Source organism: Amycolatopsis anabasis (assembly GCF_009765355.1).
In the GTDB taxonomy this organism is placed as follows: Bacteria; Actinomycetota; Actinomycetes; order Mycobacteriales; family Pseudonocardiaceae; genus Amycolatopsis; species Amycolatopsis anabasis.
The window spans coordinates 1-51,728 of sequence record NZ_VTHK01000060.1; the positions used below are offsets into that span (position 1 = coordinate 1).

Here is a 51,728-nt window from a genome sequence, read left to right on the forward strand (position 1 = left end):
CAAACGATCACTGACCGCCTACGACCACTAACACCAACTTCACGGAATCAACCGTCTAGTGGTGGTTCCGGCAGGGCTTGGTCGAGCCGCGCCGGGAGACTCCCGAACAGGGCGGCGGGGGCGCCCCGGACGCTTCCTCTTCTTCGGTGGCCAGCATCTGCTCGGGATAGACGTTCCACGCGATTTCGCAGTCGCAGAACGCTCCCCGGTTCTCCAGCCGTTCCTCGAGTGCGGTGGCCCGTGGCGCGCACGCGTCCCGCCAGCGCCGGGTCCAGCGGAAGGTGCCGTCGCAGCCGAAGTCGTCCAGCATGCGGACGACGAAGCAGGCCAGGCACTCCCGGTCGACCGGGGTGGTCCACTGCTCTTGCAGATCGCCGACGAGGTTTTCGGCTTCGGCGAGCGGTCCGGTGTTCATGTGATTCCTCCTCAGGGGTGGGTACATCGTGTCTAGCACCGGGGTCCGACAAGTTCGGCGGACCTTGCGCGGCCGACACCGGTGTGCGTCAATGAACCCGCAATGAACAAAGGAAAACTGGTACGTACCTCGAAGAGGTTGTCGCTGCATCTGCGGCACGCTCCCGAACGGATCGGCATCGAACTGGGGCCCGGCGGCTGGGTCCGCGTCGAGGAGCTGTTGACCGCCCTGTCCAGCCACGGGCTGTCCCTCACCCGCGCCGAACTGGCGGAAGTCGTGGCGGAGAATGACAAAAGAAGGTTCGCATTCGACGAAACCGGCGAGCTGATCCGCGCCAATCAGGGGCACAGCGTCGCCGTGGATCTGGATCTGCCGCCCGCCGATCCGCCCGCACTGCTCTACCACGGCACCGTGGAACGTTTTCTGGAAGCGATCCTGCGCGAGGGATTGCGCCCGATGAACCGCCACGACGTGCACCTGTCGCCGTCCGTCGAAACCGCGACCCGGGTGGGCGCCCGCCGCGGTCGCCCGGTCGTCCTCGAAGTCGACGCGCGGGCCATGGCGGCGGCCGGGCACGAGTTCCGCGTCAGCGCCAACGGCGTCTGGCTCACCGCTCGAGTTCCCCCGGAATTCCTGCGCCGCACTCAATGAATTCGCCGGGCCGGGGCACGATTTCCTGATGGCACAAGAACAGCGCCACCGAGTGCTGTTGATCACAGCCAAAACCAGGAATAACCGCACCGGGCGCGGGGTTTCGACCTGCCGGAAACCACACTGGCGGGAGCGGAATTGACCACGGCGCAGCAGGCCCAGCGAATCGAACAAAACGAGCAAATCGACCCTTCCGGAGCGGAAAAGCCGAAAACCGCCCGCTACGCGCTCATCCTCGGCGGGCTCTCCGCGTTCGGCCCGCTCTCCATCGACATGTACCTCCCGGCGCTGCCGACGATGAGCAAGGACCTGCACAGCGCCGATTCCACGCTCCAGCTCACGCTCACCGCGTTCATCATCGGCCTCGCGATCGGTCAGCTCGTCCTGGGCCCGCTCTCCGACGCGCTCGGCCGCCGCAGGCCCCTCCTCTTCGGCCTCGCGCTCTACGCCGTCGCCTCGGTCCTGTGCGCGCTGAGCCCCACCACCGAACTCCTGATCGCCGCGCGCGGCCTGCAGGCGGTCGGCGCCGCGGCCGGGATCGTGATCGCCCGGGCGACCGTGCGCGACCTGTTCTCCGGCACCGCGATGACGAAGTTCTTCTCGATGCTCATGCTGGTCAACGGGCTCGCCCCGATCCTCGCGCCGATCATCGGCGGCCAGATCCTCACCCTCACTTCCTGGCGCGGCGTCTTCGTCGTCCTCACCGTGTTCGGCGCGCTGCTGCTCGCGGTCGTCGCGGTCGCCCTGCCCGAACCGCTGCCCGCCCACCTGCGGCGCCCGGCGCGCCTCGGCGCCACCCTCCGCACCTACGCCGGGCTGCTCGCCGACCGGAAGTTCCTCGGCTACGCGCTCGCGTCCGGCCTGATGTTCGCCGGGCTGTTCGCCTACATCTCCGGCAGCTCGTTCGTGCTGCAGGACGTGTACGGCCTCAGCCCGCAGCAGTACAGCCTGGTGTTCGGCGCGAACGGCCTCGGCATCGTGCTCGTCGGCCAGCTCAACGGCCGGATCGTCGGCCGGTTCCCGGAGCGCGCGCTGCTCACCACCGGCCTGCTCGTCTCCGCCGCGGGCGGGCTCGGCGTGCTGCTCGCGGCGATCGGGCACTTCCCGCTCGCGGTGCTGCTGATCCCGCTGCTGCTCATGGTCTCCAGCATCGGCCTGGTCATGCCGAACTCGAACTCGCTGGCACTCGCCGAACACGCGCACAACGCGGGTGCCGCGTCGGCGCTGCTCGGCGTGCTGCAGTTCGTCGTCGGCGGCATCGCCACCCCGCTGGTCGGCCTCGGCAACGGGCACAGCGCGGTCCCGATGGCCACCGTCATGGCCGGTTTCGGCGTCGCCGCGCTGATCGCGTTCGCCACGCTGACCCGCGGCGCCCGGCAGGCCGCGTGACGGGGAATCAGGCCAGGCTGGCGAGTTCCGCGTCGCGCAATTGCACGGCGGTCACCGTCGTGCGACTGTCCACAAGGGACTGCAGCGCGTCGCCGTCGTCCCACATGTTGACGTTCATCGCCGCGGTGACCTGACCGTCGCGCAGCCAGAACGCGATGAATTCGCGGGCGGTCAGGCTCCCCCGGATCACCAGCTCGTCGGTGTCCGGATCGGCGAGGCCGCGGTACTCGCAGCCGAGATCGTATTGATCCGAGAAGAAATACGGCGTCGCGGTGTACGGCTCGTTCTCGCCGATCAGGTTGCCCGCGACGTGCGCGCCCTGCCCCTTCGCGTTCTGCCAGTGCTCCACCCGCACCCGCCGCCCGTAGCGCGGGTGGAAATGCGCGGCGATATCGCCGACCGCGTAGACGTCCGGCGCGGCGGTCCGGAGCCCGGCGTCGACGCAGACGCCGCCGTCGTCGGCGATCTCCAGCCCGGCCGCGTGCGCGAGCCCGACGCGCGGCGCGGCGCCGATCGCGACCAGCACCACGTCGGCGGACAGTTCGGTGCCGTCGGCCAGCCGCACGCCCTTCCCGTCCTCGATGAACTCGGCGACCCTGGCGCCCAGTTTGAAGGTGACACCGTGGTCGTTGTGCAGCTCGTGGAAGACGGCGGACACCGCTTCGCCGAGCACGGTCACCAGCGGGCCGCCCAGCTGATCGATCACCGTGACCTCGGCGCCGTGTTTGCGCGCGGCCGCGGCGGCTTCGGTACCGATCCAGCCCGCGCCCACGATGATCACGCGTTCCGCGCCTTCGAACGCCGACCGCAGCGCGAGCGAATCGTCCAGGGTCCGCAGGGTGCGCAGGCCCGGCGAATCACCCCCGGGCACCGGGAGCGAACGCGGTTCGGAACCCGTGGCCAGCAGCAGCCGGTCGTAGCGGTGCTCGTCGCCCACCGAATCGAGGACGAGCCGGGCGCCGAGTTCCACCCGGGTCGCGCTGACGCCGAGCCGCAGATCGATGTCGTGCTCGGCGTAGAAGCCTTCCTCGTGCACCCAATCGGGTTCTTCCGCGTCGCCGAGCAGGATGCTCTTCGACAGCGGAGGCAGCTCGTAGGGCCGGTGCGCTTGTTCGGCGAGCATCAGGATTTCACCCGAATAGCCGCGTTCTCGCAGTGCTCCCGCGGCGGACGCGCCGGCCAGCCCGCTGCCGACGATGACCACTCGCTTGGGTTCGGACATCCCTGACCTCCCGTCCACGGCGTCACTGCACCTGGCGAAGGTACCGCCGTTGCCCGTTCCCGGCAGCCCCGCGAAACCCGTCGGTAGTTTTTTCGCGGCATCGCGTCACGAGGTCCGGGCCGACCCGTCACAGCCCCGCAGGGCACGACAAATGCGGCGAAAACGCAGGAGGCGAGTCAGGTGGCGGCGCAAGAGGAATGGGCCATCAGCTGCCGGGATCTGGCCGGCCGGCGAAGGGACCTGACGGTGTTCGTGAGCAGCGATCGCGTGGTCATCGTCGCTCCACCCGGCGAGGCCGCGGTGCTCGCCCCCCTGGATGTCGGCAGACTGCGCGCGGCGTTACGCGATGCCGTCGTGGCGGTGGGCCACGCGACGGAAGGCATGTGATCCGACGCCCGCCCGGGTACCATTCCTACTCATGAGTAGGTAAGCTCTCCTCGGACTGACAAAGAGCGTTTCCTGCTTAAGGGTGTCGAGGATGACGAACTACTTCGTGACGGGCGCGACCGGGTTCATCGGACGGCGGCTGACCGCGCGCCTGCTCGCCAGGCCGGAGACCGGAACCGTGTACGCCCTGGTGCGGGAGACCTCCCGCGGCCGCCTGGCCGCCCTCGCCGAGCAGTGGCCGCACGCCGAACGCCTGGTGCCGGTCACCGGCGACCTCACCGAGGACGCCCTGGGGGTGGACCGCGCCGGGCTCGACAAGATCGACCACGTCCTGCACCTCGGCGCGATCTACGACCTGACCGCCAAGGAAGAAGCGAACCGGGCGGCGAACGTCGACGGCACGCGCAACGTGATCGCCTTCGCCGCGGCGGCGGGCGCGTCCTGGCTGCACCACGTCTCCTCCATCGCGGTGGCGGGCAACCACCCCGGCAAGTTCACCGAATCCGACTTCGATCTCGGCCAGGGCTTCGACTCGCCGTACCACGCGACCAAGTTCGAGGCCGAGAAACTGGTGCGCGAACAGGACGCGGTGCCGTTCAAGGTCTACCGGCCCTCGGCCGTGGTCGGCGACTCGCGCAGCGGCGAGATGGACAAGGTCGACGGGCCCTACTACTTCCTCCCGGCGATCTCCCGGCTGAGCGCGCTGCCCGCGCGGCTGCCCCTGGCCGGTCCGGACCTCGGGGCGACGAACCTGGTGCCGGTCGACTACGTGGTCGACGCGATCGAATGGCTGATGCACCGCGACGCCCCGTCGGGTAGCACGTACCACCTGGGCTCGCCGCGGCCGCAGCCGTTGAACGAGGTGTACAACGCGTTCGCCGCGGCCGCGGGGGCGCCGCGGATCGGGGCGACGACCCCGCCGCGCGTTTCGGCCGCCGTGCGGGCGGCCGGGAAGCGGCTCGCGAAATGGGGCGCCGCGGGGGTCGACCGGCTGCCCGGCGGGTACTCCGCCCGCAAGGCCGTGCTGACCGAACTCGGGGTGCCGATCGAGGTGCTGCCGCATCTGAGCCTGGAGGTCGACTTCGACACCGCGGCGACGACCGCGGCACTGGTCGGCAGCGGGATCGAACTGCCCGAACTGGCCGACTACGCGGGACCGCTCTACCGGTACTGGCTCGAGCACCTGGACGTGGACCGGGCGCGGCGGCGGCGCGGGAAGGAGCCCCTGCGCGGGCGGACCGTGCTCATCACCGGCGCGTCCTCCGGTATCGGGGAGGCGACGGCGATCCAGGTCGCGGCCCGGGAGGCGACCGTGCTGCTGGTCGCCCGGCGCGCCGACGAACTCGAACGGGTGCGGGCGAAGATCGCCGAGGGCGGGGGCAAGGCCGCCGTGTACCAGTGCGACCTGACCGACGGCGACGCCGTCGACCGGCTGGTCAAGGACGTGCTCGCCGATTTCGGCGGGGTGGACATGCTGGTCAACAACGCCGGCCGGTCGATCCGGCGGTCGATCCGGCATTCGACCGAGCGGTTCCACGACTTCGAACGGACGATGGCCATCAACTACTTCGGGCCGGTCCGGCTGATCCTCGGCCTGCTGCCGTCGATGACCGAACGGCGGTTCGGGCACATCGTGAACGTGACCACGCAGGGCCTGCAGACCGACACCCCACGCTTCGCCGCGTACCTGGCGTCCAAGGCAGCGCTGGAGGAGTTCGGCCTCGCGGCCGGGCGGGAGACCCTGTCCGACGGGATCACGTTCAGCTCGGTCCGGATGCCGCTGGTGCGGACCGACATGATCGCGCCGACCGGGCTGTACCGGACGCTGCCGGCGAGCAGCCCGGAGAAGGCCGCGGAACTGGTGGTCAAGGCACTGGAGAAGCGGCCGGAGATCGTGAGCCGGCCGGAGGGCACCGCGGCGGAACTGGCGACCCGGCTGATGCCCCGCGCTTCGCGGCTGGCGGCACACCTGGCCTACAGCGCGGTGCCGGAGTCGGCGCCGGAACTCAAGGGCAAGCGGCGGAAAGCCCCGCTCGCCGGGGTGGCGGGGGCGGTCACCCGGCTGGCGTGGCGGCGGCGTTCGTAAATTCGGTTGCGCGGCGGACGCCGCGCCGAAATGATGGCGCACGAGTGATCGCGGACCGGCGTTTCGCCGGTGATGGAGAAGGAGGTGCCACGTGTCCAGGACTGTGCCGGGCGCTGCCACCGCCCATCCCTTCGCCCCGCGAGGCTGACGCGCCGTAGCGCTCCTGGTGGGGCATCCCCCCACGAGGAGATCTACCAGTGCGCGAGCACGATTTCGAAACCTACGAAGACCGTTACGACACCGCGCCGCGGCAGAAGCGGCGGAAGCCGCGGTTCGACGACGAGCCGGCGCCCTCGCGCGCCGGCCGGATGACCGAGGAAGAACGCGGACGCGTCGCCCGGCTGCGCGAGGACGCGTACACCGAAACCGAAATTCCCGGTGGCGGCGACCGGTTCTCGACCTGGGACGAAGGCGAACGCGGTCCGGAACCCCGTCCGGACTGGCTGGTGACCGAACTGGCCGCGGTGGACGTCGAACTGGGCGTCCTCAAAACCGGCAAGGAAGCCGACGTGCACCTGCTGCGGCGCGTCCTGCCGGGCTCCCCGCACGGGTGCCTGCTGGCGGCGAAACGGTACCGCAGCAACGAACACCGGCTGTTCCACCGCGACGCCGGCTACCTCGAAGGCCGCCGGATGCGCAAGTCGCGGGAGATGCGGGCGGTACAGACCCGCACCGCGTTCGGGCGCAACCTCATCGCCGAACAGTGGGCGGCCGCCGAGTTCTCCGCGTTGAGTCGCTTGTGGACGATCGGCGCGCCGGTGCCGTACCCGGTGCAGCGCAACGGAACCGAACTGCTGCTGGAGTTCCTCGGGGACGCCGACGGGGCGGCCGCGCCGCGGCTGGCCCAGTTGCGGCCCGAGCCGGGCGAACTGCGGGAACTGTGGCACCAGCTGGTCGCGGCGCTCGAGGTTCTCACCGGCGAGGGCCTGACCCACGGCGACCTGTCGGCGTACAACCTGCTGGTGCACGACGAGCAGCTGATGCTCATCGATCTGCCGCAGGTGGTCGACATCGTGGCCAATCCGCAGGGACCCGATTTCCTGGCCCGGGACGTGCGCAACATCGCGCGCTGGTTCGCCGCACGCGGCCTGGACGACGGCGAACTCGACGTGGAAGCGCTGATCATCCGATTGCGACGGACCGCCGGGCTGCCGTGAGGCACGCCACCCGGGGCGGCAGGTCGTGGGTCCTTGCCCACACATGCCGCCTCGGGTTGGGGCGTTCGAACACGCTCGGGTAGACTGATCACAGACCGCAACCGGCGGCGTGGACACTTCAGAAGTTCTTCGCGGCCAAGCCGACCGAATGGCTCGCGGTAATCCACCCACCAACGGTGTCAAAAGCACCGGGTTCGTCCCTGTGAACGCCCATCGAGCGAGATGCTGTCCTGCCTGCGCGGGACCGACCGGGCCTCCTTGCGACGTGCCACGTCCGAGAGGCAGTTAGTGACAGTCACGCTCAATTCCGGGGATACCGCTGTGCGTCCGGCCCGCAAGCCGCGCCGCCACACCAGCACTCCCTCGTCCGCCCCGACCAAGTCGTTCGCGGACCTCAACCTGCCCGAGCCGCTGCTGCGCGCGCTCCGGGACGCCGGAATCACCGAACCGTTCCCCATCCAGACCGCGACCCTGCCGGACGCGCTGGCCGGACGGGACGTGCTCGGCCGCGCCCAGACCGGCTCCGGTAAGACGCTGGCCTTCGGGCTCGCGCTGCTGGCCCGGCTGGACGGCGGCAAGGCGCGCGCCAAGCGGCCGCGCGCGCTCGTCCTGGTGCCGACCCGCGAACTGGCCATGCAGGTCGCCGACGCGCTCACCCCGCTGGCCAAGGCGCTCGGCCTGTGGTGCCGGACCGCCGTCGGCGGGATGGCCTTCACCCGTCAGGCCGACTCGCTCAACCGCGGTGTCGACCTGCTGATCGCCACCCCGGGGCGCCTGTCCGACCACGTGCGGCAGGGCACCTGCGTGCTCTCCGACGTGAACTTCGTCGCCCTCGACGAGGCCGACCAGATGGCCGACATGGGCTTCCTGCCGCAGGTCCGCGAGATCCTCGACCTGACCCCGGCGCGCGGGCAGCGGCTGCTGTTCTCCGCCACGCTGGACGGTGACGTCAAGAAGCTGGTCGACGCGTACCTGAGCGATCCGGTCGAGCATTCGGTCGCCCCGGTCACCGCGAGTGTGACCACCATGGACCACCACGTGCTGCAGGTGTCCCGTCAGGACAAGCAGGCCGTGGTGACCCAGATCGGCGCCCGCGAGGGCCGCACGATCATGTTCGTGCGGACCAAGCACCACGTCGACCGGCTCACCGAGCGGCTGCGCGCGGTCGGCGTGCACGCCGGCGCGCTGCATGGCGGCAAGACCCAGGGCCAGCGCAACCGGGTGCTCGCCGACTTCAAGGAAGGCCACACCCCGGTGCTGGTCGCCACCGACGTCGCCGCGCGCGGGATCCACGTCGACGGGATCAGCCTGGTGCTGCACGTCGACCCGGCCGCCGACCACAAGGACTACCTGCACCGCGCGGGCAGGACCGCGCGGGCGGGTGCGTCGGGCACCGTGGTCACGCTGATCACGCACGACCAGCGGCGCACCGTGCGCCGGATGACCGAACGCGCCGGGGTTCGCGTGGAAAGCGCGCAGGTCCGTCCCGGCGATCCGGAACTCGCCCGCATCACCGGCGCCCGCGAGCCCAGCGGTGAACCGGTCGTCGAGCGCCGCCGCGAACCCGCACCGCGTCGCGGCGGCCCCCGGGGCCACGGCGGCGGGAACGGTTTCGGCGGCCGCTCGGGTGGCTTCCGCGGCCGCCGCGGTCAGCAGGGTGGCGGACGCCCGCAGCGCTCCGGCCCTCGCCCGTCCCGCCGCAGCTAGTTACCGCTCGGGAGGAAGGGACCTTTACTACGGTTAAACGGTAGTAAAGGTCCCTCGCTCACGATTGGCGAGAGCGAAGGTCCCTTCCTGCCGCGGCTGCCGCGGTTAGCAGGTGACGAGTTCGAAGGTGCAGGCGGGGCGGCCGCCGAACCGCTTCCCGGCCTCGATCGCGACATCGCGCAGGAGCACCTCCGGGTCGCCCATCTCCCCGCCGAGCCCGTCGAGATACGCCTTGTGCTCCCGCAGCGAGGCGATCCCGCGGTCGAGGGTGTCGGTGATGTCCTCGGCGTGCGTGCAGTGCGGCGAGGCCCCGATGGCGGCCCAGCGGACCCCGCCCCACGGTTCGAGTCCCAGGTCGCGGAAGAGCCAGCGGTTCCCGGCGTCGCGGACCGCGTCGAGCGCGGCCTGGCCGACGTGGCGGTGGTCGGCCATGTTCAGCCAGCCGTTCTCCCAGGTGTCGTGGTGGTTGATGAGCACCACCAGTTCCGGGCGGTGGCGCCGGATCGCGGCGGCGATTTCGCGGCGCAGCGGGATGCCGTATTCGATCAGCCCGTCCGGATGGTCCAGGAACTCCACCTGATCGACGCCCACCACGGCCGCGCTGGCGATCTGCTCGGCCGTGCGGACCTCGGCGCACCGCTCGGGCTCCAGCCCGTCGATCCCCGCCTCACCCCGGGAAGCCAGCAGGTAGGTCACCGCGCGTCCCTGCGCGGTCCACTTCGCGACGGCGCCCGCGCAGCCGTATTCCAGGTCGTCCGGATGCGCGACGACCGCCAGCGCACGCTGCCAGTCCGTCGGCATGGGCAACAGGTCGCCGTCCGTCATGCCCCTCACTCCCACCCTCGATCCGCACCGATGCGAAACTGCCAGGCGTGAACGTACCCGCCGAGCACGAGCAGACCTTCGACTGGCTCGACGTCGAAGCCGAGAAGCGGACCCAGGCCGGGCTGGTCCGGCGCCTGCGTCCCCGCGACGCCGCCGAGCAGGAGCTCGACCTGGCCGGGAACGACTATCTCGGGCTGGCCAGGGACAAGCGGGTGGCCGGTGCCGCGGCGGCGGCCGCGCTGCGCTGGGGTGCGGGCTCGACCGGTTCCCGCCTGGTCACCGGCTCGACCGGCCTGCACGCCGAGCTGGAACACGAGCTCGCCCGGTTCTGCGGCGCCCAGGCGGCGCTGGTGTTCTCCTCGGGCTTCACGGCGAACCTCGGAGCGGTGACCGCGCTGTCCGGCCGGGAGGCGGCCATCGTCACCGACAAGTACATCCACGCCTCGCTCATCGAGGGCTGCCGCCTGTCCCGCGCGGACGTGGCCGCGGTGGCGCACAACGACCCGGCGGCGATGAAGCACGCGCTGTCCACCCGGCGCAAGGAACGGGCCCTGGTGGTCACCGACTCGGTGTTCTCGGTGGACGGCGATCTGGCCCCGCTCGCCGACCTGGCCACGATCTGCCGCGAGCACAAGGCCGCGCTGCTCGTCGACGACGCGCACGGGCTCGGCGTGCTCGGCGAAGGCGGCCGCGGGGCCGTGCACGAGGCCGGGCTGGCCGGTGCGCCGGACGTGGTCACCACGATCACGCTGTCCAAATCGCTCGGCGCCCAGGGCGGCGCGGTGCTCGGGCCACGCCGGGTGATCCGGCACCTGGTCGACACGGCCCGCAGCTTCATCTTCGACACCGCGCTCGCCCCGGCCAGCGCCGCCGCCGCGCTCGCCGCACTGGGCGTGCTGCGCGGCGAACCGGAACTGGCGGAGCGGGTGCGCGACGCCGCGACCCGGCTGTCCGGGCTGCTGCGCGACTCCGGGTTCACCGTGAGCACCCCGGACGCCGCCGTCATCTCGGTGCACGCGCCCTCACCCGAGGCCGCGGTCGCCTGGGCGGCGGCGTGCGCCGAGCAGGGGGTGCGGGTCGGCTGCTTCCGGCCGCCCTCGGTGCCCGACGGCATTTCCCGGCTCCGGCTGACCGCGCGCGCCGATCTCAGTGAGTCCGATGTGGACACGGCGGCGAAGGTGATCGCGGAATCGGCGCCTAGGGGCGCAGCATCGTGATGTGCGGGATGCCGTCCTCGTCGAACGGTTCGCCGACCGGACGGTAGCCGAACTTCGCGTAGAAACCCTGCGCGTAGGTCTGCGCGTCCAGCACGCTCGGCGCGTCCCCGGCGAAATCGAGCGCGGCTCCCATGAGTCGCGCGGCCAGTCCCCGGCCACGCGCGGATTCCGCGGTGCACACCCGCCCGATCCGGTACCGCCCGTCCGGTTCGGTCAGCACGCGCAGGTACGCGTCGACGCCCGCCTCGCCGGGCACCCAGAAATGCCGGGTGCCCGCCAGCGGATCGTGGCCGTCGATCTCCGGGTACGGGCACTTCTGCTCGACGACGAACACGTCCACCCGCAGCCGCAGGATGTCGTGCAACTCGGCCGCGGTCAGCTCCGGGCCGGGGCGGTCAAGGAGATGCGGGGTCTCGGTCACCCCGCATTCCTAACATCCCTCAGAACAGGAACCGGGTACCGGCCTGCTGCCGGATCTCGCCTGCGAAGGTGAGCACCCGGGTGTACACGCCCGGCTTGTCCGGTTTCGCGCAGCCGTCCCCGAAGGACACGATGCCGATCACGGTCTCGCCCACCACCAGCGGGCCGCCCGAGTCGCCCTGGCAGGCGTCCTTCCCGCCCTCGGGGTACCCGGCGCACATCATGGTGCTGTTGTTGTAAGTGCTGACCTTGCTGGAGCAATACCCGTCGCCCTGGACCGGAACGTCGACCTTGCGCAGGAACTCGGAACGGTCGCCGCCCTCGGCGATCCGGCCCCAGCCGAGCACGGTCGCCCGGGTGCCTTCGGCGTACAACGAGGTGTCCTCGGGGAGCTTCGCGGGCTGGTACCGCACGGGACGGCTCAGCTTCAGCACGGCGATGTCGCTGCCCGTGTTGGGGTTCTGGAACGCCTGCGGCACCCAGATGTCACGCACCGTTACGGCCTCGCCGTCGCTGCTGCTCTTGTTCTGCCGACCGGTCACGACCCGCACGTCGGACTTCGGAAACGCGCGGGCGCAATGCGCGGCGGTGACCGCCGCCGAGTCGCTCACCAGGACCGCGCCGCAGAACTGGTTGCCGGACCGCTCCGTCAGGTAGGCCGCGTACGGGTAGTCCTTGATGGACGCTTCCGTGCCGCCGACGATGTACGGCTGGACACCCGTGCGCGCGGTGTCCGCCCCCGCCGCGGCCGGGACGAACGCCCCCACGGCCGCCAGGACTCCGGCGACGGCCAGGAGCTTTCTCTTGCGACGAGCCTTCTCGGACACGGTTGTGCTCCTTTCACCGGACAGGAGAATGGGGGCCAGGATCGGGGTCCATGGCGATCACGCTCGGCAACCAGCGGATTCCGGCATGTACGCGTGCAGTCGCAAACACCCTAGTCCGGATGTCGCTTTCCGGGTGTCACTGAATCGGGTGGTCTACGGAGTGGTCATTGCTTCGTGCCAAGCTGGACCCGTGCGATTGCGGACGGCGACGGCTCTCCTCGGGGCGACGGCGATGCTGCTCACCGGCTGCGGTTCCGGCGAACCGCCCGCGGCCCCGCCGCCTCCCCCGCCGACAAGCCCGATGATCATGGACGCGCCCGCACCGGCGACCACCCCACCCCCGTCCACCAGCGCATCCCCGGTGCCTGCCTGGCAGGTCGGCGCGCATCCGCTGCCCCGGCGACCGGACGGCTTCGGCCAGGTCCTGCCCACCCCGCCCGAGCTGGTCGACCGCGCGCTGCCGACCAAGGACCTGCTCCCGCCGCCCGCGGACGACCAGTTCGCCGCGACGGTCAACGGCGTGCCTTCGAGCGTGCTCTCGCGCAGCACCTGGCAGGCCGGATGCCCCGTCCAGGTGAACGAGCTGCGCTACCTGACCCTGTCGTTCTGGGGCTTCGACGGGCGGGCGCACACCGGCGAGCTCCTGGTCAACGGCTCCGTCGCGGACACCGTCGTCGCGGTGTTTCGGCAGCTGTTCGCGGCGCGGTTCCCGATGGAGGAGATGCGGGTGACCCGGGCCGACGAACTGGACGCGCCGCCGACCGGGGACGGCAACAACACCAGCGCGTTCGTCTGCCGACCCACCCGGGGGCAGACGACCTGGTCGGCGCACGCCTACGGGCTCGCGATCGACGTCAACCCGTTCTGCAACCCGTACACCAAGGGCGATCTGGTGCTCCCCGAACTCGCCTCCGCCTACACCGACCGGTCCCGCGCGCGGCCCGGCATGGTGCTGCCCGGGGACGCCGCCGTGCGCGCGTTCACCTCGGCGGGCTGGACCTGGGGCGGCACCTGGACCGAGCCGAAGGACATCATGCACTTCAGCGCGAACGGCAAGTAGGGAACAGGCGGACCGGGCCTGGAGTTGAACAAGCTGACCGAGCAACCCTCGCGCGAAGGATGGCGACGTGCCCCACTTTGACCTCGTGATCGTCGGAACCGGCTCCGGGAACTCGATCCTGGATCCCCGGTTCGCGGACTGGCGGACGGCGATCGTGGAAAAGGGTGTGTTCGGCGGCACGTGCCTGAACGTCGGCTGCATCCCCACCAAGATGTTCGTGCACACCGCGGACGTGGCGGCGACGCCGTCGATCAGCTCGCGGCTCGGGGTGGACGAGGATCTGCGCGGGGTCCGCTGGGCCGACGTCCGCGACCGGATCTTCGGCCGGATCGACCCGATCGCGGCGGGTGGCCGGGAGTACCGCATCGGGCACGAGGACAACGCGAACGTCACGGTGTACGAGGGCGAGGGCCGGTTCACCGGGCACAAGGAACTGCGCGTGTCCTTCGGCGACGGGCGGGCGCCGGAGACGATCACCGCGGACCGGTTCGTGCTGGCCGCGGGCGGGCGCCCGGTGATCCCGGACATCCCCGGGCTCGCGGAAACCGGCTACCACACTTCCGACACGATCATGCGGATCGACGAACTGCCGAAGCGGCTGATCATCCTCGGCAGCGGGTTCATCGGCGCGGAGTTCGCGCACGTGTTCGCGTCGTTCGGGGTGGAAGTCACCGTCATCGCGCGTTCGGGCGCGCTGCTGCGCTCGGAGGACGAGGATGTCAGCGCCCGGTTCACCGAGCTCGCGATGCACCGCTTCGACGTCCGGCTGCACCGGAAGGCGTTGCGCGCGCAGCGTTCCGGCACCGGGATCGCGCTCGAAGTGGAGGGACCGAACGGGGCCGAGACCGTCGAGGGCGACCTGCTGCTGGTGGCCACCGGCCGCGCCCCGAACTCGGACCTGCTGGACGTCGCCGCCACCGGTGTGTCCACTCTGGACAGTGGGCATGTGGTGGTGGACGACTACCAGCAGACCGCGGTCGAGGGGATCTACGCGCTCGGGGACATCTCGTCGCCGTACGAGCTCAAGCACGTCGCCAACCACGAAATGCGGGTCGTGCAGCACAATCTGCTCAACCCCGGCGACCGGATCAAGGCCGATCACCGGTTCGTGCCGCACGCGGTGTTCTCGGCGCCGCAGATCGCCTCGGTCGGCCTGACCGAACGGGAAGCCCGGGCGCGCGGCATCTCCTTCGTCACCTCGAAGCAGGACTACGCGGGCATCGCCTACGGCTGGGCGATGGAGGACACCACCGGCTTCGCGAAACTGCTCGCCGACCCGGCGACCGGGCAGCTGCTCGGCGCGCACATCATCGGCCCGCAGGCGTCGACCGTGATCCAGCCGCTGATCCAGGCGATGAGCTTCGGCCTCGACGCGCGAAGCATGGCCCGGGGCCAGTACTGGATCCACCCCGCCATGCCCGAACTGATCGAGAACGCCCTGCTGGGCCTCGACCTGGACTGAGCCCGATCGGCGCTTGGCCACACTGGCCCCCGTATACACGTGAGGGAACCGAGTGCTGGGGGTCGTGACCGATTAGGCCGGTTCTAACCGGCCCAAACACTCACGACCCCAACCATTGGCCGGGTCGGTGCGATGTGCCGAGATCTCTTGGCGGCCAAGAGAAGGCAGCTCGCCGCCGAATCGCGGTCACCGCTCAGACGAAGCGCTTTCGCCCGGCGAGTGCGCCCGCCACCATCTGCAGGGCGAAGACGGTGAGCATCACCAGGAACGGCACGGTCCAGCCGTGGGTGAGGTCGTGCACCAGGCCGAAGACGAACGGGCCGACCGCGGCCAGCAGGTAGCCGAAGCCCTGCGCCATTCCGGACAGCCGCGCGGTGTCCTCGCCGGTGCGCGCCCGCAGCGCGATCACCGTCAGCGCGAGCGAGAACACGCTCATGCCGAGCCCGACGAGAATGCTCCACAGCAGCGGCGCCGCGCCGGGTGCGACGGTCAGCCCGACCATGCCGGTGAACCCGAGCACGCCGAGGCCGACGATCCACCCGCTCTGGCTGCCCTGCCGCGCGGCGATCGGCGGCACGGTGAGGCTGATCGGCACGGCGATCAGCGAGATCAGGCCGAGCAGCAGTCCCGCGTCCCCGCGGCTGACTCCGGCGTCCATCAGCACCTGCGGCAGCCAGCCCATCACCACGTACGCCAGGAACGCCTGCAGGCCGAAGAACAACGTCACGATCCAGGCCAGCGGGCTGCGCAGCAGGGAACGGCCACCCCGCTCCTCGTCGGCGGCGGCCCGCCTTACTCCCGCGTGGCCCCGCGCGGCGAGCGTCCACACCACGAGCGCGAGGACCGCGAGGACGGACCAGCTCGCCAGGGCCTGCCGCCAGCCGCCGAACGCGGTGTCCAGCGGCGGGGTGAGCGCCGAACCGAGTGCCCCGCCGCCCTGCAGGGCCGCCGTGTAGATCCCGGTCATCAGGCCGATCCGGGCCGGGAAGGAGTCCTTGATCACCACCGGGATGAGCACGTTGATCAGCGCGATCCCGGCGGTCGCCACGAGCGTGCCGCCGAGCACGACCAGCGGTCCGTCCAGCACGCGCAGCAGCAGGCCGACGGTCAGCACGGCGAGCGCGAGGCCGACCGCGACCCCCTGCCCCCACCGGCGCGCGAGCAGCGGCGCGGCGAGCCCGGCCGCGGCGAAGCACAGCCCGGGGACCGTGGTCAGCAGGCCGGCCCAGGTCGCCGAGGCGCCCAGCGAGTGCCGCATCTCGTCGAGCAGCGGCCCGATGCTGGTGATGGCGGGCCGCAGGTTGAGCGCGGTGAGCACCACCGCGACCGCGAGCAGCGCGCCACCGGCCAGGGTCGCCATCCGGGCCCGCGGCATGGGCTCGACGGCGCCTTCGAGCTCGAGTTCTAGCCCGTGCTCGAGTTCGAGACCATAGCGATGCTCCATGCTGGAAACCCGAGATGAATCAGACACGTCAGCTACTATGACAGACATAGGATGATTGGGTGAAAGGATCTTACTGTGCCGTTGGCCACCACGCGTCGCGCAGGCCTCGTCGATCAAGTGATCGCCCAGCTACGCACCGCGGTCACCCAGGGGGAATGGCCGGTCGGGCACCGCGTTCCGACCGAAAGTGAGCTCGCGACCACGCTGGGCGTCGGCCGCAACACCGTGCGCGAGGCGGTCCGGGCGCTCGCGCACAGCGGGCTGCTCGAGGTGCGGCAGGGCGACGGCACCTACGTGCGCGCGACCAGCGAGGTCTCCGGCGCCGTCGGCCGCCTCTGCGGTTCGGAACTACGCGAGGTGCTTCAGGTGCGCCGGATCCTCGAGGTCGAGGGCGCCCGGCTGGCGGCGACCGCGCGCACCGAGGACGAACTCGGCGAGCTGACCACGCTGCTCGACGTCCGGGACAAGGCCGGCCAGGAGCGGCGGTTCGAGGAATTCGTGCGCGCGGACGCCGAGTTCCACCTGATGGTTGTCCAATGTGGACACAACACGGTGCTGACCGAGCTGTACCGGGGGCTGACCGAGGTGGTCATGGCGAGCGTCGCGACCACCTCGCGAGCCGACATCGGAGAGGGCACGGTGATCACCAAAATCGGTCACCGCGGGCTGCTGCGTGCGATCGCCGACGGCGACCCCGAGCGGGCCGCGGCCGAAGCCGCGGGCTTCCTCGACGAACTCCTCAGGGAAGAGTGAGGATCTCCGCGCCGGATTCGGTCACCAGGAGGGTGTGCTCGAACTGGGCGGTCCACTTCTTGTCCTTCGTGGTGACCGTCCAGTTGTCGTCCCAGATGTCGTAGTCGATCGTGCCCAGCGTGATCATCGGCTCGATCGTGAAGGTCATGCCCTGTTCGATCACTGTGGTCACCGAGGGCTCCTCGTAGTGCAGCACGGTCGGCGCGGTGTGAAAGGCGGGGCCGACGCCGTGCCCGGTGAAGTCCCGCACCACGCCGTAGTCGAACCGCTTGGCGTAGGACTCGATCACCCGGCCGATCACGTTGAGCTGGCGCCCGGGCCGGACCGCCTTGATCGCGCGCATGGTCGCCTCGTGGGTGCGCTCGACGAGCAGCCGCGCTTCCTCGGACACGTCCCCGGCGAGGAAGGTGGCGTTGGTGTCGCCGTGCACACCGCCGATGTAGGCGGTGACGTCGATGTTGCAGATGTCCCCGTCCTCGATCACCGTCGAGTCCGGGATGCCGTGGCAGATGACCTCGTTCAGCGAGGTGCAGCACGACTTCGGGAAGTGCCGGTAGCCCAGGGTCGACGGGTAGGCCCTGTGGTCGAGCAGGAACTCGTGGATGACCTTGTCCACGTCGTCGGTGGTGTTGCCCGGTTTGACGGCCTTGCCGCCCTCCTCGAGCGCCTGCGCCGCGATCCGGCCGGCCACCCGCATCGCCTCGATCACCTCGGGCGTGCGCACGCCGTTGCCGGTGTCGCGCTTCGGCGCCGGCTTGTCCACGTACTCGGGACGGGTGATGCTGGCGGGTACGGGACGGCGTGGCGTCTGCACGCCGGGCTTCAACGGGGCACGCTCGGGCATACCTCCACCCTACGACGCGTCCCGGACGCCTGTCGGCGGACGGTCGGTTCAGCCGATCGCGGTGAGGAACCGGTGCGCCGCTCCCACCGCGGGCGCCGAGGTGCCGCCGCCGACCAGCAGCACCGAGAAGGCGAGGTCGCCGGTGTAGCCGACGAACCAGCCGTGCGCCCGCGTCCCGTCCCCGAACTGCGCTGTTCCGGTCTTGCCGTGCACCTCGGGGAGTTCGGCGAGCGCGCCCGCGGTGCCGGCGGTGACCACCTCGCGGGTCATTCCCCGCAGCGCGGCCAGCACGTCCGGGCGGATCGGGCGGCCGAGGTGCCGCGCCTGGGCCGGGGTGCCGCGCAGCAGCACGGGCACCGGGATCCGCCCGGCCGCGACCGTCGCGGTGGCGATCGCCATCCCGAACGGGCTGGCGAGCACGGTGCCCTGGCCGAAACCGTTCTCCGCCTGCTGCACGAGGTTGCCCGCGGGCGGGACGGAACCGGTGATCGTGGTCAGCCCGGGCAGCACGAAGTCCGCGCCGATGCCCAGGTCCCGGGCGGCGTCGGTGAGCGCGGTGGCCGGCAGCAGGGTGGACAGCTTCGCGAACGTGGTGTTGCACGAACGCGCGAACGCCGTGGACAGCGGCACGGTCCCGAGCGCGAACCGGTCGTCGTTCGGCACCACCCGGCCGTCGAACGTCGCGGTCGCCGGGCAGTCGACCGGGGTGTCGGATTTCACCTTGTCCGCGCTGAGCGCCGCGGTCGCCGTCGCGATCTTGAACGTGGAGCCGGGCGGGTACCGGCCGGTGAGCGCGATGGCGCCTTCGGCGTCGGCCGCCGCGTTCTGCGCGACGGCGAGGATCTCCCCGGTGGACGGCTGCACGGCGACCAGCGCGGCCGGGCCCGGGGCGTCCGCGAGCGCCTGCTCCCCCGCGGCCTGGATCCGGCGGCTGAGCGTGCTGACCACCGCGCCCGCCGGTTGCGCCGCCTGGGCGTGCAGCTCGGTCACCTCGCCCCCGGTGGCGTCGAGGGTGACCACGCGCCAGCCCGCCTTGCCGGTGACCTGTTCCTCGACGGTCGAGCGCAGCGCGGGCAGCACCTGCTCGGCGAGCTGCTTGTCGGCCGGCAGCAGGCGTTCCTGCTGGGTGAATCGCACCCCGGGCAGTTCGTAGATGCTCGGCCGGACCTGCTGGTAGTCGGTCGCGCGCAGGCTGGCCACCGGGTAGGAATCCCCGGAGCGCACGCCTTTCACACCGTCCACAATGGACTGTTTGGTGATGCTTTCGTCCAGCGGGTGCAGCGCGGCGGCCAGTTTGCCGGCGACCGGGTCGAGTTCGCCGGCCTTGGCCGGGTCCAGGAGCACGCTCACCACGGTCTGCGGATCGAGCAGGGTGGCGCCGTCGCGGTCGAGCACCGGCGCGAGTTCCGGGGTTTCCGCGCGCAGTGCGAGCGTCTGCTGCGCGGCGAGCTGGGGATGCAGCGCGGACGGCAGCCAGTGGATCTGCCAGCGGTCGTTCGCCGAGTAGAGCTGCGCTTCGCCGTCGTAGGCCCAGAGGCGGGCGTGTGGCAGGTGCCAGGCGAGCCGGAAGTTCGCGGTCGCCGTGGACGAGCCCGCCGCGTTGTGCACGCGGCGGACCTCGACGTCGATCGATTCCGGGGCCAGCGCGGACCTGGCCTGGTCGAGTACGGCCTTCGCGGAATCCGGCGCATCGGTCAGTTCCGCCGCGCGGGCGGTGTCGCCCTTCGCCAGGGCGCCGAAGAACTCCGCGGTGACCTCGTCCGGCCCCGCCGCCGAGGCGAACACCCCGCAACCGCCCGCGACGCAGGCGGCAACCAGCACCAGTACCACCAACGGGTGACGTCTGGACCCCACGGGGAGGGAGTATGCCGGGTCAGAACAGCACGGTGGCGTATTGACCGACTTGTTGGAAGCCGATTTTGCGGTAGGCGGCCAGCGCGGCGGTGTTGTAGCCGTTGACGTAGAGGCTCGCGGTGCGCCCCATCCCGTGCACGAGCCGCGCGACCACGGCCGCGGTGCCCGCGGTGCCGAGGCCGTTGCCCCGGCGTTCCGGGTGCACCCAGACCCCCTGGATCTGCCCGACGGTCGTGGACAGCGCGCCGATCTCCGCCTTGAACACGACCTGCTCGCCCTCGAACCGGGCGAACGCGCGCCCGCCCGCGATCAGCTCGGCGACCCGCGCGCGGTAGCTCGCGCCGCCGTCCCCGGCGCGGGGGTCCACGCCGACCTCTTCGATGAACATGGCGATGGCCGCGGGCAGGTACCGCTCGAGCTCGTTCGGGCGGACCGGGCGGACGAGCGGGTCGCAGGCCAGTTTCGGGGCGCCGTCGAGCGCCATCAGCGGCTGGTCGTGGCGGACTTCCCGGGCCGGGCCCCATTCGACGGCGAGTTCGTCCCACAGGCCCAGGACCTGCTCGGCCGGGCCGACGAGCGAGGAGCACGTCCGCTGCTTGCGCAACGCGCGATCGGCGAACGAGCGCAGCGCCGACGCGTTGCCGCGCAGCGGAATCAGGTTCGGGCCGGAGAAGCACAGACCCTGTATCCGCCCGGATCGGGGCGTGCGGAAGTCGGCGGCCCACAGTTCGCCGCCAAGCCGCCAGGGATCGAGGCCAGCCACCTCGACCCGGGCGCTGACCATGCAGCTACCGACCGGGTCGGCGGCAAGCGCGGCACGAACCGCCGGATAGTCCCGATCATCGAGCAGCCGTGCACCAGCAAGCCGCAACACGCGCTCTAGCGTGCCAGATAATTCCCCGTAACGGAAAACAAACCTCGCGTACACGCTGCGCGGCGACCCGGGTGCGGTGTTGGATGCGGTCCATGCAGCGTTTCACCTACCGCGTCATCGAGCTCCGCGAGAAGCTGATCGGCGGCAAGATGTCGGGCGCCAAGCTGGAGAAGATCCTCAACGACAACGCGGCCGAGGGGTGGCAGCTCAAGTCCATCACCACCGCCGAAGTCAAGGGCCGAATCGGTCCAGGCGGGGTGGAGGGCCTGCTCCTTACCTTCGAGCGCCCCGTCGACTGACCCGCGCCCGGCCTCGTCGCCACCGAAAAAACGCAAGGGACCTTCGCTCCGGCAGAACCGGAGCGAGGGACCTTTACTCCGCTCAAACCGGAGCAAAGGTCCCTCGCTATTTTTGGTGCCCCCGGTCAGGCGGCGCCCCGATAGGTGCCGAACGTCCACAGGTTCCCCTCGGCGTCGCGGAGGGTGAACGTGTGCGAGCCGTAGTCGGTGTCGGTCAGCGGCTCGACGATCTCCGCGCCGGACTCGGTGACCCGCCGGTGGATCTCGTCCACCCGGTCGGTCACCACGTAGACCGCGCCCGTGCCCGCCCGCTGGGCTTCGTAGCCGCCTTTGCAGACACCCGCGTCGCCGAGCATCACCCCGCCGCCTTCGGGCCAGCGGAGTTCGGCGTGGGTGACGGTCGTGCCGTCCTCCCCGGTGACCACCAGGGTCTCGGTGAACCCCACGGTGTCCACCAGGAACTTGAGCGCGGCCCGCGGATCGTCGTAGCGCAGGGCGGGCCAGATGGTCGGTTGTGCTGTCATGCCCCCGAGTCTGCGGCGGAGAACACCCGCGAGTCTTGGAGGAATGGGAGCTCCTCGGCGATCCAGGTGCGCGGTGAGCACCCCGCGAGGGCGCGCCATTCGTTGCTCAGGTGCGCCTGGTCGTAGTAGCCGCAGTCGGCCGCGACCCGCGCGAGGTCGACCCGGCCGCGGACCAACCGGAGGGCGCGCTCGAACCGCAGCACCCGCGCCACCTGCTTCGGGGACAGCCCCAGTTCCCGCCGGAACAATTCCCCGAAATGTCTACGGCTCCAGCCGATCTCCTCGGCGAGCGATTCCACCCGGACCCGGCCGTCCACCCCGAGCATCCGCCGCCACGCCCAGCCGACCTCGGGCGCCGACCCCGGGCCGTCCGCCGCGACCGCGCCGAACACCTCGTCCAGCAACGCGAACCGCCCCGCCCAGTCCGGCACCTCGGCGAGCCGCCCGGCCAGCGACGCCAATCCCAGGTCGCCGAGTTCGACGACCTGCCCGCTCAGCTCGGCCGCGGACACGCCGAGGAGCGTGCGCACGCCCAGCGGGTTGAGTTCGACGTGCAGCCCGCACTGCACCGGATCCTGCGCGATCAGCACGGGACCGAGGTGCATCCCGCCGACCAGCGCCTGCATCGGCGTCTCACCGGTGATCCGGACCGGCCGTTCCAGGCTGATGATCAGGGTGACGTGCCGCGAAGGCAGGCCACGGTGCACGCCCAGCGTGACGTCGCGCTGGGCGTAACCGATGTAGCGCGCGACCAGGTGCCGCAACGCGGGATGCGGCCGCGCGACGGCCCAGGCCGTGCTCGGTTCCGTCACCCCAACAGACTAAGAGCCCTAGCCGACGGTGACGACCGGTTCGCCGCCGACGCCTTCTTCGCCCGCCTCCTCGGCGATGCGCATGGCCTCCTCGATGAGGGTCTCGACGATCTGGTGCTCGGGCACCGTCTTGATCACCTCGCCCTTGACGAAGATCTGCCCCTTGCCGTTCCCGGAAGCCACGCCGAGATCGGCCTCACGCGCCTCGCCGGGCCCGTTCACCACGCAGCCCATCACCGCGACCCGCAGCGGGACCTCCATCCCCTCCAGGCCCGCGGTGACCTCGTCGGCCAGCTTGTAGACGTCCACCTGCGCCCGCCCGCAGGACGGGCAGGACACGATCTCCAGCTTGCGCGGGCGGAGGTTCAGCGACTGCAGGATCTGCGCGCCGACCTTGACCTCCTCGACCGGCGGCGCGGACAGCGAGACGCGGATCGTGTCGCCGATCCCCTGCCGCAGCAGCGCGCCGAACGCGACCGCGGACTTGATGGTGCCCTGGAACGCGGGCCCGGCCTCGGTGACGCCCAGGTGCAGCGGGTAGTCGCACTGCTCGGCGAGGATCTCGTAGGCGCGCACCATGACCACCGGGTCGTTGTGCTTGACCGAGATCTTCAGATCGTGGAAGTCGTGCTCGGCGAACAGCGACGCCTCCCACAACGCCGACTCGGCCAGCGCCTCCGGGGTGGCCTTGCCGTACTTCTCCATCAGCCGCTTGTCCAGCGACCCCGCGTTGACCCCGATCCGGATCGGCGTGCCGTGGTCCTTCGCGGCGTGCGCGATTTCCTTGACCTGGTCGTCGAACTTGCGGATGTTGCCGGGGTTCACCCGCACCGCCGCGCATCCGGCCTCGATCGCGGCGAACACGTACTTCGGCTGGAAGTGGATGTCGGCGATCACCGGGATCTGCGACTTCTTCGCGATCGCGGGCAGTGCCTCGGCGTCGTCCGCGCTCGGGCAGGCCACCCGCACGATGTCGCAGCCCGCCGCGGTCAGCTCGGCGATCTGCTGCAGCGTCGCGTTGACGTCCGCGGTGAGCGTGGTGGTCATCGACTGCACGGAGATCGGGTGGTCGCTGCCGACGCCGACCGGTCCGACCTGCAGCTGCCGGGTCTTGCGACGCTCGGCCAGCACCGGCGGCGGGAGTGCGGGCATTCCTAACGCGACGGAGGTCATCGATTCCTCTGCAACCGTGGTGCGCAACGCTTGTCGACCCCAACGATACCTTCGGGCCCGGGTCGTGAGTGTTCCGGCCGGTTCTGACCGGTCTCCCCACTCACGACCCGTGACCAGCGGAAACGTGTGTTATCGCAGGCGGATCGGGTTGACGATGTCCGCGGTGACCGTGAGCAGGGTTACGGCCCCGCCGATCAGCACGAGCACCACGGTGACCGCCGAGAGCTTGCTGTAGTCGACCGGTCCGCCCGCCGCCTTGCCGCGGAGTTTGCGGATCCAGTCGCGCACCCGCTCGTACCAGGTGACCGCGATGTGCCCGCCGTCCAGCGGCAGCAGCGGCAGCAGGTTGAACACGCCGACGAAGAAGTTCAGGCTCGCCAGCAACAGCAGGAACAGCTGCCACAGGCCCTGCTCGACGGCCTCGCCGCCGATCCGGCTGGCGCCCACCACGCTGACCGGGGTGTTCGGATCGCGCTCGCCGCCGAAGATCGACTCCACCACGGCCGGGATGCGCTGCGGGAACTCCATCAGCCGCTGCCAGGTCTGCACGAACATGTCGCCGGTGAAGCCGGCCGCGCCGCCGATCCCGCTGACCACGTTGTACTCGAAGTACTTGGGGAACGTGACACCGATCGTCCCCTCCTGCTTGATCAGCGGAGGGCCGTCCGGATTCGCCGGATCCGTCACCGGCCGGTCGACCTTCGTCACCTCGATCCGCAGCGGCACGATCTCGCCGTTCCGGCGCACCTCGATGTTCACCGGGCCGGCGGCCTTCTTGATCTTGTCGGTGACCTCGGGATAGGTCGGCGTCGCCACCCCGCCGACGGACACGATCTCGTCGCCGGGCTGCACGCCGCCCTGCTTCGCCGGGGCCGGGTCGCCCGGCCGGCACACCGGGTTGAGCAGCTCGTTCGCGGTGTGGGCGTCCCGGACGCAGCCCGCCACCGCCTGGATCTGCGGGGTGCCGGTGATGTTCGGCAGGCCCATGGTGACGGCCATCAGGTAGAGCACCACGAACCCGAGGATGAAGTGCGTGATCGACCCGGCGGCCAGGACGACGGTCCGCTTCCAGGTCTTGAACTTCCACATCGCCCGGGGCGCCTCGTCCGGGGTGACCTCGTCGAGCGCGGTCATCCCGGCGATGTCGCAGAACCCGCCGAGCGGGATCCACTTCAGGCCGTACTCGGTCTCGCCTCGCCGGAAGGAGAACACCTTCGGGCCGAAGCCGACGAAATACCGCCGGACCTTCATGCCGAAGGCCTTGGCGGTCAGCATGTGCCCAGCCTCGTGCAGCGCGACGGACACACAGATGCCCAGTGCGAAGAGCACGACACCGAGAATGTAGGCGAGCACGCGCTACTTCCCTCCGATCTCGGCGGCGCGGGCGCGCGCCCACTGTTCCGCGGCGAGTACGTCTTCCACGTCGCGAGGTGCCCGACGCCAGTCGCCGGCGTCCTGCACCACCTGGGCAACAGTGTCCACGATGGACGTGAAGCTGGTGTTCCCGGCCAGGAACGCGGCCACCAGTTCCTCGTTCGCGGCGTTGAAGACGGCCGGGAGGCAGCCGCCCTCCCGGCCCGCGTGCCGGGCCAGCTCCACGGCCGGGAAAGCCGCGTTGTCCAGGGGTTCGAAGGTCCAGGCGGACGGCGATTCGAAGGCGCACGCGGCCGCGGCGCCGGGCACCCGAGCGGGCCAGTTCAGCGCCAGCGCGATCGGCAGGCGCATGTCCGGCGGGCTGGCCTGCGCCAGCGTCGAGCCGTCGACGAAGGTGACCATCGAATGCACGATCGACTGCGGGTGCACCACGACGTCGATCCGCTCGTAGGGGACGCCGAACAGCAGCTGGGCTTCGATCAGCTCGAGCCCCTTGTTGACCAGGGTGGCCGAGTTGATGGTGACCACCGGTCCCATGTCCCAGGTCGGATGCGCCAGCGCGGCCGCGGCGGTGACGTCGGTCAACTCCGCGCGCTTGCGCCCGCGGAACGGCCCGCCGGACGCGGTGAGCACCAGTTTGGCGACCTCCTCGGCCCGGCCGCCGCGCAACGCCTGGGCCAGCGCCGAATGCTCGGAGTCGACCGGCACCAGCTGACCGGGCTTCGCCGCCTCGAGCACCAGCGGGCCCCCGGCGATCAGCGATTCCTTGTTGGCCAGCGCGAGCGTCGCCCCGGTGCCCAGCGCGCGCAGCGTGGGCGCCAGCCCCTGCGAACCGGTGATGCCGTTGAGCACGACGTCGACCGGCACCGCGTCGATGAGCTCGAGGATCGCGTCGGCTCCGGCGAAGATGCGGGGCAACCGGAACTCACCCCGGGAGTAGCCGCGCTGCTGGGCCTCGGCGTACAGCGCGAGCTGCAGATCCTCCACCACGGTCGGCTTGATCACCGCCAGCGCGTCGACCTGGTGCGCGAGCGCCTGGGCGGCCAGCGCCGCGGGGTCCGATCCGCCCGCGGCGATCCCGGCGATGCGGAACAGGTCCGGATTGCGGGCCGCGACGTCGAGTGCCTGCGTGCCGATCGAGCCGGTGGAGCCCAGGACGAGCACGGTTCGTGGAGAGTTCATTACGTCGATTATCGCCAACCCCCGGCGCGGGTCATCGGCGAGTCACCCGGGACCGTATGGGATCATCGCTTGGCAAGCAGGCACCGGGCCGTGAGGAGTGGTCGTGGCAGGCAAGGCGGTCGAGAAGCGCGGGCAGGCGGTCGTCACCAAGGTGGACCCCCGTGACGAGCCGTCGGCGGAGTGGGGCTGGCACGGCCGCTTCCCGAAGGCCACCCGGCTGATGGCGCTGTTCTCCGCGATCGTGATGTTCGCGATGCTGATCGGCAACCACCACGGCCGGACCGAGGACGTCTGGCTGATCGGCCTCGGCGTCGGCATCATCGTGCTGCTCCTGATCGACCTGCGCCGCCGGCGCACCGCCTGGCGCCGCTGAAAACCGCCGAATAAGGTCACAACCCCATAACCGGGGCCGGATCCGCGCGCGTTCTCCGTACTGTCTCCGCACGTGGACGCTTCGATGGTCGCGGTTGTCGGGCTTGTCCTGCTCGGGGTCGGGGTGCTCGGCGCCCTGCTGCCCAGCGTGCTGCTGCTCGTCCGCAAGCGCGCCTCCCGGGCGGCCGCGGGCGAACCCGGCCCGGTGCGCCCGAGGTCGGCGCGCGAACTGGCCGAGGAGGCGAAGGCCTCCGGCCCGCCCGATCTCACCGCGACCCAGCTCGACTTCTATGTCCAGCACCACGAGAAGGCGCTCTCGGACAGCGCGCTCACGTTCCGGCTGGGGGTGCTGTCCGCATCACTCGGTTTCGTCGCGATCCTCGGCTCGGTGGCGATCTTCGTGTTCCGCGGTGGCGACTCGGCCTGGATCGGCACGGTCAGCGGCGCGGTGTGCGAGGCGGTCGGCCTGCTGTTCTTCGCCCAGGACCGCGAGGCGCGCAAGCAGGCCGACCGGATGTTCGCCATGCTCGACGCCCAGGTGGTGCGGACCTCGGCCACGAACACCGCGCGGGAAATCGCGGAAAGCCTGCCGGATGGCGAGAAGCAGAAATTGCTCGTCCAGATAGCGGTTGCTCTGGTCAAAGGATCTCCACCGGAGGCCGCGGGTGACATTTCACCGCGCGAGAACGACTAACCGGCGAGGATGAAACCCCGGACCGGCGGCAGTCGAGGTATTCCATGACCCGGAAGAACAAGTACTGGCTCGGCGTGCTGTCGGTGATGGCGGCGGGCCTGCTCCTGCTCGTCTTCTCGGCCTTCGGCGCGAACGGCCCCGAACCGGCGCCGCCGAAACCGTGCGAGGGCCCGGCCACCACGATCACGGTGCAGTCCTCGCCGGAGAAGTTCGACGTGATGACCAGCCTGGCCGCCGCTTATTCCGCCGCACACCGCCCGGCAGGCACTACCTGCGGTGCGGCCCGGATCGTCGCCTCGGTCGGCAGCACGGTGCCCGGTTTCGCCTGCGGCTGGGACGAAGCCCGGTTCGGGGCGCGGCCCGACGTGTGGAGCCCGGCGACCCGGACCTGGCTGGTCGTCGCGCAGAACCTGCACGAGACCCAGTGCGCGCAGAACCAAACCCTGCTCCCACCCGCCGCCGACCGGCAGGCTCCGTCGCTCGCGCAGACGCCGATGGTGATCGCCATGCCCCGGCCGATGGCCGAGGCGATGGGCTGGCCGAACGCCGACGTGGGCTGGAACGACGTGCTGCAGCTCGCGCAGTCCCCGGACGGCTGGAAGCTCAAGGGGCATCCCGAATGGGGCGCCTTCAAACTCGGCAAGACGAACCCGAACTACTCGACCACCGGCCTGCACGCGACGATCGGCGCCTTCTTCGCGGCCACCGGATCGACCTCGGACCTCACCCAGGACGACCTGAACGACGAGCGGGTCGCCGACTTCATGCGCGAGGTCGAGCGTTCCGTGGTGCATTACGGCGAAACCACGCTGACCTTCCTGCGCAACCTGTACGACGCGGGCCGGGTCCCGGGAGCGAACGGCCTGGACTACATCAGCGCGGTGACCGTGGAAGAGAAGTCCGTCATCGACTACAACCGCGGTTATCCCGAAGGCAAGATCGAAGGGGCGGGAACCGGCGGGCCGCCCGCCGTGCCGCTCGCGGCCTTCTACCCGAAGGAAGGCACGGTCGTCTCGGAAAACCCCTACGTCGTGCTGAACGCGAGCTGGGTGGACGCGGCGAAACGGGACGTGGCCAACGACTTCCTCGCCTACCTGCTCGCCCCGGAACAGCAGGCCGCGTTCGCCGAAGCCGGTTTCCGTTCCCCGCACGGCACGCCCGGCCCTGCCCTGGCGGCGTCGGCGGGTGTGCTGCCGGACAAGGGATTGAACGTCCTCAACATGCCCGCCGGGGACGTCCTCGCGCGGATTCCCGAGGCATGGGGCCGGATCCGCAAGGCGGCCAACGTGCTGTTCGTCGTCGACGTCTCCGGTTCGATGCGGAACGCGGACAAGCTGCCCCTAGCGCAGCAGGCCGCGCGGAGCGAAGCGGCACTGGGCACGTTCCGCGCGGACGACCGCCTCGGGCTGTGGGAGTTCAGCGGCCCGCGCGGGGGCGACAGCAGGCCGTGGCGCGAACTGGTGCCGCTCGGCGAGTTCGCGACCACGCGGCAGCCGTATGCCGACCGGATCGGCGGGCTGACCGCCGACGGGCCCACCGCGTTGTTCAACACCGTGCAGGCCGCGAACGAGGCGATGCGCAAGCACCTCGACCCCGGCCGGATCAACGCGATCGTCCTGCTCAGCGACGGCGAGGACGAATACGTGGGCGACAACATCGGACTCGACCGCCTGCTCGCCGATCTGACGTCCGGCGGCGCCGATCAGCAAATCCGGGTCTTCCCGATCGCCTACGGGGACGAGGCGAGACCGGCGGTCGACCAGCTGCGCCGGATCGCCGCGGCGACCCGGGCGAAGCTGTACCACTCCACCGATCCCCGGTCGATCTCGAAGGTCTTCTCCGACGTCCTGTCGAATTTCTGAACCCCGTCACCGGCGACTTCGACGTGGCCACCGGAAAGTTATCCGCTGAAATCAGGACAACTCGCCGGCCACTCCGGCCAGTTCTTCACCGACCGTCTCGGGTTCCGCCGGTGCGGGTTTGTTCCGGCACAGCAGGGAAGCGATCGCGCCGATCACGCAGACCGCGATCGCGAACGAGAAGGCGATGGAAAGACCTTCTGCGAACGGACCGGAGATCAGGTTCGGGAAGAAACTGCGCCCGGTGAGGAAGTTCGCCTGATCCGGCGGCAACTGGGTCAGCTGCGGGCCGAGCAGTTGCTGGATCGGGTTGTAGCCGAGGAACGCGGCGAACAGCACCGCCACCGCGGGCAGGTGGGCGAGCTGGTCGGCGGACGCGGCGGGCACGCCGTGCTCGGTGAGTCCCCGGCTCATCGCCCCGGGCAGATTGCTCGACAAACCCGCGATGATGAGGCTGAAGAAGAACCCGATCGACAGCACCATCGCCGCGTTCTGGAAAGTCGTCATCATCCCGGCGCCCGAACCGCGCGAATCGGCGGGCAGGCTGTTCATCACCTCGGCCCGGTTCGGCGAGGAGAACATCCCCATACCGATCCCGTTGAGCAGCAGGATCGCCGCGAAGGCCCAGTAGTCGAAGTCCACCGGCAGCGCGATCAGCAGGCCGAACGTCACCGCGGTGATCGCCATCCCGCCCGCCGCGAGCAGCCGGCTGCCGATCCGGTCGGCGAGCACGCCGGACGTCGGGGCGGACACCAGGAACCCCACGGTCATCGGCAGCATGTAGATCCCCGCCCAGAGCGGGGTTTGCTCGAAGCTGTACCCGTGCTGCGGCAGCCAGATCCCCTGCAGCCAGATGATCAGGATGAACTGCAACCCGCCCCGGCCCAAGGAGGCCGCGAGATTGGCCAGATTCCCCCAGGAGAACGAGGAAATCCGGAACAGCCGCAGCTTGAACAGCGGGTTGGCGACCTTGCTCTCGATCACCAGGAACGCCAGCAGCACGGCCACTCCGCCGATCAGGCAGGTCAGGACGAACGGGCTGCCCCAGCCGGTCGGCGCGTCCCGGTAGGGCTGGATGCCGTAGGTGATCCCGACCAGCACGGCGATCAGGCCGACCGCGAACGTGATGTTGCCCCACCAGTCCATCCGGGCCCGTTGCCGGACGCCGGTGTCGTGCAGTTTCAGGTACGCCCAGATGGTGCCGATCACCCCGAACGGCACGGAAACCAGGAAGATCAGGTTCCAGTTGACCGGGGCGAGCACCCCGCCGACGATCAGGCCGAGGAACGAACCGGCGATCGCGGCCACGCCGTTGATGCCGAGCGCCAGGCCGCGCTGGTTGGCGGGAAACGCGTCGGTGAGGATCGCCGATGAGTTGGCCATCAGGAAGGCGCCGCCGATGCCCTGCACGATGCGCCAGCCGATCAGCCAGAGCGCGGCGGCGTCCCCGTCGAACCAGGTGATGGCGAGCAGCACCGAGGACACCGTGAACACGGCGAAGCCCATGTTGTACATCCGCGCCCGGCCGTACATGTCGCCGAGCCGCCCGAAACTGACCACGAGCACCGCGGTGACCACCAGGAAACCCATGATCATCCACAGCAGGTAGCTGGTGTTCGCGGGTTCCAGCGGGTTGATTCCGATGCCCTTGAAGATATCCGGCAGCGCGATCAGCACGATCGAGGAATTGATCGTCGCGATCAGCATCCCGAGCGTGGTGTTGGACAGCGCGATCCACTTGTACCGCGGCCCCAGCTCGTGTCCCGCCTTCCGTCTGCGATCCACCGCCACCCCGCTCGTCATCGGACCTCCCGTCGCGCGTCAATTAGCTATGCTAAGTAACTTGCTTGGGGGAAACAACCAATTCCCGGCGGCCCGCGCGAGAGACCGATCACAGAACGAAACCAGTGCTTTGTCAGTCCTTTGTGGACCCTTTATTCCCCGGCGCCACCGGCCCAGACCAGGGTGACCAGGCTCCGGCCGGACGAGCCCAGATCCGGCGGCACCGCGGGATCGCAGCCGAACTCGCGCAGCGCGCGGTCGACCTCGTCCGTCCGGCCCGCGGGCAGGCACAGCCGTCGCCGGGTGACCGCCACCAGTTCGGCGAAGGTGGCGTGTTCCGCCTCGGCGGGCCGTTGCCAGCGGATCACGCGCGGCCGGACGCCGAGTTCCCGCAGTGCCGCGACGCAGTCCTCGGCAGTGGGCCCCTCGGGGCGGCTGATGCCGTGGAACCGCCGCCACAGCGGGTTGAGCTCGGTCAGCGGATGCCGGGCGGCGATCTCGGCGACCACCCGGCGGCGGGCGTGGCCGGTGAGCGCGGCGACGAACGGACCGAGGTCGGCGACGTTGTAGAGCACGTTGCCGCAGGTGACCACATCCGCCGGTCCGGCCTCCGCCGCGAGGTCGGGCCACCTGCCCCGCAGCACGCGCGCGGGGACACCGAGCCGGGCCGCTCGTCCGGCGAACGCGTCCAGCAGCGGGCGATCGCCGTCCACCGCGGTCACCGATTCGACCCTGCCCGCCGCGGCCAGCGGCAGGCTGGTGGCACCCGCCGCGGCACCGACGTCCAGCACCGTCCCCGGTTCCCGGAGGGCGGCGAGACCTTCGGCGTAGGTCGCCCCGATCGGGCAGGCGAGCTGGGCGTCGGCGCGGCGGACGAACACCTCGCGCGGCAACACCCACGGCGACTCCGGCGCCCCGGCCAGCACCGGTTCCGGGATCGCCCACGCCGCCAGCGCATCCGACCACGCTCGTACCGCGTTCACCAGACCAAACTAGACATCGAACCGGTCTCGCGGAAGCATCGGGCACGAGCACCGAGTCCACCACCGAGAGCGAAGGCCGGGTGAGCGCCATGAACATGCGGCGCATGGCGCGGGAGGAACGGGCGGATTTCGCGGCGTTCCTCGAGACTCTGACACCGGAACAATGGGACGCGCCGACGCTGTGCGCGGATTGGCGGGTGCGGGACGTCGTCGCGCACGTGATCAGCTACGACGAACTGGACACGCGCGGCCTGGTCGCGCGCTTCGCCAAGGGCCGGTTCCTGCCCGATCGGATCAACGCCGTCGGCGTGGCGGAGTACCGCACGCGCACCCCGGAAGAACTGGTGGCGCTGCTCAAGAAATACGCGGATCCGCGGGGACTGACCGCGGGGTTCGGCGGCATGATCGCGCTGGTGGACGGGCTCATCCACCAGCAGGACATCCGGCGCCCGCTCGGGCTGCCCCGCGAGGTCCCCGCGGAACGCCTGGTGCGCACGTTGCGATGCGCGTTGCTCGTCCCGCAGGTGCGGGGTTTCTGGCGTGCCCGCGGCCTGCGCCTGGTCGCCACCGACCTCGACTGGTCCGCCGGCTCCGGGCCGGAAGTGCGCGGCCCGGCCGAGGCGATCCTGATGGCCGTCGTCGGCCGGCGGGGTGTGGTCGAGGAGCTGTCCGGCCCGGGCCAGCACATTCTCGCGGGCCGTATCCGCTGACGTTCAAATGAGGGGGCGCCCGGTCCGGATCCTCCGGCGCACGTCCCACAGGTAGAAGTTCAGCGGGAACCGCCGCAGCACGCGGGGCAGCCGCCGGACCACGGCCGCGATCGCGGACATGAGCCGGTCGAAACGGCGCTGCTGGCGCGGCGTCCACGGCAGCCGCATCTCCTCGCGGAACCGCGGCGGCAGGAACCCGGTGGTGACGAACCTGTTGAATGGTCCTAAAAGGACACTTACGAACCGGGGCAGGAACCGGAACGTGGTGATCTTGTAGAGGTGGTCGCGGACGGTGTCGTCAATGGACACCTGTTCGAGCGCGTCGTTCCAGTAGTCGGCGAAGGCCGCCCGATCGGCGGGCCACATCTCGGGCCGCACCTGCAGCGTGGTCCCCAGCGTCGCGGAGGCGTGGTAGACCGCGTCCCGGGTGTCCGCATCGGCGGGCCCGGCGAAGAGCAGCCAGCAGTCCTCGACGCCCCGGTACAGGCAGGCCGCGACCCAGAGTTGCAGATCGCGGTCGAAGGCGTTGTACCGCACCGGACTGTTCTCGTCGGAGCGCACCTGCGCGTGCGCGGTGTTGACCGCCCGGCGGTAGTGCCGCTTGTCCTCGTCGGTTCCCATCGTCGCGACCGCGAGGTAGGTCAGCGTGGTGCGCAGCCGTTTGAACGGCCGCCGGAACAGGTTGCCGCTGTCCACTTTGCTCTCGACGACGCCGTAGCCGACGCCGGGCCGGGCCAGTTGCATGATCACGTTCGCCGGACCGGCCAGGAACGCACCGGCGCCGATCACCGCCTGGTCGAGGACGGCCTGATCCGGCGGAGCGTCGCCTGCCGTGGTGTCCATGAACGCGGTCCCTTCGACTCGATCTGCACACAACCGTTAGCAGAAATGGAACGGGATGCGGAACGATCTGTCAAGATGGGCGCCATGGAGACGAGCTCGCTGCGGGTGTACGGCGGTGTGACCGGCGACGATCGGCAGGCGGACCGCCGCGCCCAGTTCATCGAGGCCGGCCTGGACCTGCTCGGCGCCGGCGAAGGCGAGCCGAATCTGACCGTCCGCGGGGTCTGCAAGCACACCGGCCTGGCCGCGCGGTACTTCTACGAGAGCTTCCCCGACCGCGACGCGCTCGCCCTCGCCGTGTTCGACCACGTGGTCGAGGGCATCGCCACGACGACGCTGGCAGCCGTGCGCACGGCCGAACCGAGCGCCGACGCGAAGGTGCGAGCCGGACTGACCGCCCTGGTGCGCCGGATCGCCGAAGACCCGCGCCGGGGACGCCTGCTGTTCTCCCCGGCGCTCAACGTCCCGGCGCTGCTGCGGCGGCGAGCCGAATCCACCCGCATGTTCGTCCAGCTGCTCGGCCTGCAGGCGCAGGAGTTCTACGACATCCCCGACAGCGCGCGCCTCGCGCTGCTCGCCGAGTTCCTGGTCGGCGGGCTGGCGCAAACCCTCACCGCGTGGCTGGACGGCACGCTCCCCCTCGCCGAATCCGATGTCGTGGACCAGTGCACCCGGCTCTTCCTGACCGCCGGGGAACTGCGCTGACCTACGCTCCGGGAAGTCAGCCTTCGGCGGCGAGTTGGCCGCAGGCGGCCGCGATCTCCTGGCCGCGGGTGTCGCGGACCGTGCAGGCCACGCCTCCGGCGTTGACCCGGCGCACGAACTCCCGTTCCACCGGCTTCGGCGAGGCGTCCCATTTGCTGCCCGGCGTCGGGTTCAACGGGATCACGTTGACGTGCACCAGATTCCCCAGGTGCTTCCGCAGGACCTTCGCCAGCAGGTCCGCGCGCCACGGCTGGTCGTTCAGGTCCCGGATCAACGCGTACTCGATGGACACCCGCCGGCCGCTGGTCTCCGCGTAGAACCGCGCCGCACCGAGCACCTCGTCCACCGGCCACCGGTTGTTCACCGGCACCAGCGTGTCCCGCAACTCGTCGTCGGGCGTGTGCAGCGAAACCGCCAGCCGCACCGACATCTTCTCCTCGGCGAGTTTGCGAATCGCCGGAGCCAGCCCCACGGTCGACACGGTCACCGCGCGCTGCGAAATACCCAGGCCACCCGGCGCCGGATCGGTGATCCGCCGCACCGCGGCCACCACCCGCTTGTAGTTGGCCAGCGGTTCGCCCATGCCCATGAACACGATGTTGGACAGGCGGCCGGGGCTCGGGGTGCCGTCCGGACCGGGCATCTGACCGTCGCGCATCACCTTCGCGGCCGAACGGACCTGGTCCACGATCTCCGCGGTGGACAGGTTGCGGTCCAGCCCGCCCTGGCCGGTGGCGCAGAACGGGCATGCCATCCCGCACCCCGCCTGGCTGGAGATGCACAGCGTCGCGCGGCCGGGGTACCGCATGAGCACGCTCTCCAGCAGCGTCCCGTCGTGCGCGCGCCACAGGGTTTTGCGCGTGCTGCCGTCGTCGCAGGCGAGCGCGCGGACCTCGGTGAGCAGCGGCGGCATCAACTCGTCGACCAGCCGCTGCCGGGAAGCGGCCGGGATGTCGGTCATCTCTTCCGGGTCGACGGTCAGCCGGGCGAAGTAGTGGTTGGACAGCTGCTTGGCGCGGAAGGGCTTCTCGCCGAGTTCGGCGACCGCCTCGGCCCGCTCGGCCGTGGCGAGATCCGCGAGGTGCCGGGGCGGCAACCCGCGTCGCGGCGCGTCGAAAACCAGGGGAAGACCAGTCATAACCGAGTCATTGTCCCATGACCCGATCAGCCCGCGTCGAGGCGGCCCAGCTCACAGCACGTTGCATCGCGACCGTTTCCGATATATCGTGAGCCTGTCGGAACATAACGAGAAAGGACACCGACCATGAGACGACGACCATTCCCCCACGACGCGTTCCCCCGCGAGGACGTCCGCGAGGCCTTCGGCCCGTGGTCCCGCGGCGGTTTCGGCGAATTCCCTCCGGGCTGGGGCCCGGGCGGGCGCGGCCGCGGCATCCCCGGGCACGGCCGGGGCCACGGCGGGCGCGGTTACGGACGGCGCGGCAGGCGCGGCGACGTGCGCGCCGCGATCCTGGCGCTGCTGGCCGAGCAGCCGCGGCACGGTTACGAGATCATCGGGGAGATTTCCGAGCGCAGCGGCGGCTTCTGGAAGCCGAGCCCCGGCTCGATCTACCCGACCCTGCAGATGCTGGCCGACGAAGGCCTGGTGATCAGCCGGGAGGAGAACGGGAAGCGCCTGTTCGAACTCACCGACGAGGGCCGGACGGCCGCGGAGTCCGCGGAGGGCACGCCGCCGTGGGAACAGATCGCGGACGGCGTCGACCCGAACGAGGTCAGCCTGCGCCGCGCCGGAGGAACCCTGATCGCCGCGGCCATCCAGGTCTCCCAGGCCGGCACCCCGGCCCAGAAGGCGAGGGCGGTCGAGGTGCTCAACGAGGCGCGCCGCTCGATCTACGGCATCCTCGGCGAAGTCGACTCCGACGAAGAGGACGACGAGTGATCAAGCCGGACGAGGCCGGTGGGCTTTTCGCGGATGTGCACGCGATAGCCCACCGGCAGCGTCAACGGCTCCACCACACGACCGGGAAACCCGTTGAGCCGTAAGACATCCGCGATCGCCTGATCCGCGACCTGCGCGCTGAACTCGATCTTCAGCACCGATTCCACGCTCGCGCGGTCGTCGAACCGCCAGCGGGTTTCCACCTTGCGGCAGCGAAAACCCGCGTCGGCGAAGAACCGCTCCACGCGCGGCGGGTCGTAGTCGGGAAGGTCCGCGCGCATCCAGCCGCCGTACGGTTCGCTCGACACGTCGAGATCGACGATCACCAGCGCACCGCCCGGCCGCAGAACCCGTTCCGCTTCGCGCAGCCCGGGTTCGCAGCCGGGGCCGAAGAAGTACGCGGTCCGCGCGTGCACGAGATCGACACTGGCATCCGGCGCGGGCAACCGCTGCGCCGCGCCACGGCGGACTTCGACGCCGGGCACTCCGGCGACCCGCCGTTCGGCGCGGCGCAGCAACGGCAGATGCGGTTCCACTCCCAGCACGGATCTCGCCGACTCGGCGAACCGCGGCAGGTGGAACCCGTCGCCGCAGCCGACATCGAGCACGTCCCGGCCCGCCCAGTCGAACTCCTCGCGGAGCACCCGCCAGATCTCGCCGCCGACGTCCTGGCTACGATTCTCGAGCTCGTAGGCCGCCGGGTAGTACCAAATGTTCGGACTGGGCAATATGTCCACTTTGTCCGTTCCGGGCCGCGGTGCGAATCGGGCGATTCTCCTCACCCCGCCAGCATATTCGCGCGGCAGCGCACGCGCGGACGCGGCGATCTAGGTGAAGACCCCCACTCGGCCTTGTCTCGCAGGGAATGTTTGCGGAAAATTTACGTCTCTCGTTCCCGTGATCGGCAGCGGACGACGAGCGTGCAAGGAGGGGGCCGGCATGTCGCTCGATTCGCCAGCAACTCACTTCGTCCTTCCATCCGGGCTTCCGTGCTGGGTGGAACTCGCGGCGGCGAACGAGCCCGCCGCGCAACGGTTCTACGCCGGATTGTTCGGCTGGGACTTCAAGGAGAAACCGGATCCGGCGACGGTGACCAAGCGGTACTCGATCGCGTACCTCGGCGGTGTCCAGGTCGGCGGGCTGTACCGCGCGACGGCGGGCCAGCCGGTGGGCTGGACCCTGCATCTCGCGGTGCACAACACGGTCAGCACCGCCGAGTGGGTCGAACACCTCAACGGCCGGGTGATGCTGGGGCCGATGAACATCCCCGGGCGCGGCAGCATCCTGCACGCGGTGGATCCGACCGGAGCGCCGGTGGTGTTCTGGCAGCCCGCCGACGGCTGGGAGTTCGGGACCGGGCTGGCCAACATGTTCGCCGGCGCCGACCTCAACACCCACGACGGCGCGAGCGCCGACTACTTCTTCTGCAAGCTGTTCAACTACACCAGCGAGCAGATCGGGGACGCGCACAGCATCGACTACGCGGAATGGCGCCTGGACCACCAGCCGGTGCTCTACCGGTACGTGATGGGGCCCGAGTACCGGCCCGACACACCCCCGCACTGGATGATCTACTTCGAGATCGATCCGGCGCGCGGCGCCGACGCGGCCGCCGAGGACGCGCGGATGCTCGGCGGCACGGTGGTGATCCAGCCCTACGACACCCCGTTCGGCCGGATCGCGGTGCTGGCCGATCCGGACGGCGCGGTGTTCTCGATCATCGACCACTCGCAGGTGGTCGAGGGCTGGGGCCGGGCGGAAGTCGACGATCCCTACGACGACTAGCTAGCCGGTGCTGTGACCGGAGGGGGGCGGCGACTCTCAGGAAGAGGGTCCGTAGCAGGCGGCGATCGCGGCGGCGCGGTCGCGCAGACGGGTGCGCAACCACCGCGGGGTCAGGGCTTCCGCGTCCGTGCTGAGCTGCCACAGCGCCCATTCGGCGTGTCGTGAGTCCTGGAAGGTCACCTCCAGCCGCAGCCAGCCGTCCGCATCGGCTTCTTCGGCGCGGACGGCCAACGCGGTACTCACCAGGTCCTCCCGCCGCGCCGGGTTCACCCGTACCCGCACCGCGACCTGGTCGCCGCCGGTCCGGAACCGCGTGCTGCGTTCCTGCCAGGCCCGGTCCAGATCGACCCGGTCCGCTCGCTGGGCGGGTTCGTCGAGTTCTTCGGCGGCCGACACCCGCGACAGCCGGTAGGTGCGGTCCGCGCCGGATCTCGTGGCCAGCAAGTAGCCCTGGCCGCGTACGGTGACCAGGCCGATCGGGTCCACCGTGCGCCACCGCGGCGCCTGACCGGTGGCCGCGTAGTGGATGCGCAGCTTGTGCCCGGCGAACACCGCGCGCCGGACCTCGGCCACGACGGCGTCGGGCACCTCCTCGGCAACCACGCGGCGCGCGAGGAGATCGGTCTCCGGGTCGATGAGCAACCGCTGCGCCACACCGGCCGCGGTGTCCCGATGGCTTTCGGGTAGCGCGTCGACCACCTTGAGCATGGCCGAAGCAAGCGCCGAGCCGAGGCCGAACACCTGCGCGCCGCGCCGCGATCCGGCGACCAGCAGGGCGAGCGCCTCGTCGTGGTTCAGTCCGGTGAGTTCGGTCTGGAAACCGGGCAACAACGCGAAACCGCCGTGCCGGCCGCGTTCGGCGTAGACCGGGACACCGGCCGCGGACAGCGCCTCGATGTCGCGCAGCACGGTGCGGGTGGACACCTCCAGCTCGCGGGCCAGCGTGGCCGCGGACAGCCGACCGCGCTGGCGCAGCAGCAGCACCAGCGAGACCAACCGGTCGGCACGCATGCGAAAACCCTACGGGAATACCCGACACAGGATGTCGTGATTCGTTGGGAAGCTGATCAACATGACAAGCAAGACAGTGGCCACTGAGCCGAACGACCTGGGCAGGTACTTCATCGAACGCGCCAACGCGCGCGACGTCGACGGCCTGGTGGCGTTGTACGAGCCGAACGCCGTGCTGGCGTTTCCGCCGGGCAATCTCGCGACCGGACACGCGGAGATCCGCAAGGTGTACGAGCAGTTCCTCGCGTCCGAGCGGGTGCTCTCGCCGGGTAGGCAGCATCCAGCGCTGGTGAGCGGCGACCTGGCACTCACGGTGACCTCGCTGCCCAATGAGATGACCGTCGAGATCGCCCGTCGCCAGCCGGACGGGACCTGGCTATGGGTCGTGGACCAGCCGGTACTCGTGCCGTAGCGGGGCGGTGGTGGGCTCGCGCGACCGAGCCCACCACCGCTCGAACCGGCACGAATGGCAGTCAGGCGGGTGATTTCCGATGCTCAGCATGGTGACGATCGGCTTCGCCGCCGAGTACACCCGCCGCTACACCACCGAGATCCTCGACCGCGCCGACCTCACGCCGATCGTGTCGGCGCTGCCGAGCAGCGGGACCGCGGCACTGCTCTGCGTCGAGCGCGACCCGAAAGCCTGCCACCGCTCGCTGATCGCCCAGCGGCTGACCGAGCAGCACCAGGTCACGATCGAGCACCTGTGCCCCATCACACCCCGTGAACCACTCCGGTCACCGCGCTAGAGGCGCCAGAGCAGGTCGGCGAGGGCGTCCAGGTCCGGCAGGTCGCGGAGACGCTCGGCCGGGAACTCCTCGAGCACGTCGAAGTCGTGCAGCAGGGTGAACGCGAGCATCGCGCGCGGCTCGAAACCCGCGGGCGGGCCGCCGTAGCCCTCCAGGAACGCCGACAGCAGGCCGGTGTCCGCCGCGAACAAGCCCAGGTGCAGGACCACCAGTTCGTAGCGCGGGTCCGCCACGGCGGCGTCGCCGAAGTCGATGATGCCGGTGATCTCGCCGCTCCCGTCGAGGAAGACGTGGTCGGCGTGCAGGTCACCGTGGACGAGCACGCGCTCGGCGCCCGGCAGGCTCTCCGGCGCGGGCAGGTACTCGTCCAGTTCGGCGCACAGCCGCTCGGGCAGGTGACCCCAGCGCCGGTGATCGGCCACGGCCGCGGCCCGGCGCTCGGCGAGCAGCGCGCGAAAACGCTTGTCGTCGCCGAAGATCGGCCCGTCGCGCAGCGGGGTGGCGTGCAAGGCGCGAATCACGCCGCCGAGTTGCTTGGCGAACCGCAGCCGAGCCTGTTCGTCCATTGTAGACAGAGCGGATCGGCACGGGGTGCCCGGAATCCGGTTGGTGATCAGGTACGGCCACCGCCAGCTGGGGCCGTCCGGATCGAGTTCGCCCGCCGCCACGACCCGGGGCATCGGCAGTCCGCGCCCCTCGGTCAGCGCGTAGAACTCCGACTCCGCGGCGTGGCTGTCCGGCCCGCACCACCGGTCGCCGAAGAACTTCACGACCAGACCGGTGTCGGTGAGCATGGTCGGATAGGTGCCCTTGGTGCCGGACACGATCCGCTCCGGGCGGGGCAGCCCGTGCGCGGCGAGCGCCCGGTGCGCGAACGGCGCCCAGTAGTCCGCCCGGTCCAGCAGCCGCACGTACCGCTCGTCGGAGTCGATGTCCGGGATCATCACCGGCTACGGCACGAACGCGGACAGCAGCAGCCAGGACACCACCGCGGAGGGCAACAGCGAATCGAGCCGGTCCATGAGCCCGCCGTGGCCGGGCAGCAGATTGCCCATGTCCTTGATGCCGAGGTCGCGTTTGATGAGCGATTCGACCAGGTCGCCGAGGGTCGCGGTGAGCACGATGGCCGCGCCGAAGAGCACGCCCTGCCAGGCGTGGCCCTCCAGCATCAGGCTCAGCGTCAGCGCACCGGCGACCACACCGGCGACGAGGGAGCCGCCGAATCCTTCCCAGGTCTTCTTGGGGCTGATCGAGGGCGCCATCGGATGCTTGCCCCGCAGGACACCGGCGACGTAACCGCCGGTGTCCGAGGCCACCACGACGATCATGAAGGTGAGGACCCGGCCGACCCCGTCGGGCGGGGTCACCAGCATGGCGGCGAACGAGGCGAAGAGCGGCAGGTAGGCGGCCGCGAACACGGACGCCCCGATGTCGCGCAGGTAGCCCGCGGCGCCGCCGGGGAGCCGCCACAGCAGGCACGCCAGCACGGTCAGTACGAACGCGGTGAGCGCGCCCTCCCGGCCGAACGGCCAGGCGAGCCAGATCATCGCCTGGCCACCGGCCAGAACCGGGATCAGCGCGATCCGGACGTCCGCCGCCCGGCGCAGCGCACCGGCGAGTTCGACGGTGCCGACCACCACCGCGGCGGCGATGATCACGATGAACAGCTGCCGCACGGTGAGCAGCGAAACCAGGATCGCCGCGCCGAGCACGACCCCGACCGCGATGGCCGCCGGCAGGTTGCGCCCTGCCCGGGAGGCCTTCTTGGCCGGGGCCGGAGAATCCACGGGTTCCGAAGACTCCGCGGCGTCCTCGCGTTCTTTGCTCACCTGGGCCATCAGACTTCGAGGAGCTCGGCTTCTTTGTGTTTCACCAGCTCGTCGACCTGGTGCACGTAGTTGTCGGTGAGGTGCTGGAGTTCCTTCTCCGCGCGCACGACATCGTCCTCACCGGCCTCGCCGTCCTTGGCGATGCGGTCGAGCTCCTCCTTGGCCTTGCGGCGAACGCTGCGGATGGAGACCCGGGCGTCCTCGCCCTTGCTCTTCGCGACCTTCACCATCTCCTTGCGCCGCTCCTCGGTGAGCTGCGGGATCACGATCCGGATGATGGTGCCGTCGTTGCTCGGGTTCACCCCGAGGTCCGAGTCGCGGATCGCCTTCTCGATCGCCGCGAGCTGGGTGGCGTCGTACGGCTTCACGACCGCCATCCGGGCTTCCGGGATGTTGACGCTCGCCAGCTGGTTCAGCGGGGTCGGCGCGCCGTAGTACTCGACGACGACTCGGGAGAACATGGCCGGGGTGGCCCGGCCGGTGCGCACCGACGACAGGTCCTCCTTGGCGACGGACACCGCTTTTTCCATCTTCTCCTCGGCATCGAGGAGGGTCTCGTCGATCACGGCTACTCCTTGTGTTGTTCCGCGCCGCTGATGGTATTGCCCGTTAAGGATCCCAGCAGGTCTAGACCGGCTGTCCGGCACCGGGGGTACTGACCAATGTGCCGATCCTCTCACCACCCACCGCGCGGGCGATGTTCCCCTCGGTGAGCAGATTGAACACGATGATCGGCATGTTGTTGTCCATGCACAGGCTGAACGCCGTGGCGTCGGCGACCCGGAGACCGCGCTCCAGCACCTCGCGGTGCGTGATCTCTTCGAACATCTTCGCGGTCGGGTCGCTCTTCGGGTCGGCGGTGTACACGCCGTCGACGGCCTTCGCCATGAGCACGGCCTCGCAGCCGATCTCCAGCGCACGCTGGGCGGCCGCGGTGTCGGTGGAGAAGTAGGGCATGCCGGTGCCGGCGCCGAAGATCACCACGCGGCCCTTCTCCAGGTGCCGCTCGGCGCGGCGCGGGATGTAGGGCTCGGCGACCTGACCCATGGTGATCGCGGTCTGCACGCGGGTGGGCACGCCTTCCTTCTCCAGGAAGTCCTGCAGGGCGAGCGAGTTCATCACGGTGCCGAGCATGGCCATGTAGTCGGCCCGGTCGCGGTCCATCCCGCGCTGCGAAAGCTCGGCACCGCGGAAATAGTTTCCGCCGCCGATGACCACCGCCATTTGCACGCCGGTGCGGACAACTTCCGCGATCTGCTGGGCGACCGAGTGCACCACGTCCGGATCAACGCCTACCGCGCCTCCGCCGAACATTTCGCCGCCCAATTTGAGCAGCACCCGGCGATAGCCGCCGGACCGCTCTGCATTCATGTCGCCCTCCGCGTGCTCCGGTACCGCTTTGTCCGATGCTGTTTCACACTTGTGCCCCGTCCCCGACGGCTTGCGGAGACGGGGCACAGGTGTGTGGTCCGAACTTACTGCTGTCCGACCTCGAAGCGGGCGAACCGGGTCACGGTTACGCCGGCCGCGTCAAGCAGGGCCTTCACCGTCTTCTTGTTGTCGGTCACCGACGGCTGCTCAAGGAGCACGTTGTCCTTGTAGTAGGCGTTGACCTTGCCCTCGACGATCTTGGGCAGCGCCTGCTCCGGCTTGCCCTCCTCGCGCGCGGTCTGGTCGGCGATCCGGCGCTCGTTCTCGACGATCTCGGCCGGGACCTCGTCGCGGGTCAGGTACTTCGCCTTGAGCGCGGCGACCTGCATCGCGGCGGCGCGGGCGGCGCTCGCGTCGTCACCGGTGTACTCGATGAGCACGCCGACGGCCGGCGGGAGACCGGCGCCGCGGCTGTGCAGGTAGGTCTCGGTGGTGCCCTCGAACGCGACCACGCGGCGCAGCTCGAGCTTCTCGCCGAGCTTCGCGGACAGCGCGTTGACCGCGTCGTCCACGGTCGCGCCGTCCAGCTCGGCGGCCTTGAGCTGCTCGACGTCGCTCGTCTTCAGGCCCTTCGCGACCTCGACGATCTTGTTGGCGAGCTCCACGAACGCGTCGTTCTTGGCGACGAAGTCGGTCTCCGAGTCGAGCTCGATCAGGACGCCGCCGTTGCCGGCGACGAGGCCTTCGGCGGTGGCGCGCTCGGCGCGCTTGCCGACGTCCTTGGCGCCCTTGATGCGCAGGTACTCAACGGCCTTGTCGAAGTCGCCGTCGTTCTCCTCCAGCGCCTTCTTGCAGTTCATCATGCCGGCGCCGGTGAGCTCGCGGAGGCGCTTGACGTCTGCCGCGGTGTAATTCGCCATCGTGCGTTTTCCGTTCCTTTTTCGGTACGCGCGGGTGTGGGTGGGTGGCTGGTGTTTCCCGTGTGGCCCGGGCGCGCCCGGGCCACACGGGAGAACGAGGGTCAGGAACCGGTGGTCTGTTCCTGCGGAGCCTCGGCGTTCGAGGCGGCCTGGTCCGCGTTCGCGGCGGCGGTGTCGGAACCGGCGAGCAGCTCCTTCTCCCACTCCGCCAGCGGCTCGTCGGAGGCGACGCCCGGCTCGGGCTTGTCCGCGCCCTCGGCCGCCGCGCCGTTACGACCGGAACGGGCCAGCAGGCCGGCCGCGGCCGCCTCGGCGACGACCTTGGTCAGCAGGGCGGCCGACCGGATCGCGTCGTCGTTGCCCGGGATCGGGTAGTCGACCTCGTCCGGGTCGCAGTTGGTGTCCAGGATCGCGACGATCGGGATGTTCAGCTTGCGCGCCTCACCGACCGCGATGTGCTCCTTCTTGGTGTCCACGATCCACACGGCGCTGGGCACCTTGGACATGTCGCGGATACCGCCGAGGGTCTTCTCCAGCTTGTCCTTTTCGCGAGTGAGCGTGAGGATCTCCCGCTTGGTCAGGCCCTGGAAGCCGCCGGTCTGCTCCTGCGCCTCGAGCTCCTTGAGGCGCTGCAGCCGCTTGTGCACGGTCTGGAAGTTGGTCAGCATGCCGCCGAGCCAGCGCTGGTTCACGAACGGCATGCCGACGCGCTGCGCCTCGGCCGCGATCGCTTCCTGCGCCTGCTTCTTGGTGCCGACGAACATGATGGAGCCGCCGTGCGCGACGGTTTCCTTGATGAACTCGAACGCACGGTCGATGTAGGTCAGCGTCTGCTGCAGGTCGATGATGTAGATGCCATTGCGCTCGGTGAAGATGTAGCGCTTCATCTTCGGGTTCCAGCGACGGGTCTGATGCCCGAAGTGCACGCCGGAATCGAGCAGCTGCTTCATGGTGACGACGGCCATGGCCGGATTCGCACCTCTTCTGTCTTGAGCATGCCGGGCATCCGCTCCGGCACGCATGTCGGTTTTGTCGCCGCCGGCCGGGTGGCCGGTAGCCCTGGTGCCGTGCCGGTGCCCGGACCCGCCCCTGTACAGCCGGTGAAGACTGAGCCGGAACGAGACCGCCGGGCGCCGCGCGCTCCGCTCGCCAGGTGGATGAAGCCCTGGCCAGCGCGGAACGAGCACGTGCACGCGAAGTCAGCCTGTGCTGGCACAAGCCGCGCAAATAGTGTACGCCGCCGGTGGAACACCCACCGCACCGGCAGCCCCAAATGCGGTTACTTGTCCACACCCACCCGCGTTATCCACAGATTTCGAACTCGGCCACCACACCCACGCCGAGCCCGCAATCCTGGCTACATGACCCCTATCGCCCTCATCAGCCGCAATGTTTCGCCCCGTCGCCGCGGTCGCCATCGACGGCCCAGCCGGTTCGGCCGGATGCCGGAGGTGCTGCTCATCCTGCTGTTTCTCGGCCTGCTCCTGGTGCCGTTGACGGCGCTCGCGCAGCCCGCGACCGCGCCCGCCGAGCCGGAACCGAGGTTCAGCTGGCCGCTGTCCCCGAGCCCACCGGTGACCAGGCCGTTCGAGCCCCCGGCCGGCCCGTACGCACCCGGTCACCGCGGGGTCGACCTCGGCGGCGCGCCGGGCCAGCAGGTGCTGGCGGCCGGGCCCGGCGTGGTGGTGTTCGCCGGGCTCCTCGCCGGCCGCGGCGTGGTGTCCGTCGATCACGACGGTGGCCTGCGCACCACCTACGAACCGGTGACCGCCCTGGTCGCCGCCGGTGACCAGGTGTACCGCGGCCAGCCGATCGGCGCCCTCGATCCCGGCCATCCCGAATGCCAGGTCACCGCGTGCCTGCACTGGGCCGTCCGCCGGGGCGAGGAGTACCTCAACCCGTTGAGCCTGATCCAGGTGGATTCCCGGATCCGTCTGAAACCCTGGAACGGGGGCGATGCCATGTCCCGGTAGCCCGTGGTTCCCGGAGTGCACCAGCGGGCGGGTCATCCGGCGTCACGAACCCACCGTGACCAGGCCCTGACCTGTCCCCAGCACCCGTCTGAGAACTCACCACGCGATCACGTCGACGGAGGCGCTCGTTGCCGAGTCAATCTCGCTTCCTGCTGCGGGACGCCTCGCCGCCGCGACCGTGTTCGGACGGCCTCACCGGCAAGAAGCACTCGCCCGCGGAGTTCTTCACTTGCCGAACGCCCCGGCGCGAACCCGCGTGGCTGTATCCGCGAAAAAGGCACCACTTCTCCGCGGATCTCAGCACTGCACCAGTGCCCCTGGCTATCGATGTCCGTGGACTACGACATCACTCGATGTGCTTCCTCGCTGGTGAGCACGGCCGCCGCTCGCCACACCTCCAGGTCGTTCGGCCCCGCTGCCGCACGGGCGCTCCACCTGGACCTGCGACGTCGCCGTCGACCCGCCCGCGGGGGCCGAGGAAGCCGCGCATCCCTAACGCCGCAGCCGGGCACCTCGCAGGCGATGTCGAAATTCGTCGACACCACGCGGTCAAGGACCACGGCGATGCCGCCATCCATGAGCAAGTGCCGTCGCCCCCGCGGACGGAACCATCCGCGGGCCACTCCGGCTCTCAGACGTTCCGCGCGGACTCGCCTCCGCCCAGGACCCTCGTCATCTCGGGAGGTGCAACACGACCTGTCTTAGCAGACCTGCCTCAACTTCAAGCATGGTGCTCGACTCGACCTGAGGCCACGCACGCCAAGCGGGGTGAAAAGCCGGGCGATCCCAAAGGCACCCAGCCCGCCGGGCAAACGTATGGCACTCGCATCCCAGGTGAAGCCGACCATAGGCGCCGGGCCTTCTCGGAGCCACCGTGTCGGACGTCCCGAGACTGAAGCGCCCGCTCAGGACACCGTGAACACTCACAGCTCCGGCTTGCCTGGTGGCCAGGGCTGCGGGAATCTCTCCAGCTGGACCTCGCCGATCGCCCACTCGCCCCATCAACCGCGATGGCGCAGCGGCGAGCCGCTCACGCGGGAACCACGACCTACCAGTCGTCTCGCACGAGCTACGAAGTGTCAGCGATGTCCTGAAACACAAGGCCCGGCCACCTTCAGCCTCGGGATGTCTGGCGCGGTTGGTCTGGCGGAACCTCACAGACCAACCGGTCGCCCACGTGGGGTACGTCCGCCATGCCTGGCCAAGCCGACTGGATGTCCCCGCGTTGGGCCGTCGCCTTACCCGGTTTGGCGCGCGCCCGAAACCAGGTCGAGCCGACCACCACGCTGGATGTCAGGCACCATGACACGGGACCTCGACCCACAAGTTCCCCGTAACGAGAACGCCACAGGTCGCGCTGGATACGGATGCGGGCGCTGGAGCCGCTAGACGCCTGCCTGTTCGACCAGTTTGGCCCGGAGGCGGAGCACTGCCCTGGTGTGCAGCTGGCTGACCCGGGACTCGGTCACGCCCAGCACCTTGCCGATCTCGGCGAGGGTGAGGCTCTCGAAGTAGTAGAGGCTCACCACGATCCGGTCACGCTCGGTGAGCTGCGCGATGGCCTCGGCGAGCTGGCGCCGGTTGTCCTGGTCGACCAGTACGGCCACCGGGTCGACCGCGTCGTCGTCGGGCAGGGTGTCGACCAGGGAACCGCTGTCCTTGCCCGCCGCGACCAGGTCCTCCAGGGCGACCACGCTGGTGAGCTGCAGCTGGCCGTAGAGGTCGCGGAGGTCGTCGACGGTGATGTCGAGTTCGGCGGCCAGTTCCGCGTCGGTCGGTGTGCGGTGCAAGCGGGCGCCGAGGCGTTCCAGCGCGCGTTCGGCTTCGCGGGCCCGGCTGCGTACGACCCGGGGCACCCAGTCCTGGGAACGCAGGTCGTCCAGGATCGCGCCCCGGATGCGCTGCATCGCGTAGGTCTCGAACCGCAGGCCGCGCTCGGGATCGAACTTCTCGATCGCGTCGACCAAGCCGAAGATGCCCGATTGCACCAGGTCACCGACGTCCACGTGGGTGGGCAGCCCGGTGCCCACCCGGCCGGCGACGTACTTGACCAGCGGCGCGTAGTGCAGCACCAGACGGTCCCGGATCCGCTGGTGCGGGGCGCGGGCGAACTGCTTCCACAAGGCCTGGATCCCGGCGTCCACGTCACCAGCGGGACCTCGCACCGGTGCCGTGGGCGCGACGGCCCCACCATCCGGGGGCTGGGCGTCCGCATGGTCGGTTGTCTCGCTCAGTTGCAGATCGGCGGTCACGGGATCGCCGTTCTCGGCAGCGGGGTCAGGGCTTTCTCCGGGCTTGTGCGAGGTCGATGGCACACGCGACACCCCGTTCGGGACGCTGCGCTCGGCGGCCTTCTGGGCGTGCGGCGGCGTGCGACGGCTAGCCGATTCTCCTCCGGCGTCATCGCGCACGCGGGTGGGTTCGGTCATGGATCGCCTTCAGCCGCTCGACGGTCACGTGAGTGTAGAGCTGCGTGGTGGCAAGCGTAGCGTGACCGAGTAGTTCCTGAACGCTGCGAAGGTCCGCTCCCCCCTCCAGTAGATGAGTTGCCGCCGAATGGCGCAATCCGTGCGGCCCCATGTCAGTAGCGCCGGGTACCGAACCGACGGCGTCATGGACCACCCGGCGTACCGTTCGCGGGTCCAGCCTGCCTCCACGAACACCGAGGAAGAGCGCCACACCAGCCGATTTGTCGACCTTGTTCGACGCTTTGGCGATCGCCGGACGGCCGGTGTCCAGCCAACCGCGCAGCGCCCGTTCGGCGGGTACCCCGAACGGGACCATCCGCTCCTTGCCGCCCTTGCCCAGAACCCGCACGACCCGCCGGGTGAAGTCGACGTCGTCGACATCGAGCCCGCACAGTTCGGACACCCGCACCCCGGTCGCGTAGAGCAGTTCGAGCACGGCGTGATCGCGCAGCGCCTCGGCGTCGCGTTCGGCCGCGCCCGCGCCGGAGGCACGCATCACCTCACCGGCCTGCTCCGGACGCAACACCCCCGGCAACGTGCGGTGCGAGCGCGGAGCCACCAGCCGCGCACCGGGGTCCCCGGAGAGCAATCCGCGCCGCCGTGCCCATGCCGTGAAGGTACGCGCCGCCGCGGCCCGCCGCGCGAGCGTCGTACGGCCGGCACCCGCGGCGTGCTGGGTGGCCAGCCAGGACCGCAACACCGCGACATCCAAACCGTCGAGCGCGGGACGCCGCTCGACCTCCTCACCGGAACCGTCTTCGCCGCCGGAATCCCCGGCGGGGACGCCGTGCAGGAAACCGAGCAACGAGACCACGTCACCCACGTACCCGCGCACGGTGTGCTCGGAAAGGCCACGTTCGAGCCGGAGGTGGCGCTCGTAATCGTCGAGTAGATCAGCGGCGGCGCTCGGCAACGCGTTCCGGACACGCCGCAGGTCGACGCGGCGCGAACCCCGTTGTGCCGACCCTGCCGCGGGACGCCGACCTTGCGCTGACGACATAGTCCTTCACGCTGCGCGAACCTCGGCCGATGGTCAAGCATCGCCACACCCAGATCGAGTGTCGGGCATCCCATCGCCCGCCCACGGCTCTTGCCGGTCCGGTCGCACGCGCCGCCATCCGGAGTCCACACGCTCGGCCAGCCCGTCGATTTCCAGCGCGGGCAACACCGCACGCACGCGTTCGAGCGGAACCCCGGACTCGGTCGCGATCCCTTCGGCCGACTTCCCCTTCCGGCGCCCGAGTGCCTCGTGCACCCGCAGCGCATCCGGGCCGAGACCATCAGTTGGTCGCCGCGGCCGGAACCGCGCCGACCGCTCAGCGCCGAGCTCCCCCGCCGTCTCCACCACGTCCTCGACCGAGGCCACCAGCGTCGCCCCGGCTTCACGGATCAACTCATGGCAGCCGACCGACATCGCCGAGCCCACCGGTCCGGGCACTGCCATCACCGTCTTGCCCAGTGCGCCCGCGGTACTGGCGGTGTTCCGGGCACCACTGCGCCGCCCCGCCTCGACGACCACGATCCCTGCACCCAACGCGGCGATCAGTCGGTTGCGAACCAGGAACCGATGACGCGCCGGTGGCGTGCCGGGCGGGTATTCGCTGATCACCAAGCCGTGCTCGGCGATCCGGTCGAGCAGCCCGACGTGCCCGGCGGGATACCCCACGTCCAAGCCGCAACCGAGCACCGCGACGGTGACCCCGCCACCCGCCAAAGCGCCACGATGAGCGGCCCCGTCGATGCCGTATGCGGCGCCGGAGAGCACCGGGACACCGCGGACCGCGAGCCCGTGAGCCAGTTCGGCCGCAGTGTGTTCACCGTAACCGGTCGCCGCCCTCGCCCCCACGACCGACACGGCACCCTCGACCGCCTCGTCCAGCCGTCGCCGACCACGCACCCACAGCCCGAGCGGCGACGCGACGCCCTGCACTCCCCGCCGACCGGCGACCTCCAGCGACAGCAACGGCCACGCCGGCCACTCGTCGTCCTCGGGAATGACCAGCCGCGCACCCAGCTGGTTCGCACCGGCCAGGTCCTGCTCGGCCAGATCCAGCTTCCGGCGCGCCTCGGTCTCGTCCCGCACCCGCGCGGGACAGTCGCCCTTGCGCACCAAATCCGCCGCGACCACCGCGCCGTGCTCGGCAACGAATGCCACCACCGCGTGCGCGGGCGGCTCCGCGACACGCAGCAGGTACGTCCGGGCGAACCGCACCCGTTCCGGCGAATCAGTTCGCGGACACGCGTTCCCGGCAGTCGCCGAACCCACCGTAGTCTCGCCCAACGGGCTGGTCATGCGGCCCTCCCAGCACCGGAACCGAAGGCAATCGCGACCCGCTTGGTGTCTGGCTGATCGACATCGACCGGAACCTTCAAGTGCCGGGCCATCCGCGAACCTGGCGGGCAAGGTCCGGCCCCGAGATTCGTTCGGGCGACAGGGCCGCATTCGGAGACGAATGACGCCCGCGCCGCCTGCCCCCCTTCAACCGGGCACAGGCGAGGACGATCGGGCTCGCGCGAGGGCAGGCTCGCGGCTGGGTCGGGCAGTGGGCTGATCAGCGCGGCCTTCCGATCATGGAGCTTGAAGGAGGTCGCGCGCAGGTGGTTGGACCATGAAGGGCGGGCAACCGGGCTGCGTTCGGGGACCAACGCTGCCACTGCGGTCGTGCCTAGGTTCAAGGCCCACGGCAGAACCGTCCGGGTCGATCGAACCCGCCCAGGAGTGCCTGGGCGAGGATGGCTGGGCTCACGCCATAGCGAACTCGCGGTGAGGTCGGCACCTGGACAGTCGGCATCGGCAGGAACACGGAAGCAATCGACCGCGGGCAACCACGACGAAAAGGTTTCGGCCCCCAAAAGACCACCACGGACCACGAGACTGGGTTCACGGACGAACCCCACTCGCGCCGCCGTGCCTAGCGCCACTGGCCACGGCAAATCCGCCCGGGCTGACCGAACTCGCCCGAAAGTGCGCGGGGAAAGGCGACCGGGCCCACGCAATAGCGAACTCGCGGAGGGGTCGCCGCCTGATTGGGCGGCATCAGTGCAGTAACCAACGCAATCGACTGTGGGCAACCACGACGAGAGGGCGCCGGTCCGCAAAAGGTCACTGCGGACGACGAGACTATGTGGACGGAGGAATGGCGCCTGGGCCATGGTGGCTGGCTTCGCCGCTTGAGGTTGGTGTGCCTGTCGCGGCCAACCTCGCTCATTACGGTTCGGACAGAGACGCCGAGCAGGCGGCGTTCCGAACGCACGGTTTGAAGGCGACCGCGACGTGGTCGATACCTGGACCGGTTCGCGTTGGCAAGGACACCACAGCAGTCGACCGCGGGGACTCTTGACGAGCAGGGTCCGGTCCACCAGAGCGGAGCGCGGATGACAAGGCTGCGTCTCGCGGACGAAGGGCACCCGAGCCCTGGTGGCTGACTTCGCCGCTTGAGGTTGGTGTGTCTGCCGCAGCCAACCTCGTTCAATGAGGTCCGGACAGAGACGCCGAGCAGGCGGCGTTCCGATCGCGCGGTTTGAAGGCGGCGGCGAGGTGGTCGGTGTCTGGACCGGTTGGTGTTGGCAGGGGCGCCACGGCAGTGGATCGTGGGGACTGGGGACGAGCGGGGTCCGGTCCACCAGAGCGGAACGCGGGCGATGAGGCTGCGCCTTGCGGACGAATGGTGCCTGGGGTCTGGTGGCTGGCTTCGCCGGGTGGGGTTGGTGTGCCTGCGACGGAGGTCTTCGTTCGGAAAGGTTCGGGCGGGGGCGGGTGGGTTCGTTCGGGGGTGGGGTCGCGGTGGGGGCGGCGGGGTGTGCGGTGGTCATGCG

At 70.2% G+C, this 51,728-nt stretch carries 50 protein-coding genes; 21 read left to right on the forward strand and 29 right to left on the reverse strand.

Annotation, left to right across the window (positions count from 1 at the left end):
* Positions 1-55: 55 nt before the first annotated feature.
* Complete coding sequence (locus tag FXO23_RS42350; protein ID WP_158893127.1) at positions 56-415, reverse strand: DUF2695 domain-containing protein; 360 nt, start codon at positions 413-415, stop codon at positions 56-58.
* Positions 416-517: 102 nt separating this feature from the next.
* Between FXO23_RS42350 and FXO23_RS42355 the strand changes: the two genes are divergently transcribed.
* Complete coding sequence (locus FXO23_RS42355) at positions 518-1,066, forward strand: RNA 2'-phosphotransferase (RefSeq protein WP_158893129.1); 549 nt, start codon at positions 518-520, stop codon at positions 1,064-1,066.
* A 183-nt stretch (positions 1,067-1,249) separates the two neighbouring features.
* Positions 1,250-2,455 carry a Bcr/CflA family multidrug efflux MFS transporter gene (locus tag FXO23_RS42360; RefSeq protein WP_246258363.1) on the forward strand — a complete coding sequence of 402 codons (1,206 nt, stop codon included), beginning with the start codon at positions 1,250-1,252 and terminating at the stop codon, positions 2,453-2,455.
* A gap of 7 nt (positions 2,456-2,462) precedes the next feature.
* On the opposite strand, the gene FXO23_RS42365 is transcribed toward FXO23_RS42360, so the two are convergent.
* Positions 2,463-3,677 (reverse strand): NAD(P)/FAD-dependent oxidoreductase, encoded by a 1,215-nt coding sequence (locus FXO23_RS42365; protein WP_158893131.1) that lies wholly within the window; start codon positions 3,675-3,677, stop codon positions 2,463-2,465.
* A 180-nt stretch (positions 3,678-3,857) separates the two neighbouring features.
* Here FXO23_RS42365 and FXO23_RS42370 point away from each other — a divergent pair, with 180 nt between their 5' ends.
* The 4 genes from FXO23_RS42370 to FXO23_RS42385 all read left to right on the forward strand — a co-directional run bounded on the left by FXO23_RS42370 (position 3,858) and on the right by FXO23_RS42385 (position 9,014).
* On the forward strand, positions 3,858-4,064 hold the full coding sequence (locus FXO23_RS42370) for a hypothetical protein (RefSeq protein WP_158893133.1): 207 nt from the start codon (positions 3,858-3,860) through the stop codon (positions 4,062-4,064).
* A 91-nt stretch (positions 4,065-4,155) separates the two neighbouring features.
* Positions 4,156-6,150: an SDR family oxidoreductase gene (locus FXO23_RS42375; protein ID WP_158893135.1), complete on the forward strand. Its 1,995-nt coding sequence runs from the start codon at positions 4,156-4,158 to the stop codon at positions 6,148-6,150.
* A 197-nt stretch (positions 6,151-6,347) separates the two neighbouring features.
* Positions 6,348-7,307 (forward strand): serine protein kinase RIO, encoded by a 960-nt coding sequence (locus tag FXO23_RS42380; protein ID WP_158893137.1) that lies wholly within the window; start codon positions 6,348-6,350, stop codon positions 7,305-7,307.
* A 288-nt stretch (positions 7,308-7,595) separates the two neighbouring features.
* On the forward strand, positions 7,596-9,014 hold the full coding sequence (locus FXO23_RS42385; protein ID WP_158893139.1) for a DEAD/DEAH box helicase: 1,419 nt from the start codon (positions 7,596-7,598) through the stop codon (positions 9,012-9,014).
* Positions 9,015-9,119: 105 nt separating this feature from the next.
* Here the strand turns inward: FXO23_RS42385 and FXO23_RS42390 are convergent, their stop codons facing one another.
* Positions 9,120-9,839: a PIG-L deacetylase family protein gene (locus FXO23_RS42390; RefSeq protein ID WP_158893141.1), complete on the reverse strand. Its 720-nt coding sequence runs from the start codon at positions 9,837-9,839 to the stop codon at positions 9,120-9,122.
* A 47-nt stretch (positions 9,840-9,886) separates the two neighbouring features.
* On the opposite strand from FXO23_RS42390, the gene FXO23_RS42395 reads away from it, so the two are divergent.
* Positions 9,887-11,056, forward strand: a complete 1,170-nt coding sequence (locus tag FXO23_RS42395; protein WP_158893143.1) for an 8-amino-7-oxononanoate synthase — start codon at positions 9,887-9,889, stop codon at positions 11,054-11,056.
* Here the strand turns inward: FXO23_RS42395 and FXO23_RS42400 are convergent.
* Both FXO23_RS42400 and FXO23_RS42405 read right to left on the reverse strand, forming a co-directional pair.
* Positions 11,037-11,477, reverse strand: coding sequence for a GNAT family N-acetyltransferase (locus tag FXO23_RS42400; protein ID WP_158893145.1), 441 nt, complete (start codon positions 11,475-11,477; stop codon positions 11,037-11,039). The genes FXO23_RS42395 and FXO23_RS42400 overlap by 20 nt on opposite strands.
* 19 nt (positions 11,478-11,496) lie before the next feature.
* Positions 11,497-12,303, reverse strand: coding sequence for a S1 family peptidase (locus tag FXO23_RS42405; protein ID WP_158893147.1), 807 nt, complete (start codon positions 12,301-12,303; stop codon positions 11,497-11,499).
* A 190-nt stretch (positions 12,304-12,493) separates the two neighbouring features.
* Here FXO23_RS42405 and FXO23_RS42410 point away from each other — a divergent pair, with 190 nt between their 5' ends.
* Together FXO23_RS42410 and FXO23_RS42415 are read left to right on the forward strand one after the other, a co-directional pair.
* The gene (locus FXO23_RS42410; RefSeq protein WP_425484960.1) at positions 12,494-13,363 is read left to right on the forward strand and encodes a M15 family metallopeptidase; all 870 of its coding nucleotides are present in this window, start codon (positions 12,494-12,496) and stop codon (positions 13,361-13,363) included.
* A gap of 67 nt (positions 13,364-13,430) precedes the next feature.
* Entirely contained in the window at positions 13,431-14,825 is a 1,395-nt protein-coding gene (locus FXO23_RS42415) for a mycothione reductase (protein WP_158893149.1), read from the forward strand.
* Positions 14,826-15,018: 193 nt separating this feature from the next.
* Here FXO23_RS42415 and FXO23_RS42420 read toward each other — a convergent pair whose 3' ends face one another.
* The gene (locus FXO23_RS42420; protein WP_158893151.1) at positions 15,019-16,269 is read right to left on the reverse strand and encodes a CynX/NimT family MFS transporter; all 1,251 of its coding nucleotides are present in this window, start codon (positions 16,267-16,269) and stop codon (positions 15,019-15,021) included.
* A gap of 75 nt (positions 16,270-16,344) precedes the next feature.
* On the opposite strand from FXO23_RS42420, the gene FXO23_RS42425 reads away from it, so the two are divergent.
* Positions 16,345-17,022 carry a FadR/GntR family transcriptional regulator gene (locus FXO23_RS42425; protein WP_158893153.1) on the forward strand — a complete coding sequence of 226 codons (678 nt, stop codon included), beginning with the start codon at positions 16,345-16,347 and terminating at the stop codon, positions 17,020-17,022.
* Here FXO23_RS42425 and map read toward each other — a convergent pair.
* From map to FXO23_RS42440, 3 genes are read right to left on the reverse strand one after another with little or no spacing between them, the layout of a single operon-like run.
* Entirely contained in the window at positions 17,009-17,866 is an 858-nt protein-coding gene (gene map, locus FXO23_RS42430) for a type I methionyl aminopeptidase (protein ID WP_158893155.1), read from the reverse strand. The genes FXO23_RS42425 and map overlap by 14 nt on opposite strands.
* Before the next feature lie 48 nt (positions 17,867-17,914).
* Positions 17,915-19,720, reverse strand: coding sequence for a penicillin-binding transpeptidase domain-containing protein (locus FXO23_RS42435; RefSeq protein ID WP_179957035.1), 1,806 nt, complete (start codon positions 19,718-19,720; stop codon positions 17,915-17,917).
* Positions 19,721-19,739: 19 nt separating this feature from the next.
* Complete coding sequence (locus tag FXO23_RS42440; RefSeq protein WP_158893157.1) at positions 19,740-20,594, reverse strand: GNAT family N-acetyltransferase; 855 nt, start codon at positions 20,592-20,594, stop codon at positions 19,740-19,742.
* 92 nt (positions 20,595-20,686) lie between these two features.
* Here FXO23_RS42440 and FXO23_RS42445 point away from each other — a divergent pair, with 92 nt between their 5' ends.
* Positions 20,687-20,893, forward strand: a complete 207-nt coding sequence (locus tag FXO23_RS42445) for a DUF4177 domain-containing protein (protein ID WP_158893159.1) — start codon at positions 20,687-20,689, stop codon at positions 20,891-20,893.
* Between the two features lie 125 nt (positions 20,894-21,018).
* Here the strand turns inward: FXO23_RS42445 and FXO23_RS42450 are convergent, their stop codons facing one another.
* The 5 genes from FXO23_RS42450 to dxr all read right to left on the reverse strand — a co-directional run bounded on the left by FXO23_RS42450 (position 21,019) and on the right by dxr (position 25,958).
* The gene (locus FXO23_RS42450) at positions 21,019-21,417 is read right to left on the reverse strand and encodes a VOC family protein (protein ID WP_158893161.1); all 399 of its coding nucleotides are present in this window, start codon (positions 21,415-21,417) and stop codon (positions 21,019-21,021) included.
* A complete protein-coding gene (locus FXO23_RS42455; protein WP_158893163.1) occupies positions 21,414-22,229 on the reverse strand; it encodes a helix-turn-helix domain-containing protein in 816 nt (271 codons plus the stop codon). The genes FXO23_RS42450 and FXO23_RS42455 overlap by 4 nt, the downstream gene beginning before the upstream one ends.
* A gap of 18 nt (positions 22,230-22,247) precedes the next feature.
* Positions 22,248-23,381, reverse strand: coding sequence for a flavodoxin-dependent (E)-4-hydroxy-3-methylbut-2-enyl-diphosphate synthase (gene ispG, locus FXO23_RS42460; protein ID WP_179957039.1), 1,134 nt, complete (start codon positions 23,379-23,381; stop codon positions 22,248-22,250).
* Between the two features lie 150 nt (positions 23,382-23,531).
* The gene (locus tag FXO23_RS42465; protein WP_158893167.1) at positions 23,532-24,755 is read right to left on the reverse strand and encodes a M50 family metallopeptidase; all 1,224 of its coding nucleotides are present in this window, start codon (positions 24,753-24,755) and stop codon (positions 23,532-23,534) included.
* Between the two features lie 3 nt (positions 24,756-24,758).
* Positions 24,759-25,958 carry a 1-deoxy-D-xylulose-5-phosphate reductoisomerase gene (gene dxr, locus FXO23_RS42470; protein WP_158893169.1) on the reverse strand — a complete coding sequence of 400 codons (1,200 nt, stop codon included), beginning with the start codon at positions 25,956-25,958 and terminating at the stop codon, positions 24,759-24,761.
* A 97-nt stretch (positions 25,959-26,055) separates the two neighbouring features.
* Here dxr and FXO23_RS42475 point away from each other — a divergent pair, with 97 nt between their 5' ends.
* The 3 genes from FXO23_RS42475 to FXO23_RS42485 all read left to right on the forward strand — a co-directional run bounded on the left by FXO23_RS42475 (position 26,056) and on the right by FXO23_RS42485 (position 28,886).
* Positions 26,056-26,331: a DUF2631 domain-containing protein gene (locus FXO23_RS42475; protein WP_158893171.1), complete on the forward strand. Its 276-nt coding sequence runs from the start codon at positions 26,056-26,058 to the stop codon at positions 26,329-26,331.
* Positions 26,332-26,403: 72 nt separating this feature from the next.
* Positions 26,404-27,024, forward strand: coding sequence for a TRADD-N-associated membrane domain-containing protein (locus FXO23_RS42480; protein ID WP_158893173.1), 621 nt, complete (start codon positions 26,404-26,406; stop codon positions 27,022-27,024).
* Between the two features lie 44 nt (positions 27,025-27,068).
* Positions 27,069-28,886, forward strand: coding sequence for a substrate-binding and VWA domain-containing protein (locus FXO23_RS42485; protein WP_158893175.1), 1,818 nt, complete (start codon positions 27,069-27,071; stop codon positions 28,884-28,886).
* Between the two features lie 51 nt (positions 28,887-28,937).
* On the opposite strand, the gene FXO23_RS42490 is transcribed toward FXO23_RS42485, so the two are convergent.
* On the reverse strand, positions 28,938-30,686 hold the full coding sequence (locus FXO23_RS42490) for an MFS transporter (protein ID WP_158893177.1): 1,749 nt from the start codon (positions 30,684-30,686) through the stop codon (positions 28,938-28,940).
* A 131-nt stretch (positions 30,687-30,817) separates the two neighbouring features.
* Complete coding sequence (locus FXO23_RS42495) at positions 30,818-31,648, reverse strand: class I SAM-dependent methyltransferase (RefSeq protein WP_158893179.1); 831 nt, start codon at positions 31,646-31,648, stop codon at positions 30,818-30,820.
* An 89-nt stretch (positions 31,649-31,737) separates the two neighbouring features.
* Here FXO23_RS42495 and FXO23_RS42500 point away from each other — a divergent pair, with 89 nt between their 5' ends.
* On the forward strand, positions 31,738-32,358 hold the full coding sequence (locus FXO23_RS42500; protein ID WP_158893181.1) for a maleylpyruvate isomerase family mycothiol-dependent enzyme: 621 nt from the start codon (positions 31,738-31,740) through the stop codon (positions 32,356-32,358).
* A gap of 3 nt (positions 32,359-32,361) precedes the next feature.
* On the opposite strand, the gene FXO23_RS42505 is transcribed toward FXO23_RS42500, so the two are convergent.
* Complete coding sequence (locus tag FXO23_RS42505) at positions 32,362-33,201, reverse strand: oxygenase MpaB family protein (RefSeq protein WP_158893183.1); 840 nt, start codon at positions 33,199-33,201, stop codon at positions 32,362-32,364.
* Positions 33,202-33,285: 84 nt separating this feature from the next.
* On the opposite strand from FXO23_RS42505, the gene FXO23_RS42510 reads away from it, so the two are divergent.
* Positions 33,286-33,906, forward strand: coding sequence for a TetR/AcrR family transcriptional regulator (locus tag FXO23_RS42510; RefSeq protein ID WP_158893185.1), 621 nt, complete (start codon positions 33,286-33,288; stop codon positions 33,904-33,906).
* Between the two features lie 16 nt (positions 33,907-33,922).
* Here the strand turns inward: FXO23_RS42510 and rlmN are convergent, their stop codons facing one another.
* Positions 33,923-35,044 (reverse strand): dual-specificity RNA methyltransferase RlmN, encoded by a 1,122-nt coding sequence (gene rlmN / locus FXO23_RS42515; protein WP_158893187.1) that lies wholly within the window; start codon positions 35,042-35,044, stop codon positions 33,923-33,925.
* A 126-nt stretch (positions 35,045-35,170) separates the two neighbouring features.
* On the opposite strand from rlmN, the gene FXO23_RS42520 reads away from it, so the two are divergent.
* On the forward strand, positions 35,171-35,806 hold the full coding sequence (locus tag FXO23_RS42520; protein ID WP_179957036.1) for a PadR family transcriptional regulator: 636 nt from the start codon (positions 35,171-35,173) through the stop codon (positions 35,804-35,806).
* Here the strand turns inward: FXO23_RS42520 and FXO23_RS42525 are convergent.
* Positions 35,758-36,537 carry a class I SAM-dependent methyltransferase gene (locus tag FXO23_RS42525; RefSeq protein ID WP_246258365.1) on the reverse strand — a complete coding sequence of 260 codons (780 nt, stop codon included), beginning with the start codon at positions 36,535-36,537 and terminating at the stop codon, positions 35,758-35,760. The genes FXO23_RS42520 and FXO23_RS42525 overlap by 49 nt on opposite strands.
* A 208-nt stretch (positions 36,538-36,745) precedes the next feature.
* Here FXO23_RS42525 and FXO23_RS42530 point away from each other — a divergent pair, with 208 nt between their 5' ends.
* Positions 36,746-37,591: a VOC family protein gene (locus tag FXO23_RS42530; protein ID WP_158893189.1), complete on the forward strand. Its 846-nt coding sequence runs from the start codon at positions 36,746-36,748 to the stop codon at positions 37,589-37,591.
* A gap of 36 nt (positions 37,592-37,627) precedes the next feature.
* Here the strand turns inward: FXO23_RS42530 and FXO23_RS42535 are convergent, their stop codons facing one another.
* Positions 37,628-38,602 carry a helix-turn-helix transcriptional regulator gene (locus FXO23_RS42535; protein ID WP_158893191.1) on the reverse strand — a complete coding sequence of 325 codons (975 nt, stop codon included), beginning with the start codon at positions 38,600-38,602 and terminating at the stop codon, positions 37,628-37,630.
* A gap of 61 nt (positions 38,603-38,663) precedes the next feature.
* Between FXO23_RS42535 and FXO23_RS42540 the strand changes: the two genes are divergently transcribed.
* Together FXO23_RS42540 and FXO23_RS42545 are read left to right on the forward strand one after the other, a co-directional pair.
* The gene (locus FXO23_RS42540) at positions 38,664-39,014 is read left to right on the forward strand and encodes a YybH family protein (protein WP_246258361.1); all 351 of its coding nucleotides are present in this window, start codon (positions 38,664-38,666) and stop codon (positions 39,012-39,014) included.
* A gap of 79 nt (positions 39,015-39,093) precedes the next feature.
* Positions 39,094-39,351, forward strand: a complete 258-nt coding sequence (locus tag FXO23_RS42545; RefSeq protein ID WP_158893193.1) for a DUF488 family protein, N3 subclade — start codon at positions 39,094-39,096, stop codon at positions 39,349-39,351.
* On the opposite strand, the gene FXO23_RS42550 is transcribed toward FXO23_RS42545, so the two are convergent.
* From FXO23_RS42550 to rpsB, 6 genes are all read right to left on the reverse strand, one after another.
* Positions 39,348-40,295 (reverse strand): phosphotransferase family protein, encoded by a 948-nt coding sequence (locus FXO23_RS42550; RefSeq protein WP_158893195.1) that lies wholly within the window; start codon positions 40,293-40,295, stop codon positions 39,348-39,350. The genes FXO23_RS42545 and FXO23_RS42550 overlap by 4 nt on opposite strands.
* A 6-nt stretch (positions 40,296-40,301) precedes the next feature.
* Positions 40,302-41,189 carry a phosphatidate cytidylyltransferase gene (locus FXO23_RS42555; protein ID WP_158893197.1) on the reverse strand — a complete coding sequence of 296 codons (888 nt, stop codon included), beginning with the start codon at positions 41,187-41,189 and terminating at the stop codon, positions 40,302-40,304.
* Positions 41,189-41,746 (reverse strand): ribosome recycling factor, encoded by a 558-nt coding sequence (frr, locus tag FXO23_RS42560; protein ID WP_158893199.1) that lies wholly within the window; start codon positions 41,744-41,746, stop codon positions 41,189-41,191. Before frr ends, FXO23_RS42555 begins: the two co-directional genes overlap by 1 nt.
* 61 nt (positions 41,747-41,807) lie before the next feature.
* Positions 41,808-42,551 (reverse strand): UMP kinase, encoded by a 744-nt coding sequence (pyrH, locus tag FXO23_RS42565; protein ID WP_158893201.1) that lies wholly within the window; start codon positions 42,549-42,551, stop codon positions 41,808-41,810.
* 104 nt (positions 42,552-42,655) lie between these two features.
* Complete coding sequence (gene tsf / locus FXO23_RS42570) at positions 42,656-43,471, reverse strand: translation elongation factor Ts (protein WP_158893203.1); 816 nt, start codon at positions 43,469-43,471, stop codon at positions 42,656-42,658.
* A 101-nt stretch (positions 43,472-43,572) separates the two neighbouring features.
* The gene (gene rpsB / locus FXO23_RS42575; protein ID WP_158893223.1) at positions 43,573-44,436 is read right to left on the reverse strand and encodes a 30S ribosomal protein S2; all 864 of its coding nucleotides are present in this window, start codon (positions 44,434-44,436) and stop codon (positions 43,573-43,575) included.
* Positions 44,437-44,832: 396 nt separating this feature from the next.
* On the opposite strand from rpsB, the gene FXO23_RS42580 reads away from it, so the two are divergent.
* Entirely contained in the window at positions 44,833-45,444 is a 612-nt protein-coding gene (locus FXO23_RS42580; protein WP_158893205.1) for a murein hydrolase activator EnvC family protein, read from the forward strand.
* A gap of 1,385 nt (positions 45,445-46,829) precedes the next feature.
* On the opposite strand, the gene FXO23_RS42585 is transcribed toward FXO23_RS42580, so the two are convergent.
* Genes FXO23_RS42585 through dprA form a run of 3 tightly spaced genes read right to left on the reverse strand, consistent with a single transcriptional unit; the run spans position 46,830 to position 50,205 of the window.
* A complete protein-coding gene (locus FXO23_RS42585; protein WP_158893207.1) occupies positions 46,830-47,873 on the reverse strand; it encodes a FliA/WhiG family RNA polymerase sigma factor in 1,044 nt (347 codons plus the stop codon).
* On the reverse strand, positions 47,845-48,912 hold the full coding sequence (locus FXO23_RS42590; protein WP_179957038.1) for a tyrosine recombinase XerC: 1,068 nt from the start codon (positions 48,910-48,912) through the stop codon (positions 47,845-47,847). The genes FXO23_RS42585 and FXO23_RS42590 overlap by 29 nt, the downstream gene beginning before the upstream one ends.
* Before the next feature lie 33 nt (positions 48,913-48,945).
* A complete protein-coding gene (gene dprA / locus FXO23_RS42595; protein WP_158893209.1) occupies positions 48,946-50,205 on the reverse strand; it encodes a DNA-processing protein DprA in 1,260 nt (419 codons plus the stop codon).
* Positions 50,206-51,728: the final 1,523 nt, after the last annotated feature.

Bases quoted from the DNA above. Each gene is read 5' to 3' on its own strand.
- FXO23_RS42350 (WP_158893127.1), bottom strand. From the start codon at position 415: ATGAACACCGGACCGCTCGCCGAAGCCGAAAACCTCGTCGGCGATCTG.
- FXO23_RS42355 (WP_158893129.1), top strand. From the start codon at position 518: ATGAACAAAGGAAAACTGGTACGTACCTCGAAGAGGTTGTCGCTGCAT.
- FXO23_RS42365 (WP_158893131.1), bottom strand. From the start codon at position 3,677: ATGTCCGAACCCAAGCGAGTGGTCATCGTCGGCAGCGGGCTGGCCGGC.
- FXO23_RS42375 (WP_158893135.1), top strand. From the start codon at position 4,156: ATGACGAACTACTTCGTGACGGGCGCGACCGGGTTCATCGGACGGCGG.
- FXO23_RS42390 (WP_158893141.1), bottom strand. From the start codon at position 9,839: ATGACGGACGGCGACCTGTTGCCCATGCCGACGGACTGGCAGCGTGCG.
- FXO23_RS42420 (WP_158893151.1), bottom strand. From the start codon at position 16,269: ATGGAGCATCGCTATGGTCTCGAACTCGAGCACGGGCTAGAACTCGAG.
- map (WP_158893155.1), bottom strand. From the start codon at position 17,866: ATGCCCGAGCGTGCCCCGTTGAAGCCCGGCGTGCAGACGCCACGCCGT.
- FXO23_RS42445 (WP_158893159.1), top strand. From the start codon at position 20,687: ATGCAGCGTTTCACCTACCGCGTCATCGAGCTCCGCGAGAAGCTGATC.
- FXO23_RS42450 (WP_158893161.1), bottom strand. From the start codon at position 21,417: ATGACAGCACAACCGACCATCTGGCCCGCCCTGCGCTACGACGATCCG.
- ispG (WP_179957039.1), bottom strand. From the start codon at position 23,381: ATGCCCGCACTCCCGCCGCCGGTGCTGGCCGAGCGTCGCAAGACCCGG.
- dxr (WP_158893169.1), bottom strand. From the start codon at position 25,958: ATGAACTCTCCACGAACCGTGCTCGTCCTGGGCTCCACCGGCTCGATC.
- FXO23_RS42485 (WP_158893175.1), top strand. From the start codon at position 27,069: ATGACCCGGAAGAACAAGTACTGGCTCGGCGTGCTGTCGGTGATGGCG.
- FXO23_RS42490 (WP_158893177.1), bottom strand. From the start codon at position 30,686: ATGACGAGCGGGGTGGCGGTGGATCGCAGACGGAAGGCGGGACACGAG.
- FXO23_RS42500 (WP_158893181.1), top strand. From the start codon at position 31,738: ATGAACATGCGGCGCATGGCGCGGGAGGAACGGGCGGATTTCGCGGCG.
- FXO23_RS42505 (WP_158893183.1), bottom strand. From the start codon at position 33,201: ATGGACACCACGGCAGGCGACGCTCCGCCGGATCAGGCCGTCCTCGAC.
- FXO23_RS42510 (WP_158893185.1), top strand. From the start codon at position 33,286: ATGGAGACGAGCTCGCTGCGGGTGTACGGCGGTGTGACCGGCGACGAT.
- rlmN (WP_158893187.1), bottom strand. From the start codon at position 35,044: ATGACTGGTCTTCCCCTGGTTTTCGACGCGCCGCGACGCGGGTTGCCG.
- FXO23_RS42520 (WP_179957036.1), top strand. From the start codon at position 35,171: ATGAGACGACGACCATTCCCCCACGACGCGTTCCCCCGCGAGGACGTC.
- FXO23_RS42530 (WP_158893189.1), top strand. From the start codon at position 36,746: ATGTCGCTCGATTCGCCAGCAACTCACTTCGTCCTTCCATCCGGGCTT.
- FXO23_RS42535 (WP_158893191.1), bottom strand. From the start codon at position 38,602: ATGCGTGCCGACCGGTTGGTCTCGCTGGTGCTGCTGCTGCGCCAGCGC.
- FXO23_RS42540 (WP_246258361.1), top strand. From the start codon at position 38,664: ATGACAAGCAAGACAGTGGCCACTGAGCCGAACGACCTGGGCAGGTAC.
- FXO23_RS42545 (WP_158893193.1), top strand. From the start codon at position 39,094: ATGCTCAGCATGGTGACGATCGGCTTCGCCGCCGAGTACACCCGCCGC.
- FXO23_RS42550 (WP_158893195.1), bottom strand. From the start codon at position 40,295: ATGATCCCGGACATCGACTCCGACGAGCGGTACGTGCGGCTGCTGGAC.
- FXO23_RS42555 (WP_158893197.1), bottom strand. From the start codon at position 41,189: ATGGCCCAGGTGAGCAAAGAACGCGAGGACGCCGCGGAGTCTTCGGAA.
- pyrH (WP_158893201.1), bottom strand. From the start codon at position 42,551: ATGAATGCAGAGCGGTCCGGCGGCTATCGCCGGGTGCTGCTCAAATTG.
- tsf (WP_158893203.1), bottom strand. From the start codon at position 43,471: ATGGCGAATTACACCGCGGCAGACGTCAAGCGCCTCCGCGAGCTCACC.
- rpsB (WP_158893223.1), bottom strand. From the start codon at position 44,436: ATGGCCGTCGTCACCATGAAGCAGCTGCTCGATTCCGGCGTGCACTTC.
- FXO23_RS42580 (WP_158893205.1), top strand. From the start codon at position 44,833: ATGACCCCTATCGCCCTCATCAGCCGCAATGTTTCGCCCCGTCGCCGC.
- FXO23_RS42585 (WP_158893207.1), bottom strand. From the start codon at position 47,873: ATGACCGAACCCACCCGCGTGCGCGATGACGCCGGAGGAGAATCGGCT.
- FXO23_RS42590 (WP_179957038.1), bottom strand. From the start codon at position 48,912: ATGTCGTCAGCGCAAGGTCGGCGTCCCGCGGCAGGGTCGGCACAACGG.
- dprA (WP_158893209.1), bottom strand. From the start codon at position 50,205: ATGACCAGCCCGTTGGGCGAGACTACGGTGGGTTCGGCGACTGCCGGG.